Genomic DNA, 57,671 nt, shown 5'->3' on the forward strand with positions numbered 1-57,671 from the left:
ATTTGCAACATCCCTTTGCCAGCTTGTTTAATATCTCGCGAATCCTTGAGCGTGTAGGGTAAAGTATCCACTAGGTCAACCGGTTCAAACTCGGGATGTGCCGAACGAAACTTCTTGACCAGTTCGAAGTTCTCTTCTGGTTCCGTCGTACAAGTCGAGTAAACCAGAATCCCTCCTTCTTTAACACAAGATGCAGCCCTCTCTAAGATAGCGAATTGTAAAGAAGGCAATTCCATAAGCCCTTGTTCTTCTTTCTGCCAACGCAGATCAGCCCTGCGCCGAAGAACTCCCAGACCAGAGCAGGGAACATCAACTAACACTCGATCTTGCGACCCCAGCCTTATTCCGGGTAAATCTCGGGCATCTCCCAGCTGAGGATGAATAATCGTAATACCTAATTTTTGGGCCAACTGCTCAATGAGTTCAAGTTTATGATCATGGATATCAAAGGCTAAGATTTCACCTTCATTTTGCATCAACTGAGCAAGATGCGTGGATTTCCCGCCCGGAGCACTGCAGGCATCTAATACAAATTGTCCCGGTTTTGGATCTAGCACATGAGCTACAAGTTGTGAACTTTCATCTTGAACCGTAAAAAGCCCCTCTTGAAAGCTTCCAAGTTGACCTAATGCACCAAAATCTTGAATCTTCAAACTTTCAGGCACCCGTTCTCCTAATTCTACTGCGATTCCTTCTTCAGAAAGACGTTTGCTTAGACCTTCTCTTGAGATCTTTAAGGTGTTTGTTCGAATCCATGTTTGGGCTGGCTCATTATTAGCTTTGCACAAGGCTTCCGTTTCCTCAATACCCCAGCGTTTTAGCCAACGTTGAATCATCCATTCGGGGTGTGAATAACGTACAGAGAGATAGCGAACCGGTTCGCGTTTTGAATCGGGCCAGGGAATATCCCATCCCTTTTCCATAACCTTTCGCAAGACGACATTCACCAGCCCCGTAAATTTGGGGAATTCTTTAGCTAATTCCACACTTTCATTGATCGCTGCTGCGGGAGGCACTTTATCAACATAAAGCACTTGAAAAGCGCCGATCCGCAAAATTGCCCGAACCTCATGAGGAAGTGAGGACATGGGTTTGCTCAAATGCCTTCTCAACGCATAATCTAAGGTCAAACGGTTTTTAAGTGTACCGTTTACCAACAGGGTTACAAATTGTCGATCTCTAGAATCCGTCAACCTGGGAATATTTTTCTGTAAGAGAAGATTAGCATAGGCACCTTCTACTTCGACACGTGTCAGCATATGAACTGCCATTCCTCGGGCTGTCTCTTTAATCATCGCTTCTACCTCGAGCTATCAAGATAAAACGTACTAATTGTAAGATTGCAGCCAACGCAGCAGCCACATAGGTTAAAGCCGCTGCATTTAATACAGAACGTGCACCGCGAACCTCATCACTCCCTATCATGCGGCCCTCCTGAAGCAGAGATAAAGCTCTGCTGCTGGCATTATATTCTACAGGAAGAGTAATTACCTGAAAGAGTACCGCAAAGGCAAAAGCAAAAATACCCAGTTCAAGAAGCCAGCCATAGGTCGGTATAAAAAGACCCACCATAATTAAAATCGGACCCGCTCCGCTGCCAATGTTGGCGACAGGTACAAAGGATGATCTGAGTTGCATTGGAAAATAACCGGCAGCATGCTGCAACGCATGTCCCGTTTCATGAGCAGCTACTGCTATCGACGAAAGTGAACTGCCCTGATAAACATCCTCACTAAGCCTAATTATCCTGGTTCGCGGATCATAATGATCGGAAAGCCGTCCTCCAATCGGTTCTACACGCACATCGTAAAGACCATTACTATTTAAGATCCCCCGAGCCACTTGGGCTCCCGTAAGCCCCGACTGTGCACGGACTTTAGAGTAACGTTTATATGATGAGGAAATTTTAAATTGTGCATACAAGGAGAGTAATATCGCAGGAATTAAAAGAACCATAGTGGAATCAAAATACATAAGCTAACCTCCTTTTCACAATTTGACTTAGCAATTATCCGATTTTTAAAAAAAATCCCGTTTTTATAAGTGGGCTGGGTTCACATAAGCTTCAGGAGTAGCAAAGTCCTCCTTCGACGCGAAGTGTCCAAATCTTTCAGATAAATTGTTCTCCAACCTGCCCGTGGCGACCATTAAAGAAGTCCCGAGCAGGCATAGAGCGTTTCCCTGCGGGTTGGACCTCTAACAAGCGAAGGATTCCCTCCCCAGTTTGCACAAGTAACCCATCCCCAAGCACTTGAATGATTTGACCCGGGTCAGCTGACGCCGTGTTAGGTGCCTCTGATCCCATTTCTATTGTTGTCGCACTGTCTTGCGGCAAAAAGGGTATGCTTCGCCAAACTTTAAGGTTTTCTCCTCGAAAGGTAGCAAATGCGCCCGGCCAAGGGTTTAGCCCACGAATCTGATCATGTAAATCAGTTGCTCTGCGTGACCAATCTAAGCGTTCATGTTCACGTTTCAGAAGCGGGGCATAATTTGATTCTCCTGTTTGAGGAGTTGGAATTAAGCTCCCCATTTCCAACTGATTTAAAGTATCTATCAAGAGTTCTGCGCCCAATGCGGCCAACTTATCATGAATCTCGCCTGTGGTTGATTCATTAGAGATCATTATTTCCTGTTTTAAAAGCATATCCCCTGTATCAAGGCCTTCATCCATCTGCATTGTGGTCACTCCGGTAATGGTTTCCCCCTTGATAATTGCCCAATGAATTGGCGCCGCTCCACGGTAGGCTGGGAGCAATGAAGCGTGTACATTAATACACCCTCTTACGGGCAATTGCAATATCTCCTTTGAGAGAATCTGCCCGTATGCGACAACAATAATACTCTCTGGGGCTAAGTCCTTTAGCTGTCGGATCCACTCCTCCGTTTTTATGGTTTCAGGTTGAAAAACTGGCAAACCTAATTCTTCAGCCACAACTTTTACAGGGCTGGGTTTTAGCTTTTTCCCTCTACCGGCTGGGCGATCAGGTTGAGTAAAGACCCCCACAATAGTTTGCCCGCTATCCGCCAAGGCTCGTAAAGTAGGTACAGCAAAATCAGGGGTACCCATAAAAACTACACGCATACTCAATCCCCCCACTCGTGGTTCGATATTCGCAGTTCGTACTTCGTACTTCAACATAATGTATTGTCAGCGCATTTATACTATGCTCTTATTCGAACCGCGAATATCGAATATCTAATTATTGATTTTTAGCTTCGATAAGTTTTCTTAGCAACATCGACAAAGAGAACTCCTTCAAGATGATCAATTTCATGTTGCAAGGCGCGGGCTAATAAACGGTCTGCCTTAATATCCAGCATTTTCCCTTCACGATTTAAACCCTGAACACGAACTTTCGCTGCCCTCACGACATCTCCTGTCATATTAGGAATACTAAGGCACCCTTCCTCAGCAGAGTTCGCTCCCTCTTTTTCCAAGATAACAGGATTAATGAGCTCTAGCAGCACATTATCAACTTCGACAATGATTACACGCTTGGAGACTCCGATTTGCGGAGCAGCCAGCCCTACACCCTCGGCAGCATGTAATGTATCGATCATGTTGTCAAGGAGTTTTATTATTGATGAATTAACCTCTTTAACCTCTTTAGCCTTTTCACGCAGTACATCTGCACCAATTTCTACAATTTGATAAACAGCCATTCTTAAATACTCCTTTCGATAAAACCATAACTCATTGATTTGATATCACACATTCACCTTCACGCATTTACATATTCTAACTTGAAAGTGGATCCACTTCAATATTCAATATAATACCACTGCTAGTCGGGCTCTTAAAAAACCTTTTAACTCCTTGGTATAAAAATACTCGAAGTATATCCTGCCTCGTTCCCTTGACAGATACTTGCCATCTCCACTGGTTTCTAAGCCTGGATAAGACGGCAGGAGCGGGGCCAAGAACATCCAATTCAGTATTTCCAAATTTAGGATCCTGCATTCCTTGTTGTAAAAATGCGCCTAATTCATTAGCTCCTTTGATGACTCGATCTTCTTTCTCATGTAGCAGTAAAACCCTTATGATGTGGGTATATGGTGGATACTTCCGCTCTTTACGATAGCGAATTTCTTCCCAAAAAAAACCTTGAAAATCGTGGTGAGCAGCTCTCATAACAGCACTATCCTGTGGAGAATAAGTTTGAATCACAACCTCGCCCGGTTTGTTGCTCCGGCCAGCTCTCCCTGCGACCTGAGTCAAGAGTTGAAACGTCCGTTCTCTGGCTCGAAAATCCGGCATATTGAGCGTTTGATCTGCGGCAATTACCCCGACTAATGTGACATTCGGGAAATCCAGTCCTTTAGCCATCATTTGCGTCCCAACTAGTATTGAAGCTTCCTGGCGGCGGAATTTATCCAAGATCGTGTCATGCGCTTCGCTTGAGCGCGTCGTATCATAGTCCAAACGCAAGATTGGCACCTCAGGGAAGAGACCTTGAAGTTCCTCTTCTACGCGTTGGGTCCCTTGCCCAAAAAACCTAATATATCGGCTTCCGCATTTTGGGCATGTATGAGGCGGCAGCTCTTTATGATCACAATAATGGCAACGCATCGCCTGCCCTTGGGTATGATAGGTTAAGGCAATATCGCAGTTCGAGCAACTTACCACATACCCGCATTCTCGACAAACCACAAAGGTAGAATACCCTCTGCGATTCAGAAAAAGCATAGATTGCTCACCTCTAGTGAGCCTTTCCCGCAATTTTTGCTGCAGGGGCAGAGAAAATATGCTTCGGTTTCCCTGCCGGAGTTCGTCTCGCATATCTACGATTTCCACTGGTGGCAGAACACTCTTTCCAATCCTCGAAAGCATCGTCAGCATCCGGATTTTTCCTGATTGGGCTGCAGCATAGGCTTCCAAGGAGGGAGTTGCACTACCAAGTAAGACGACACCTTTGCGTAGATCCATCCTTTTGCGGGCAACATCTCTTGCATGGTATTTGGGATTCTCATCTTGTTTATATGCCCCATCATGTTCCTCATCCAAGATAATGAGTCTCAAGTTTGGCAATGGGGCAAACACCGCTGAACGAGCGCCAATGACAATCCGCTTATGCCCTGACAATATATCCGCCCAGGCTTTCATTTTTTCTCGCTGTCGCAAACCAGAGTGCAAGATAATCACTTGCTCACCAAATTGTCTTTCGAAATAACGTGCTACTTGAGACGTCAGGGATATCTCTGGCACGAGCAGTATAGCGTCTCCGCCTTGCGCTAATACTTGGGCAATCAACTCGCGATAGACATCTGTTTTTCCGCTGCCTGTCACACCATGCAGTAATACAGTTTGGGACGAGCCCTCTTCTAAGGCAGTCAAAACACCTCTCACGGCTGTTGCTTGTTCCCTGGTTAATTCATAGGTTCTATCCGTTCGAGCACCATAATCCTTGACCTTGTTATTTTGCCCGCCATAAGGTGCCTGCTTGAGGGATAAATCTTCCCCTGTCGTGACGAAGCGAACTTCCTTACTTACCCATCCTTGTTTGAGGAGTTTCTCAAGCGTTCCCCCAGAAATATTCGCTCGCTTTAAGAAAATTTTCAGGGAAACCGCTTTTTTCCTTGACCGGTTGAGCACAGTAAGTGCTCTAAAGGCCTCCACATCCAGCCACTGCAGGGTCTGAACATCTGAATCCTCAATTGAAGCCAAAAGAACGATCCACTCTTCGATTTTCCCCTTGAGAAGTGGCCAAACCGTATGCAGGCTTTGTGCAACCGAACAAATAGTTGTTTGCGCCAACCAATGAGCAAGTTCAATTAGATCCTGAGGAACCAGACTATCCTTGTCGGCAATTTCTAACACAGGTTTGAGATTAATACCTTCCATTCCCTCTGGCAGATCATCCGTCACATTTACTACAAGCCCCTGTACCTTTCGGTTTTGAAGAGGAACTAAGACCCTCATTCCTATCTTTAAACTTAGATAATCAGGAATACTATAATGATAACTTTGATCTAAGCGCCGATTTGCTACATCAACCAATACTTCAGCATAGCGAAACATGATGCGGTCCTCCTTATTTAGAAAATATCAATAGCGCTAATGTCAATATTGGTCAAATACATTATATCAAATCTTAGCCTTTCATTACAATTTATCATATTCTTGATTGAAAAAATAAAACAAAAGATTCGGGGTAGAAGGGAATGCTGACCATAACAAAAACAAGAAATAAATACCCTCTTGTCAAAACAGCAGGAATTATGATATGCTTTAGCACAGTTAAATCCCTTACCTTTAAATTAGTCCCGTGAGACTAAGAAGGGAATGGCGAACCATGATTTTAACATGGACACCTCTTTCTTGCTTGCGGGCAGGGAAGAGGTTTTTTGTTAGAAAGAGGAGGTTGAATTATGTCTACAGAAGTTCAGATTCACGAGAAGCTCCCCCTTGCCCAAGCGATCCCCCTCGGTTTACAACACGTTTTTGCCATGTTTGGTGCCACGGTCCTAGTTCCTTTTTTAACGGGTCTCAGCCCGTCAGTGGCTCTTCTTTCTTCAGGGATCGGCACCATAATCTTCTTATTATTGACAAAAAGTCGAGTTCCTGCCTATCTAGGCTCTTCATTTGCCTACATTGCAGCTTTAACCACCTTTGTTCAGTCGGGTAATACTTCTGGAGCCATGGGCGGGGTTTTAGCCGTCGGCGTGGTATATATCATTCTATACCTGCTTATGGCTGCTTTCGGAACCCAATGGATTCATACAATAGTCCCCCCCATCGTTGCAGGACCAGTCGTTGCCATTATCGGACTGAGTCTGACTCCAGTGGCGACGGACATGGCTTCTGGCAATTGGCCGATTGCGGCTTTTACTTTAGCCGTCGCCGCTTTACTCTCCGTATATGCAAAAGGTTTCATGAAGATTATCCCGATCCTCGTGGCCATTGTCGCAGGATATATTGTTGCTGCGATCATGGGCATAGTTGATTTCAAGCCTGTCTTAGCCACCTTTAACGATCTATTTGTCTTCCCTGTTGCACTCGGAAGCGATTTCAAACTTCCCAGCTTAGATAAATTGGCAATTTTGGCAATGGCACCTCTGGCCTTGGTAACGGTGATTGAAGATTTGGGACATATGATCGTTCTGGGAAACATTACTCATTCCGATCCGATCAAAAACCCTGGATTTCACCGAGTCCTCTTTGGTAATGGTCTAGCTACCGCCGTAGCCAGCTTCATAGGTGGTCCTCCTGTAACTACCTATGGCGAGAATATTGGAGTGCTGGCTGTGACAAAAGTCTACAGTACCTTTAATATCTGGGTGGCTGCAATCCTTGCAATTATCTTTAGTATGATTAACCCTTTACAAGCCGCAATCATGTCTATTCCTACAGCCGTAATGGGCGGGGTCAGCATTCTTCTCTTCGGAATGATTGGCGCAGCAGGCTTACGAACTCTTATCGAAGCTAAAATAGACTTTTCCGAAACAAAAAACCTCATCATTGCCTCCGTCATCTTTGCTCTCGGGATCGGGTTACCAGAACATGCAGTAGCCTGGGCAACTGTCGTCGGGATCGTCTTAAACCTCGTTTTGAGAGGACATTCCGAGAACACCGGAGTAAAGTTAGGAAAGTAAACAATGCTTAAAAGGACGCGAAAGCGTCCTTTTTCTTATGATCGGGGAGGCAATGGGGGCAGTTCTTTCCTATTTAACAAAAAGTGCCTTTCGTCTTTAAATTAGGCGAAAGGCTCTTTTGTTGCGTTCAACTGAGAACTTTTAAAAGGACACAAAGCGAATTTTCGTTAAAACACCCTCTACTCATCTCAAAAATAATAACCCTAGAAATTGAAACATACACAAAATTGCAAGTTGAGTACAACCCCAGCCCAGAGAAAGCTTCTTAATTAGAGAGCATGGGAGAGGAATCGCGTATATGATTTCTCTACTTCACTGGCAAATTGAGCGTCTGCATAGCCTTTTCCATAATAGCCTTATCCTGTACTCGGAGGACAACAAGAGCCTGCTCATTCTCCTTCTCTACAAAGGCATACATGTACTCCACTACCACATCCTGTTGGACTAATTGATTGAGTACCTCTGCCAGTCCGCCAGTGCGATCAGGAACCTTAAGTACCCAAACAGGAGTTAAGGAAACAACCACTTTTCGTTCACGTAATTTTACAGCTGTTTCTTCAGGGTTATCCACTATAATTCGCAATACCCCATAATCCTTAGTATCCGCTAGTGACAAGGCCCGTAAATTCACCTTGCATTCGGCGAGAAGACTGATTACTTCAGCTAACCTCCCTTTAGCATTCTCCAGAAAAATAGATAATTGCAGCATGCTTAACCCTCCTTATTACGTTTATCGATGACCCGAACGGCTTTTCCCTCACTCCGTGGAATGCTTTTAGGTTCTACTAGACGAATACGAACGGAAATTCCCAAAGCGTCTTCAATCCTCTTTTTCAGACGATCCTGACGACCTTCCAATTCACGCACTTCGTCAAAGAAAGTCGCTTCACTGACCTCAACTTGGACTTCTAGTTGGTCTAAGTTTCCAACCCGATAAACGACCAGCAGATAATGCGGTTCAAATCCTTCGAGGAGAATCGCCTCTTCCACTTGACTTGGGAAGACATTAACCCCCCTGATGATTAACATATCGTCAACTCGAGCCGAGACGCGATCCATCGACCATCCAACATGCCCGCATGAACACGTACCATAATGTAACGTAGTCAAGTCTTTGGTTCGATAGCGCAGAACTGGAAAACCTTCTTTTTCAATACTCGTAATGACTAATTCCCCAAGTTCTCCATCGGGCAAGGGATTTCCTTCTTCATCTAAAATTTCAGGATAAAAATGTTCATCAATATGTAACCCCTGATGCGCAGGACACTCCAAAGCCACACCCGGTCCCATAATTTCACTGAGCCCATAGATATCAAAGGCCTTGATGCCCAGTCGCGCTTCAATTTCTTCTCTCATGCCTTCGGTCCAGGGTTCTGCACCAAAAATTCCAATCTTGAGCTTCAGTTCATCCCGTGAAATTTGTGATTCCTCTAGACTCTCCGCTAGATAAAGGGCATAAGACGGGGTACAAGCCAAAACAGTAGAACCAAAATCACGCATAAGCATCAGTTGACGCGCCGTATTTCCACCTGAAATAGGAACGACTATTGCACCAAGTTCTTCGCAACCATAGTGCAGTCCCATACCGCCGGTAAACAAGCCGTATCCGTATGCAATTTGTACGACGTCCTTCTTTGTCACACCGACTCTTTTTAATTCATTGGCCACGATCTTCGCCCAAAGGGTGATGTCTTGGCGAGTATATCCTACAACCGTCGGCTTACCCGTTGTTCCTGATGAGGCATGAAGTCGCACGATGTTTTCCATAGGTTCGGCAAAAAGCCCAAACGGATAATTCTTACGCAAATCCTCCTTGGTCGTTAAAGGAAGTCTCTGGAAATCCTTAAGTGACTTAATATCCTCTGCACGTTTAATTCCTATTGCTCCATAACTTTCTTGATAATGGCGAATAGGTAACACTTTATCTACTGTTTCGCGAAGACCCTCTAGCCATTGTTCCTCTGTTCGATCCATTAACTCCATCCCCTACTTCTCCAATTTGTCTGCTAATCATGTAGTTTCCCTGTAACAGATTTCACGGAAATTGCAATTATATCAACTAATATACTACAGTTTTGGTTATCATACCACTTATTTATCCGCTTTGCCAAGTTGCTTTTGAGGGACATTTACCGAGAGTCTCATCACGTTTGTAACGTAAATCTCATCAGAAAGATCTTTATTACTCCAGTTTACAATCACTAAATTTACGCATATAATAAGAAGGAGCCTTACACAACTAATGCACTAATTACCTAAGGATGTCAGGAAGGTGAAAAAAAGTGATCCTCAATACGGATAGTATGAAACCAATATATGTCCAGATTGCTGAATGGCTTGAGTTAGAAATCCTTAATAGCAATATTAAAGAAGATGAGCGTATTTATTCACAATATCAGCTTGCAGATATGTTTACAGTCAACCCTGCCACAGCTGCCAAAGGATTAAATCTCTTAGCTGACGAGAACATTGTTTATAAAAGACGAGGCCTTGGTATGTTCGTTTCTCCGAATGCGAAGCAGTTTATCTTGACTAAGCGGAGAAAACAAATCTTAGAGCAAATGATCAAAGAGTTAGTTATTGAAGCTAATCGGCTGGATGTAAGTGAAAGTGAACTCATTATGATGATCCATAATTTCGGACAAGATGACAAGGAGGAAGAGCAACTGTGAATGTCATACAGTGTCGTGATGTAACGAAATCCTACGGCCAAAATAAGGCCCTGGATCGCTTATCTTTTGAAATAGGAGAAAACAAAATTACAGGTTTCATAGGTAGAAATGGTGCAGGAAAAACAACCCTGTTAAAGATGATAGCTGGATATATTAAACCTACTCAAGGAGAACTCCAAGTCTTTTCCAGAAAGCCCTTCAATAACTTGGATGTTTCTGCTAAGACGATATTTATTGATGACAACATGACATTTCCTGATTCTTTTAGACTTACAGATATATTATCAGAAGTTGCATCCTTTTATGCTGCCTGGAACAGCAACCTGGCGATTGCTTTATTTAATTATTTTTCATTTGACCCAAATCAAGCCCACAGTAATCTTTCAAAAGGATCTAAAAGTACCTTTAACAGCATAATCGGTATTGCCTCACGCTGTCCGCTCACGATATTAGATGAGCCAACGACCGGCATGGACTCTGCCGTGAGGAAGGACTTTTATAAAGCATTACTTAAGGATTATCTCGAACACCCCCGGACCATCCTCCTCTCAAGTCATTTACTAAGTGAACTTGAAGAAATACTTGAAGATATTCTTTTGATCGATAACGGATCAAAATGCCTTCATCTCCCCGTCATGGAATTACGAGAATTAGCTGTTGGTATAAGGGGAAACGAACAAGCTTTGCTAACTTTTGTAGAAGGCAAAGAACTGATCTATAAGGAAGAGTTTGCTAAAGGGAGCTTATACGTTGTCATAAAAAAAGAGTTAATAGAGCAAGAGTTCAAACATGTAAGGCAAAACGGTCTTGAAGTACTCCCCATTTCAACAGATGATCTGTGCGTTTATCTAACGGGAAAAACTGGAGGGGGTATTGATGATGTCTTTAAAAGAGGTTGATCTTCTATCAATTTCCTCAAAACAATATGTTTACAAACTTAAAGCCTATTCAACTTTGTTTTATGGTCTTCTACTAGCTCAGATTATTGCTCTTTTTTTCTCTTTGTTGAATGGAATAAGTTATATGTCTTCCGGTAATGGAGAACTATCAGTTTCTGTAAATACTTATTCTGCTAGTTTAGTAATTATTTTCTCGTTTTTTTGGATACTTTTTGCAGCCATACAACTCACGACGAAGCAATATAAGCAACTTGAAAACCCGCTTGTAACTAATAGCATCTCAAGAAATCTTTCAAATATAGGTTTTTTGATGACTGCCTGTGTTTTTGGAGGCATTACTTCATCACTTGTTGGTGTTCTCCTAAGAATCATTATGTATTTCACGTTTGACAGATCCCAAATCATTTCAGACGAATTTATCCTAGCTTTTTCCGATCTCCTACTTGGCATCTCTGTGGCAATTTTATACATGGTTTTAATCTCTGGAATTGGATATTTAACCGGTGTGTTGACTAAGGTAAGTATGGCCTTTGTTATAATTATTCCAGCCGTAATTATCGGAATATCAAAAGCTTATACGGATATTTTTCAATCTCTTATTAAGTTTTTTACATTAGAGTCTTCATTGCCTCTGTTTGGATTGAAAGTCATTATTACATCGATTCTTTTATTTGGAGTTAGTATTTTAATTTCTAACAGAGAGGAGGTTAGCCAATGAGCAGAGTACTGCCTCAAATATTATTATTTCTAATTGGTATCGCAATAGTCTTCATATTTAAATCTAAAAGTCCTAAATTTTTTAGATTTTCATCCTGGAAACTAAGCGTTCTGGTAGCCGGGTTATATCTCGGAGTTTTAATAATGCTTGTTCCAATATTATATATGTTGCCAAATAAAGACTTTGTTAAAATAGTTGAGAATAAAGATCAAGCAATCGCATCCTCTTCAAACCTTATGAATAATTTGTATAATCAACATTTCCCAACAGAAGGAGATTTAGATAAGCTCGAAGGGATTTACAAAAATAGCGACCAAACCTTCAAGCTTGATTCAAGCAAATTATCCTTTGACCTACAGCCTGGTACAGAAAACTACCATGTTTTAATAGAGCGGAAAGAACTTGATGACGGAGAAATTGATGTTTCTACTTATGTCACAGCTCAATATGTGGGGGAAGTTAATTTTACAAAACGACTTTTGCCCCCTGCGATCTCAGTTGACAATGGGATGTTGTCTCTAAGAGCCCCCGATAGACAGACGTTTGAATTCAAACAATTTAATATCGACTTTACTATGGCTCAATTTAATAACCAAAACTCAAGTATCCATGAAATGTCTCCACATTTTGCTAACCAGATTATCTTTATACGTGTTCCCCAAAGTTTGGAGATTAATAGAGGTGTGTCAGGGGATCGAATTCAAATAATCTAGTTGCAATTTAGGCTTGAGTCCTGTATTAAAGATAATACTTTCTAAAATTAGCACTAAAAGAAGGCATGTGATTATTCTTCACCTGCCTTCTTTTAATTTATTTACTTGTCTGCATCTCCAAAGCAACTATTGTTAACTTACAGCCTCTAAAAGTTAATTACAACCCAGCAAGCTTTTTCAAGGCTTCGACCTTATCTGTTCTTTCCCAGGGGAGATCGAGATCCGTTCTTCCAAAATGCCCATAAGCTGCCGTCTGGCGATAAATCGGGCGACGCAGATCCAACGCTTTAATAATACCCGCTGGACGCAGGTCAAATGTCTGCCCGATAAATTCAACGATTTTTTCATCGGGAAGCTTTCCGGTGCCAAACGTCTCAATCGAGACAGATACTGGCCGCGCTACACCGATTGCATAAGCGATTTGAAGTTCGCAACGGTCTGCCAACCCTGCTGCAACAACATTTTTTGCCACATAACGAGCTGCATAAGCCGCAGAACGGTCTACTTTTGTGGGGTCTTTACCGGAGAAGGCACCGCCGCCATGACGAGCCATCCCGCCATATGTGTCAACAATAATTTTTCGGCCGGTTAGCCCGCAATCCCCTTGTGGACCGCCAATAACGAAACGTCCCGTTGGGTTGATAAAATACTTAGTCTCTTCATCTAACAGCTCTTTAGGAACAGTGGGGTACACCACATATTGCAGTAAATCTCTGCGAATTTGCTCATTTGTCACATCCGGATGATGCTGAGTGGAGATGACGATAGTGTCCACCCGAATCGGTTTGTTATCCTCATATTCTACAGTAACCTGAGTTTTACCGTCTGGGCGCAAGTAGTTCAAATGATTTGATTTTCTCATTTCACTCAATCTCCGTGCCAAACGGTGAGCTAAATCAATAGGAAGAGGCATATAGCTTTCAGTTTCGTTCGTCGCAAAGCCGAACATCATACCTTGATCACCGGCTCCTATTGAATCAATATCACTTTCAGTCATTTCGCCAGTTTTTGCTTCCAAGGCCCGATCCACACCTAAAGCGATATCCGCAGATTGTTCTCCGATCGAAGTTAAAACTGCGCAAGTATCTGCATCAAAGCCATATTTGGCCCGAGTATAACCCACTTCTCGCACTGTCTCTCGCACTACATGTGGAATATCCACATAACACGAAGTTGTGATTTCGCCACTGACAAGAACTAATCCTGTCGTTACAGTCGTTTCGCAAGCTACTCGCGCGTTAGGATCTAACGCATAAATTGCATCCAAGATAGCATCGGAAATCTGATCACAGATCTTATCGGGATGTCCCTCTGTCACAGATTCAGATGTAAATAATTTTTTAACCAATTACTTCACTCCTTTGTTGCAGTCACCGAGGAGGTTGGCAATCTCACCCACGAGATTCCGTGCAACCTCCAGTTTGCTCATTTGAGGAAAATCTATTCTTCTTCCATCGGGAAAGAGAAAACTGACAGTGTTCGTTGGACTACCGAAGCCGGCACCCGGCTTGGTGACATCATTAGCTACCAAGAGGTTGACATTCTTCCTGTGCATTTTTTCTTGGGCGTTAACCAAGAGATTCTCAGTCTCAGCTGCAAACCCAATCAGAACTTGGGATGTTTTCCTTCGCCCAAGTTCGGCTAATATATCTGGATTGGGGACTAACTCAATCGTACGATTTGTCCCATCCTTTTTAATTTTTTGCTCCGCTCGAGTTGCTGGACGATAATCCGCAACCGCCGCTGCCTTAACGATAACATCCATGTTGGGGAAATTCGCAAGGACTGCATCATACATTTCAAGAGCCGTCTGTACGGACATGCGTGAAACTCCATGCGGGGCAGGCAAATCTGTAGGTGCACTGACTAGAATGGTCTCTGCACCAGCTTCCTGCAACGCCTGAGCGACAGCATATCCCATTCGTCCCGAACTCCGGTTCCCAAGATAGCGAACCGGATCAAGGGGTTCTTGGGTACCGCCAGCTGTCACGAGAGCCCTCTTCCCCTTCAAACATTCCGACTTAGAGAACAACTGAGTTATCGTTTCTACGATTTCTACCGCTTCACTCATCCGTCCATCTCCTTCTGTGCCACACGCTTGAAACCCTGTTCCAGGGCCAATAATCTTTATCCCGCGTTCTTTGAGCCGGGTCAGATTTTCTTGTGTAGCTGGATGATGATACATTGCATGGTTCATGGCCGGTGCTGCGTAAATAGGGGCGCGAGTCGCTAATAGAACCGTCGAAAGAAAATCATCCGCTATCCCTGTTGCCATCTTGGCTAATATATTGGCTGTGGCAGGAGCAACGATGACTGCATCGACATGCTCTGCCAAAGCGATATGCTCAACATTCCACAATTTAGGCTCGTCAAACAGATCCACATATACTGGATTTGCGGAGAGACTCTGCAGGGTAAGAGGTGCAATAAATTCAGCAGCAGACTTCGTCATCGCGACATGTACTTCAATGTTCAACTTACGCAAACGACTGACAACTTCAGCTGCCTTGTAGGCTGCGATCCCGCCGGTGACTCCTACGAGGATCTTTTTTCCTGCAAACATTACACACTCTCTTCAGGAGTACATTCATAATTGAGATCCGAATGAGAAATCTCCTCAAGTGAAATGCTTACAGGTTTTACCCCCTTGGCTAAATCTTCGTGTTTTGCTTCTTCCATTATCGTGCGTGCCCGCTTGGCAACCACTTTGACCAAGGTGTACTTGCTGTCCACCTTACTCATTAGAATATCCAGTGAAGGTTGTTTCATATCGCTTCCCCCTTAAAAACAAACGGTTTTCTTTTAACTCGACATTTTTCTGCTACGAGAATACTCTTAAGTTTATCGACAGCAACTGGAACTTCATCATTAATGACGACATAATCATATTCACTTACATATTCCAATTCCTCTATTGCAGTGGCTAGCCGTTTCTGAATGACTTCCTCACTCTCTGTTCCCCGTTTGTGAATTCTCTCAGAGAGAACATCCATAGACGGCGGTACAATAAAGGTGAAAACCCCTTGAGGAAACCGCTTTTTGACTTGCAATGCCCCTTGAATTTCGATCTCTAAAATAACATCTTGCCCTGCTTGAATCGCTTGTTCAACAGCAAAGCGCGGCGTACCATAATAGTTATCACAAAACTGTGCCCATTCCAACAGCTCATCCCCATTAATCAGGGCTTCAAATTCTGCCTTCTCGCGAAAAAAATAATGAATTCCATCCACTTCACCGGGGCGAGAGGATCTGGTCGTCATCGAGACGGAATATTTTAACTCAGGCAACTGACGAAGCAACTCTTGGCAAAGTGTCCCCTTTCCTGCCCCAGAAGGACCTGAAAGGATTATTAATAATCCATGACTTTGTTCCACACACTCCACCTCTAATCTGCCGGGTCTTCTACGTGACTGCTTGACTCTTTAGCCGAAAGACGATGAGCCACTGTTTCAGGCTGAACTGCAGACAGAATAACATGATGGCTGTCACAGATAATCACGGCACGTGTACGCCGACCATAAGTAGCATCAATGAGCATGCCCGCATCACGCGCTTCTTGAATAATACGTTTGATCGGGGCGGATTCCGGACTGACAATCGAGATAATGCGGTTGGCAGATACAATATTGCCAAACCCAATGTTAATGAGCTTTATGTCCAAGCTGAATCCTCCATTACTCTAAATTTTGAATTTGCTCGCGCACTTTTTCCAGTTCACTTTTGACTCTTATCACCTGTTGCCCAATCTTTAAATCATTAGCCTTTGAGCCTATGGTATTAATCTCCCGGTTCATTTCCTGAACTAAAAAATCCAGTTTCCGCCCCACAGACTCGTTGCTGCGCAAGGCTTCTCGGCTTTGAGCCAGATGACTGTCAAATCGAACCAACTCTTCAGTGATTGATGCGCGATCCGCAAAGTACACTACTTCGTTCGCCAATCGAACCCCATCCAATTCAACCTCGCCAAGAAGCGTCTGAAGGCGTTCCTGTAAGCGTTCTTGATGATCTGTTACAACATATGGTGCTCGCTCGGAAATAGTGTGCAAATACTCGGTAAGAAAATCAATCCTTTGCAGTAGATCAGTCGTTAATTTTTCTCCTTCAGAACGACGCATTTGCCCAAATCCATCGGTTGCTTTTAAAAGCGCCTCAGCACACGTCCCCCATAAAGCATCAAGATCAATTTCAGGCTCCACAACCGAAAGAACCTCAGGAAAGTTGACTAAACGATAAATATCGGTTTCATACGCTGTATGTAGAGCTAAAGCGAGATCTTTCAATGTCTTATCATACGACAGCGCTAAATCATTGTCAACCTTCACCAATCTCTTTCGTTCTTCTGTTTCCACCACATTAACATGTACTTCAATCCGACCGCGTTGGAATCTTTCTTGTAACGTTTTACGAATTCTTTCCTCAAAACTGCTGAAATTTCTTGGCATTCTAACCATAACTTCCAAGAACCGATGATTCACGGATTTAAGCTCAATAGAAATTTGATAACCGCTTCCGCTAGCCTCTCCACGTCCAAATCCAGTCATACTATTAGCCATATGTAACCCAGTTTAATTATCGTTCTACTGGGTTAGTCACCTCCTAATTATTTAATCGATGATATTATTATACCATATTTTACATATAGCCGTTTGCGAGTCATTTTCTGCGCCAGCGACCAATTATTAATCTGAGCGAAATTATTCCAAGTTGCTTAACTTTGGAAAACCAAAATCAAAAGTCATAACCTATGACAGTCAAATTAGTAAGTGACTCGTCCCGCTAAAGCTGGGGACCAACTCCCAGAAGCGGGAGTCTTACGATTGGATAAAAATGAGACTGTAACAAACAGAAAAAAGTAGTTTGTTAACAGCCTCATTTACTTAGATTTTAAGTAAAATCAGGTTTTGTTGCTCCTGCTCATCCGCAATCTACAACCATTCACCCTTAAATACATAAGTTCCAGGACCCGTCATGTAGACATGGTTATCTTTTCCCCACTCAATAAGCAGGTCTCCACCAGGCAGATGGACGGTCACAGCACGCTCGGTCTTATTGTTAAGAACAGCTGCAACTGCAGCAGCGCAGGCACCTGTCCCACAGGCCAGAGTTGGTCCCGCACCCCGTTCCCAAACTTTCATGGTCAGCTCCCGAGAAGAATTGACTTGAATAAACTCGACATTGGTTTTACGTGGAAAGAGTGGATGTTTTTCAATCGCTGGCCCAACATGTTCAAAATCCAAGGTAGAATAATCCTCTACAAAAATGACACAGTGAGGATTCCCCATAGAAACGGCAGTATATAGGTAGGTTTGGCCTAACACTTCAATTGACTGACCCACTACTGGTTCTCCTTCTCCCAGCACTGGAATGAGATCAGCCCGCAAAATGGGCTCACCCATATCGACCTGTACTCCTTGTACTTGTCCCTCATTAATATATAAATTAAGCTTTAAAATACCCGCACCAGTTTCCACCAGCATTGGGTTAGTACTTACAATCCCTTGATCATATACATATCGTGCAAAACAACGTATGCCATTACCACACATTTCAGGCTCCGAGCCATCCTGATTTAATATACGCATCCGGGCATCGGCAACTTTCGATGGTAATACAACGACTAATCCGTCCCCTCCTATTCCAAATTGACGGTGGCAGAGTTTCTTTGCCAATTCAGGATAATCCACGTCCACATTTGAAACAGTGAAATGATCCAAAAAAACGAAATCATTCCCCAAACCATGCATTTTAATGAATTCCATTCGTTACCCCCCAAATCAATGTTGATATTCGTGTTCGAAAGCCATATCAAATATCAAACGTAATCCGCTCAAATAAATTCAAGCCAAAACTTTAGATGGAGTAAAACTCCATCTAAAGTAAGTTTTTTATATCCTATGTAATATCCCCTTTAAAAGAATACTACGCAAGCTGAAGTGGGTCAACCAATTGAACCAAGTATACACGAAGGGCGAAGCTATACATTATTCTCTATTGAACTGCTGCTTCGCAACGGTGATCGACTAACAGCCACTAAATTACGTTCGAATATCGAGCCTCGAACTACGAACCACGCATTTATCCCTTAGCTATGACCGTCTTTCCTTGCCAACTGTTTTTCAAAAGCCGTGCAAAGCCGATCAAAACGGACGGTCCACCTGCTACACACAGAATAAGGACCCATTGCCACCCCACTAAGGGTGCAGTCTTAAAGATCGCTTGCAGCGGGGTCACATATATCACACAAAGTTGCATGATAGTTGAGACAAGTACTGCTCCCACAAGATAGAGATTTGTGAAGATTCCCACTTCAAAGATACCCCGTTCTTCAGATCGGCAATCAAAGACATGAAATAATTGGGAAAACACCAGAGTCGAAAAGGCCATTGTTCGGGCACCTAACATATTGACCCCCATAAAGAGCGCAGCTACGAAGACAAGAAGTGTACCAAGTCCAATAAATGTCCCTCTTACTGCAATCTTTGAAGCTAATCCCCGTGCAAAAATGCTCTCACCCGGTTTCCTCGGCGGCCGATTCATAATGCCAGGTTCAGCACCATCCACCCCTAACGCCATAGCAGGCAATCCGTCTGTGACTAGATTAACCCATAAGATCTGAATAGGAAGCAACGGGAGAGGTAAGCCCACAAGCGTTGCCAAAAACATTGTCAAGACTTCTCCAAGGTTACAAGAAAGTAAGTAACGAATAAACTTCCGAATGTTGTCGTAAATTCCCCGGCCCTCTTCCACGGCAGCCACGATCGTTGCGAAGTTATCATCTCCCAAGACCATTGATGAAGCTTCCTTGGTTACATCCGTCCCTGTTTTTCCCATGGAAACCCCAATATCCGCTTCTTTGACCGCCGGTGCATCATTAACCCCATCCCCTGTCATAGCGACTACTTGACCTCGCTTCTTATAGGCACGTACAATTCGAAGCTTATCCTTCGGTGTCACTCGAGCAAACACTGAAATATCCATGATCCGCTCGCTTAATTCCTGATCAGACGTTCGCTCAAGTTCTATTCCTGATATAACCCCGCCGCCAGCTCCACGCAAAATCCCTAACTCATGAGCGACGGCTTCTGCGGTTAAACGATGATCCCCCGTGATCATGACCGGTTTAATTCCGGCCTGCCGACAAACTCTAATCGCTTTCACAGCACTGGCTCGCGGTGGATCAATCATTCCCAACAGTCCGACAAACGTCAATCCTTGTTCCACATTCTCATCGAGCGGTTCCGAATCTGCCAACGGTTTTTCGGCAACCGCCAGGACTCTAAGAGCATGCCTTGCCATTTCATCATTGGCCCGCATGATACTTTTCTTACGTTCATTAGACAGTTCTACAACTCCTTGCCGGGTCATCTCTTGCTGGCAAAGTCGCATCACCATGTCCGGGGCCCCTTTGACATAAGCCTTGCGCCCTTGTTTGGTCTCATATACAACACTCATACGTTTTCTGTCCGAATCAAAGGGCAACTCGCCAATTCGCTTTTGCTTTCGTTCCAGAACTTCACGCCATATCCCCGCCTTAGCCGCAGCCACCAAAATTGCTCCCTCTGTCGGATCTCCCTCAATACCCCAAGGAGCATCCTTACCTTTAGACCGAAAGAGTCCGGCAACTTGAACCCCTTTCTTGGTCAAGGTTGAATTATTGCAAAGTGCAGCAATCTTTAACGCTGCATTAAGTGGATCACGTTCTTTTTCTGGATCCGCGCCCTGGAACTCCCCTTTGGGGTCGTACCCTTCTCCTGAAACTGAAATCCTTCGTCCATCGGAATAGATTTGGCGTACGGTCATTTCATTCTGAGTTAATGTTCCCGTCTTATCGGAACAGATTACCGTCGCACAACCCAAGGTTTCTACAGCGGGAAGTTTCCGTATGATTGCTTGCCGTTTAACCATGCGTTGTACCCCAACTGCCAATGCGACCGTGACAATAGCTGGCAGGCCTTCTGGAATAGCAGCCACTGCTAAGGAGACGCCGGTGAAGAACATCTTATAGAAATCTTCACCTCTCAAAATCCCGGTAACCACTACAGCAGCACAGACCAGAAAACTGATCAGCACCAACCATTTGCCCAGCTCTGCCAAACGTTTTTGCAAAGGAGTTTCTTCGTCTTCCACACTCTGGATCATTCCGGCTATGACGCCCATCTCCGTATCCATTCCCGTTGCTACAACAACGCCAGCGCCTCGGCCATTGACGATTGCCGTCCCCATATACCCCATATTTTGGCGATCTGCCATGGGTGTAAATTTATCCTGAAGAGGGGAAATACTTTTAGTCACAGGATGAGATTCTCCGGTCAAAGCAGACTCTTCTACTTGCATATTGACTGCCTGAATCCAACGAACATCTGCCGGAATACGATCTCCCGTATCCAGAAGGACAATGTCTCCCGGCACAACATCTGAAGCCGGAATCCTTTGTTCCATGCCTTCCCGCAGCACTCGCGCTTCAGGAGCAGTAAGGGAACGGAGGGATTCCATGGAACGTTCAGCACGAAACTCCTGAACGAAACCTAAAACAGCATTGATTATGAGAATCGCTAAGATCGTGATAGCATCCGCGATCTCGCCTAAAAGCCCAGAGACTACTGTGGCCGCTAGTAAGACTAACACCATAAAGTCTTTGAATTGTCCAAGGAACAAAAATACCGGGTGAGTCCCCTTTTTTACCGCCAGTACATTATTTCCAAACTCCTGTAACCGACGCCGAACCTCTTTAACATTTAACCCCTTTGTCGGATGTACCTCCAACGCCTTGGCCACGTCAAGCCAAGGCAACACATGCCACGCCTGTTGCCGCATGCCCTTTTTCCTCCTTTTGCTTAATAAACCGTTATAAAGGAAACCTTCTTCTGCAGGAGTATAAAACTTCATCTGAAGCCTCAGCATTGCAGAGCTCATCGGTGACTATATTTCCTCATTGATATTCGTATTTGCACCTCATTTTTTGAACTTTGAACTTCAATTTAAGGATTAGTCAACAGATAAGAGGCTTTGTCCCTTTTATAGTACATGCTTATTCCTAAAAGTATGGAAAAATGCCTCAGCAAAACAAGTGTGTTATACTAAAAAGTGACTCAATGTTGAAAGGATGTAATCAGGATGGCGTTAGATGGTGTAACCCTCGCCTATTTAGTTAAAGAGCTTGCTCCACTGCTGATCGGAGCACGTATTGATAAAATTTTTCAACCAGAAAAGGAAGAAGTCCATTTCCAATTACGACAGCAGGGATCCGGGCGACTCCTGCTTAGTGCAAGTGCCACATCCCCCCGCTTCCATCTCACACAGGAAAACAAAAAAAACCCAACCTCCCCGCCTATGTTTTGCATGATTTTGCGCAAGCACCTCGAAGGCGGTAAACTCGTTAGTCTTCAACAAAGTGAGCTAGAACGTGTCGTCACTTTTGAGTTCCAAAATTACAATGACCGCGGGGATTTAGTCTCATTGCATCTTCACTTAGAAATTATGGGAAAACACAGCAATCTTATCTTGGTTGACCCCTCAACAAATACCATTCTCGATGGTCTAAAAAGGTATTCACACGCCCTCAGCCACTATCGAGAAGTATTGCCCGGCCGACCATATCTGACTCCTCCCTCTCAAGGTAAACAACCTCCGCTAGAAGACGAAGAACTTTGGCGACAAACCCTATATGAGGAAGCGATAGATCGACCCATAACCGGCATACTCCTCGCACGTTTTGCAGGGATCAGCCCGGAATTGGCACGGGAAATCGTCATCCAAGCCGGATTGAACACTGAAACCCTTCTCCAGCAGTGCGGGGATATTGATCTTTCAAGGCTTTTCCAAGCTTATCGAAGGCTATCCAATCCAGAGGGTTTTCCCGAGACTCAGCCTTGCTTGTATTACAACTCGGCACCCCGACCCCAACTTGTCGCTTTTAGTTTTGTCCCTTTCCAGCAATACCATGAGTTAAGAATCGAACGGTTTCCATCTTTGAATGATGCGATCCAGAGCTTTTATCAATCTAAATCCGGCAATAACTCCCTTGAATCTAAAAGGGGTTCTTTGCGAAAGATTGTCCAGGAACAGTACACCCACACCAGCAAGAAGCTTAAAATATACAATGAAGCAGAATCTAATGCGCAAAACGGTTTAGCTTATCAAAGATGGGGCGAACTCCTTACCGCAAACCTCTACCGAATTCCGTCCGGAACGAGCGAGGCCATCCTAGAAGACTACTATGATCCCTCAGCCCCTTCCGCAGTCATTCCTCTTAATCCACATATAAGTGCTATTGACAACGCTCAACGCTATTACAAACTCTATAACAAAGCTAAAGCGACTTTGCTTAAAACAAAAGAGCTCAAAGAAAACACGCTCGAGGAGATTAACTACCTCGAGACCTTGCGGTACAATCTAGATCAAGCTTCCTCTCTTAAAGAGCTTGGTGAAATTCATGTCGAACTTGCGGGACAAGGATATGTTGCTGGTAAACAGCTAAAAAAGGAAGTCCCCGCTAAAAAAGGCCGCACAAAATTGAATTCCAAGGCCAAAGCAAAATCCCCCAAGGAATCTCCTCAGCCCCGAGTTTATCGTTCCAGCCAAGACCGTGTCATTTTTGTCGGAAAAAACAACGCTCAAAATGATTGGTTATCGTTACGCAAAGGAAAACCAAACGATCTTTGGCTACACACCAAAGTGATCCCTGGTTCACACGTTCTGATTCCCCTCGAGGAAGGAGAAGAGTTCCCAGACGATGCTACCCTCGAAGAGGCAGCTGCCCTAGCAATCTATTACAGCCAAGCGCGCGGTTCATCTCAAGTCGCTGTCGATTATACTCATGTCAAACAGCTTAAGAAGCCTAACTCTGCAAAACCCGGAATGGTAGTTTACGACCAGAACTGGACTTTATACCTCACGCCAAAACAAGAGATCTTGGAGCGGTTGCTGGACAGTGAAGAGTTTTAGATTTAGATCATAAAGAGATACAACGAGCAGAAATCAGCACTGATTTCTGCTCGTTGTATCTTCGTAGTATTTTCGTGGATTTCCGACTCTTATCTGCCTTTTGTGTTGTCAACCATTAAATTGTGAGATAGAGCTTATGGCCTATTAAGCTATAGCGCATATTAGTGAGAAATCCTTGCTTAGGTGCATTTATTATGAATGCTTCATACATATGGATGTTCCCAGTGCTCTGGGCGATCGAGTGACAAGGGTATCTTTGTGCTAGCATCACCCTTCGCTACGTTGAGTTGAGCTTGCGTTAGAAAGATACTCTTGGTGAAGTCAGCTCCTCTGAGATCAGCATCTCGGAAATCAGCCCCGATTAAATCAGTTCCACTCAAGTCTGTTCCACTAAGGTTTGCCGTAATAAGGCAGGCTCCTCTCAAGTTGGCTCCTCTAAGGTCCATTTTTCTAAGATCAGCACCAATAAGACAAGCTCCTCGACCGAAGGTCTTCCGGCGTTGCGAATGTACCTTCTGCCCACGACGAGCTTCGGTTCGCACAAGTTCACTGGTCTTTAAGAGCAGAGTATTAACTTCAGCTCGATGTGCTGCCACGTCCAGTTCTTCGAGAGAATCCGGACTGAGGTGAGTGAGGCATTCCGTCTTAGCGAGCATTAAACTGAGCGCGCCATGAATAGGACGAGCTGGTTGTAATGTTAGCGTTTCCGTTAGATACCAAAGTAACTCATGGAGTTGCCGCATGATTAAGAACACCTTGAACATTTGATTCGCAGATTCCGGGACTTTCCGCCAGTCGTGTCCACCAAAGCTGACTTGGGAAACCTTTTGACCAGCTCCAAAGCAGTCAAATGCAGTGCACCCTTTAAGGCCTAGTTCTCTGAGATTTTTGTGAATGTTGCAACGAAAGTCTGGTTGCAGGTTAAGGCAAGCTTGACCTGCCTCTTTGTTGTTTGGGAAGCCTTCCGAAGCAGAAAAGTACAAAGCCACACAGCACAAACCGAAACAGGTTTCGCAGTCAGCTCGCAAATTCTGGCGATTCTTTTCTGGGAAGGATACTGAATACTCGTGATTCTCGGACAACTATTCTTGCCTCCTCAACTTATTTTGTACGGATTTTAATTTCATAGAATCATCTCAATTCTCAATTATTTCGTCTTTTTCAATTTGCTCTCTGCTCGTTTTATATTCTCGATGACTCTAAATTTAACTATCTCGCTAATTAATTGATAAGGCAGTGGCTTTTCTATCGGAAATTGTATTGACCCTTTTGAGAGTTTGTATTCCGATAATTCTTCTTTAAACGCCTCAATTCCACTAGGAGCTGGATAAAATCCTATATGATTTTTATAAGCAGCAAAATGTACTAAGTTTCCTTGTAAGAAAAAAGTAGGCATTTGATAACTTATCTTTTCTTTTGCATCTGGTGCAGAGTCTTGGATAACTTTCCTTAGGATTTTAAGAATTTCCTGAATCTCGGGAGGAAATTTCAAAATATAATCGTCAATGGATTCATAAGCTGTTTTTTTCGCTTCCATAATTTCTCCTTTTCATAAAGCTTCTTGGATATCGCATCTTTTAAGAAACAATTTTCTCCGGAAAATATACCTCGGGACACGTTGGACAAGGGGGGACAAGCGGGGGACAAGGGGGGACAAGGGGACAGGTTCATTGTCCCTCGGCCTCTCTCCTCTTACGCTCTGTCAATAACACTCCTCGATATTCCTGTGATTCTCGCTAATTGTCTTGTAGAAACACCTGAAATACTAATCAATTCTCTTAGGACATTATCCCGTTGCTTTTTTTGAAGTCTATGTAATTCCATAAACGAAGAAAATCCCAAGTTATTCAAAAAAACCTTTACGTCTTCATCAGTCAAGTTCTTTCTTTCCGAATAGTCCAAACATTGATCATCGTTTCCTTCATTTGTAAAGATACGAAAAAGTTCTTTCGCTTCTACACGATTATCCGATAATAAATCCAAAGCAAAATTAATATCTGAAACCCTAGGTGTTTCCAGATAATCTTGATAACTGCTCCACCTAAATTGTTTAATATCGTTTATGATTCCTGCCTTTATGGGATTTTGATGAATATATCTTAAAACTGTAAGAAAATATGCATCCGTCTCTACTACTTCACTCCTAAAACGTTCCTGAAATAAATGTCCACAGCGTTCGTATTTCTGATTATACCAATATACATAGCTACTACTAATCCTTTTAATTGCGTTTGATATAGGTTCATTTGTCTCTCTAAGCAGTAAGTGAATGTGGTTATTCATTAGGCAATAACCATAAACGATGTAATTACTGACTAATTTATAATGCTCAATTGTATCGATAAATCTCTGGCGATCTTCGTTATCTTCAAATAGATTTTGTTTATTAATACCTCTAAGCATTATATGGTAAACACCAGTATCGCTTTTCTTCCTTGCGGGAGCCTTGGCATTAACACACTCCCCCATTTAATAACTCATCTCGCCTAAAGTTTTAGTGAGGATGATCCCCCTCTCCCTCGGCCTTTCCGCTTTGGTTGCTTTGGTTTTCTTAGGTTAGTCTGGGAACACCTAACCTGTCCCGCGCTTGTCCCGCTTGTCCCGCTTGTCCCGGTTCCAGCACCCCCGATTTCGTTGCTGTCAAGTCTAGAACCTCGGAAAGCGAAAATGCCCTGTCATCTGAGAAGGCCAGCTCTGCAGTTGATCGGATTCCTTGGGTGTGGGGCCAGAATTATGGAGTATATACGGGACACCATCGGGTCTGCGTTTATCAGATACGATGGCGATATGTTCATGGGGCGGACCGTAGGTCACAATGTCCCCTGCTTGCCAAAGCGTTAGATTCTCTACATCCTCTGGCTTGACCTCGAGAGTTAATTCCTGGGCATTTCTCCGAAAAAAGACTATGAGATTAGGTACTCTTCGAAAGTCAATGTTCGGATCTGCCCTCCCCTCTATGCGAGAATACTTACCAAAATTGGCCCGAATATCTTGATCCACTAAACCCTTCAGGTCATAGCCCGCATCTCGAAATGCTCGCCATACGACATCCGTACAGACGCCTTCACTTTCTGGCGGATAGCCCTTCTGATAATAGGCACTGCGATACTGCGGTTGTCTCTCTACCTCGGCTTTTGCACCAGCCACAATGTCTTCCAGGTCGTTTAAACCATCGTCATCCTTGTCAATTGGACAAGTAATGACAGGAACTTTAATAGAGGGCAAAAAAGGAATTGAACTTTTAAAATGAGGTGTTTTCCCTAAAAATAAGACCCCATTCACGACACCGCCAATCACCAAAATTAGCGGTACCCAATAATACCATTTCTTCAAAATCTCTCCTCCTGTCAGAAAACTTGGCAAACACCAAACCCTTGACCGCTGGCCATAAGTAGAACTGGCTTTCGAGATCAGAAAGCCGCCAAGGATTGCACGACGTTGTAACTATATCTTGGATCCTAATCCAAAATGATTAAGAATCATAGGGTACAGATCAATAATTCTCGCGTGGTCAAATTCAACCGGCATGCCTGCAATGATCATCGGCACCGTCGAATCTTCTTCCTCTAGTGACCCATGGCTCCCTCCTCCCGGGTGAATAGGTGCCCCGAGGGCAAAATATTCATACCCCAAGACCGCTGAAACGGCAATTCGGCTTCCACCTCGCGCCTCAAGGGCTGATATTAAACGATTAAAAGCATCCGGAAACTTACCGAATTCAATAATTTGTTCGCTTAATACTCGAGCATCAACCACTGATAAGTCCCCTTCATAGGACCAGGTTTGACCATAAACATCTCGAAAAGGACCCCTGCGAGAAAAGAAAAGTTGTTTTTCAGTCCCACCTTGAACAACGCAAAACTTATTTTCAGAGACTTTCCAGCTAATTTGAGCGTTGCGCGGATCTTTTGCCAAGATACCCACTACCTCTGGCAAAAGATCATCTTTTCTCTGCAGAATGTAAATAAAAGCCATCCGCTCATTTGGACAAATGGCAATCTCATGCCTATTATCTTCTCCGCTTGCTTCTTCCGTAGCTTTTAATCGCTTAAACGACTTTAAGGCACTATCTAAATCGATCAGGTACTCTTTTCCTAAGCCAACAGTTGACTGGGCATGGTCTCCCGTGACAATAATTACGTTTTCCTCTAATGCTTTTTCCCAAGTACCGAACTCATCTAGGACTGATGCCACTTGTTGGTCTGCATACTCAATGGAAAACCCCGAGCGCAAAGGGCCATGTTGGTGTGAATATTTATCATTATCCGGAAAGTATACAATCATGAAATCAGGTTGTTGTCGTTCTCGGACAAGTTGTGCCGCAATTTTACCGGAAAAGGTATCATTAAAACCAAAGCGATGAAAGGGCCCTCTCGGATATGCCCCTGCCCTTCCTGAGAAAGGGGGATGGATAAGCTGACCTAAAGTTAAGTGCGAGGGACCTGAAACATCTTCCCGATTGAGACGAAACCCCGTCCCTAAAGCTAATGTAAATGGAACTTTCGCTAGGTATGTGTGTCTAGCTCGATGCATAAAAAAATTAACATTCCCCGTACTGTAACCGCCTGCTTCCAGTTCTTCATACAAGGTTGGGGTTTTAGTATTCAGGTGATCTTCATTGAGATTAAGTAATAAGTTGCGGAGAACTTTCTCTAAACCAATCTTCAGGATGCTTTGCCAAGTAGCTCCGTAATCCACGATCTTTCTTATCTCCTCATTGTACCAGATAAACCCAGGAACTCCATGCTGATTAGGCCAAGTTCCTGTGATCATGGAACTCGTAGCAACTGGAGTCATCGTTGGAAAGGAGGAGATAACTCTATCTATGCAGGTGCCGTGTTTAACCAAAAAACGAAACGCAGGAGCATTTCCTTCCGAAAGGATCCTTCCCAAAACAGAAGGATGAAGGGAGTCTACCACAAATAAGATTACCTTTTTCATGATCGACTCCCTTCATCAATTTTGAATAAACATTTTAATACAGAAAGATTACACCTATATCTTAGGCGTCTCTTGCATTCATGGGACCGCAAACTGAGCTATCAGGCTGTGAAAGAGGTTTCTCGAGGGATTTAGTAAAATTTAGCTATTCGCTTAAAATTAGTATATCAAATTTATTGTTTACTTGTCACGAATTTAGATATATATATCGGATGTATAGGCTATAATCTTGATTTTCTAAGTAGATAACTAATTAATAGCGAGGTGCTCTCTTAAAACAATTCCGTATTTTGAAGCAATGCTCCAAAAATCAACATATATATTGCGTAGATTACACAAGCAACCAGCTTATCAGAAGAGCTTAAAGGGGATGCCTTAGCTACCTCCTTTTTGCAGCCTGTGCAATTACCTTCGCACCCGGATATTTTTATAAGAAAAGCTGTTCTCTCCCCAGAGTCTTCTGGGACTGACTTATTACGCAATAACTTCTTGCTTTTCCTTTTACAAAGTGCTAAGAAATCCAAGAACGCTCCGATCGGACAAAAACACCTGCACCAAAACCGTAAAATAAACATAGAGAGCAACAGAATTAAGCCCATAATAATCCATTGAGCGGTATTCCCATCCCCATCGAAAAATACCGAAAAGGGTTCATAGCTGGCAACTCCTGGATTATTAAATAGAGCGCCAACATTGCGGCTAACCATAGGAATAGCCAGCGACCCCTTCGGGCTGTAGACATTAGTTTGGGATTTGGTTGATAACTGACCAAATTCAAGGCTTTGTAAGTTCCTTCCTGAACAGCCCCAAACGGGCAAAACCAAGAACAATAGAAGTTTTTTCCCCAGAGCAACGTAATGACTAATATGCCAATTACCAATGCATACCAAATTGGGCGCTCAAAAAAGGAGGGCATTAGCCCGAGGAAACCGCTTGAAGCTTTTTCTTCTTCTGACTTTTTTCTGCGGTATAGATATAAGAAAAATGAGGGGTATGACCTGAAGCGATCAACCATTCCATTGTGGTTTCTACCGCTAGCTTCATTCTATCTACACAATCTTTCATCGGACATACATGACATTCATCTAAACGCAGTTCTAGGGATGTCAGCAGGCCCAGCTCATACCAAGTCCCTTTAGAAATACTGCTAAGGCATGTCGGAATCTGCACTGCCCCTTTCTCTTTTTCTACTTTGCTAAGGAAAGGTGTTTGATGATACCCACAGAAAAATTGTGTTATTCCTGCTCGCTGTTCTTTCACCTCAGTCATAATGGTTGTTTCATCCCATTGCTGTGATCCTAAAACCTGAGTGGGACAATCTGAGAAACACAGGCCGCAACCCAAACACTTTTCCTTATCTAAGTAGATCTGATGATTATACAGAATTAAGGCTTGCCCCGGACAATGGGAAACACAATGGCTGCATTCTACACCATTGTGTTGTTGGTTCAAACACCTATTTGTCTCAACTTGCACATATGAACCTTTAGTAAAAAGCATACTCCCACTCCTTTTCCTTTACTCTGAGAATTAGTCATTATCTTATCCGATGACTAGCCGCCACTACAATAGTATTTGGTGGATTCTATTACCTCACCGCAAGATACTATGATATCTTTATTGGTTAGGAAAACTCCATCTTAAGCACGAAAGTATCCAGCGGATGCTTTTGCCGAACCGCAACTAGACAAACATCTTTAGTGGTGGGGATGAGAAGCGCTAAGTCCCTAAATGGCCTAAACCCGTCTTTGCCAATTTTGCCAAAGCTTGATAAGAAGTGCTCGTCGACTCGGTCTGCAGACCGTTGAAAAATTCTACGCACCACTTTTTCAGATGCATCTCTTCGAATTGCTGGATCTGCTGTGCTATTTTTTCCAATTCCTCATTGTTCTGCTCTTGCAAGGCCTGGCCCTTCTTACCATATAAATACATCATGAATTCCAATTCTGTTGCCATATGGTCAGCCGGTTCAGCAGATTGTCTGACTAAACTGACCCCTGCCTCTCGATAACAGCGCTCCACATTAAGGGCCGTCGGGCTTATAAACAGCATAGCTCCCTGGTTATCTTCCGGATGAAGAAAAAGGGTCTCGTAGATATTTAAAGCGGGCTGCTTGGGGTCATCGAAAAGCCGGGTATATTCTCGACGCATCTCAATCAAGAGCGGGGTTGCATCCACTTTGCTTCCTTTCAATCTATCCAAGGCTTCACTAACCAACGATAAATCTCCTTGGCTACAGGAAAGCTCCTCTAGAATGTTGATCCCGTCCTGTCTGTAACTGCCATCTAGCAACGCTTCTGCAAGTTCTATGGTAGGAAGACGTAAGGAAAGAGATAATAATTGAAAGAAATCTGATGTTGCAAAGGCTTCTTTCAATTTTTGTTCTTGGATAGTATTCATTGCTTCTCCTTTTCATTAACTGTTAATGTATTTAAGTTTTAATAAAATTCCTATATCACAAAGGATAGCATTTGTCATTGAGATTTTTTCCATTTTCAAATACCATCTTCACTGAAAAGGAGGCTTTACAGCTCAGTTATGTGAGCTGTAAAGCCCCAGTTCTGCCGTATACATTTGTACCGAACGCTGCAGACACACTACAGCTTTCGTGTATTGACAGTCGTCCCAAGATTAAGTTTACCGAATCCCAAATTCAATAAGAGTGCCCCTAAGGATACGATTCCTAAAGACAACCCGATTTCAAGCAAAGAAGGAACATAGGGTCCTGTTATCCCGCCATAAACAGGTGCTCCCGGCAAGATAATCAATGGGTTAAACAACTGGGCCTGAAGCAGATTTGATTTAATGAGATAGATTGCTACAAGAGCGATCACCGCACCGCCTAATAGTACACATGCCTTCGGGAGGTTCCTTGTTTGGCTAAAAGCACAATCGCAGTGACAAGATCGACCATCTCTAACCAGAAACCAACGGCCCCTTTTCCTGCGACCAACCATATGAAGGCTATATAGTCTTCTCCACTACCTGGATAAAGACTAATCAATACTTCAGCAACCACTATGATGAGCTCGACGCAAAGCAACACAGCTGTTAGTTTGCCAATCTTAGCGAGTAGACCAATTGGCATCTTAATATAACCGCTCTTATTCAGGATATGGCTAAGAATCATCAATGAAGCTAGAGCGGCTACCAATGCAGCAATCAAGAAAGACAAAGGCTGTGCCGGAGTATTCCATAGGGGTCTAGCCACTTGGAAACTGAACACAAATGAAGTTACCGTTACAAGAATACCCGCAATGAAAGCAACCACAGCTATCCCTTTTACCCCTTTTTCTTCGATTTTACCTTCATTCAGTAAAATAAGCTGACGGGTAAAGATAATGGAAATCACCATATACGAAGCCAACATGATGAAATCCCAAAACATCGGTGAACTCCAATTTCCGCTGGTGATAAACAACCAGGCCCGTTCAGGATTTCCGATGTCCACGATGATGTAGAGACGCGGCAACAATACTGGCTACCGCCCCCAGATAGGAGGCAATCCGACTATAGGGCTTAAACTCTTCGAGCTTAAAAAGATAAGGTGTCGCTGCAAAAAGCAGGCTCCCAGCAGCAATCCCGGTGAAAATCATAAAGCCGACGATATAGAGTCCCCACAAGGGAGAGCCTCTCCCCCCCAAGCGTCAGCAAAGGCGAACTCTGCATCTGCATTAATTTGTCCGGCCAATCCAATATGTTCAAGCTTCTGCAGATAGAGTGCACAAGCTTCTGCGCCCAAAGTACTTGAGAAATACTGGATTGCCATCTCTGGGATTTCCTTAGATGTCCCCTGTTCGACTGCATCGGTAATCTTTATCAATAGCTGAAATAATAATTGATTCTCCATCAATTGTAACTCCTCATTTCATCTAATTCAGCGTTCTTTGGAAGCGGGAAAACTTACGAAAGGGATCTTCGACCCAACCATAGGCCCTTTGGTTCAGCTCTGGCGAAAAGCCAAATCAGAAGAAACTCTCCCTTCCTCTGATGAAATACAAAAGATCTTGACCTTAGTTGACTATAAAAAGGTCATTCTTAATCCTGACCTTAAGACCGCCTTCTTGCCAACAGCTGGTATGAGCCTTGATCTGGGAGGTATAACCAAAGGATACGCTGTAGAGCAAGCGATTAATAGTCTAAACCAGGCTGGGATTTCCTCTGCTATGGTAGTAGCCGGTGGAAACATCTCTACCATCAACACCAAACCTGACGGCACTCCTTGGCGGGTAGGTATAAAGGATCCTCAAAAGCCCGACTGTATAATCGGCTATTTGGAACCCATAAATCAAGTTGTCGATACTTCTGGGAATTATGAACGTTTTTTTACTCTAGAGGAAAAAAGATACGGACAAGTTCTAAATCCTCGGACAGGCCGCCCCGCCGAAAGATTTGCCAGCTGTACTATTATGACTGATAGCCCTACTATGGCCGATGCGTTATCCACCGCGCTTCTAATTCTTGGAACAGAAGGGTTAACCTTAGTGAATGATTTACCCAATACTCAGGCCATTCTCATTGATTCCGATGGATTACAGTTTATGTCTCCTGGGTTAAAGGATTTGCTGAAAAAATAGAAGCCCTCGCACAAATCAAAAGGAGCTGGTTGGAATCTTTGCTTCCAGCCTGCTCCTTTTACTGTTAGTAGAAACCTATATCCTTTTCAACGACTCTCAGGGTAGTCCACCACAAATAGATTGTCTTTTCATAATTGCAACAAGAGAACTGTCCCCTTAACTGGCTCTGGCCAGAGAAGAGACGGTTCTTTTGTCTTGCTTTATCATAATCAGATCTTTCTGCTTCCGGGTTTGATAGCAGGGATTCCCTGAGCACAAAGTGGGCAATCTTGAGCTTCATAAGCTTGGATACTTAACTGAATGATTGAAGATTGAGGTAAACCAAAATCTACTTTACCACCTGAACGATCGACGAGTACTCCTACACCCAAGGCAGTGGCTCCGAATTCCTGAACAACTGTCAGTACTTCTCGAACTGAACCACCAGTCGTTATGACATCTTCTACTACCAATACTCTTTCTCCTGGGGATATAGTAAATCCTCTGCGCAAGCGCATGATTCCATTTTCTCTCTCTGTAAATAAAGACCTGACTCCTAAGGCTTTAGCAACTTCATGGGCTACCAAAATCCCCCCCGTTGCAGGTCCGATTACAGTTTGTACGTCCATGTCCCGAAATTGCGATGCTAACCCCTCTGCTAGGATCGCTGCTCGATCTGGATACTGAAGCACTTGAGCACACTGCATGTATTGGGAACTGTGTTTGCCTGAGGTTAAAAGGAAATGCCCCTCCAACAGAGCCTCACTTTTCCTAAATATATCCAGGTACTCATCCGGTGTAAGTGGCATCTTGTTATTGTTTGATAGTTGCGCCATTATTTCTTAATCTCTCCTTTTTCTACTGTACCTTAATCTTCACCTGCACTACGTTCTGAACTCTGGCAAGCAAATTCCTAACTCAACCTGAAATTCAGTTATTCCCAAAGTCGCTCCAAGGCTTGACGAGGATCCTCAGAACGAGTAATCGGTCTCCCGATAACAAGATACGAACTTCCGGCTGCCAAGGCCTCAGTGGGTGTAAGTACCCGCGCTTGATCCTGCGCATCGCTCCATGCAGGGCGAATTCCCGGTGTGACAATCAAAAAATTAGCTTTTGTGTTTTTCCTGATATCCTTCGCCTCTCTAGCTGAAGCGACCACTCCATCCAGCCCTGCCTTCTCTGCTAGCTTCGCCAGTTCGACAACATGCTCACGAAGGTTCCGCTGAACCCCCATTTCTAGTCTGAATTGATCTTCCGACATGCTGGTCAGGACTGTAACTCCGATCACCTTGGGGACACTTCCCAGCTTGCTTCCTTCTTCTTGTACAGCGCTAGCAGCCCTTGCCATCATGTCATATCCGCCGCTGCAATGGACATTGATCATGTCAACTCCGCATTGAACGAATCCTCGTATCGCTCGTTCCACCGTTGTAGGTATATCGTGAAGCTTCAAGTCCAGAAAGATGGGGAAACCCAGAGCTTTCAATTCGTGGATCATTGCCGGCCCAGTATACGCGTACAGTTCCAACCCTACTTTAAGCCAACACCCGCTGCCTTGAAGTGCCCTAGCTATGGCCAATGCTTCCTCGCGCCCTTGAACATCCAAGGCTGCCATGACGCGCTGATTATTAGATATCACTTCCACACGATAACCCTCCATTTCCAACTTCCGCAACTCACAGGCTAGCCTTTATACTCTATCACAGTTACACATATGTTTTCTAAAGCTATACTTATTTAACGCTAAGCTCTATGCGCTAATCCCACTAAATCATGCACAGACGCAAGTCCGCGTTTTTCACAGTAGTCTTGGATTCCCTGCAGAATCTCCAAGGGGGCCTGAGGATTGATAAAATTCCCTGTACCAATACTTACAGCCGTCGCACCTGCCAGCATAAATTCCACAGCATCCTGCCATGTAGTAATTCCACCCATTCCAATGATCGGTAAATCAACGGCCTGAAAGACTTGCCAAACCATTCGTACTGCAACTGGTCGAATGGCCGGCCCTGAAAGTCCTCCAAACGTATTGGCTAAGACAGGACGTTGTTGATTTATATCAATATGCATCCCTAACAATGTATTGATAAGAGATAGAGCATCTGCTCCGCCAAGTTGGACCGCGCGCGCCATCCCCACAATATCTGTGACATTGGGCGAGAGCTTGGCAATAACTGGGAGGTCGGTTTCAGCCTTCACTGCCGCAATGACTTCTTGCGCGCTCTGAGGATCCGTGCCAAAATGCATCCCGCCATGTTTAACATTAGGGCAGGAGATGTTCACCTCCAGCGCAGCTAATCCAGAATCCTTTTGTAACGCTCGAGCCAATAGCACATAATCCTCCAGGGAAAAACCAGAAATATTAGCAATCGCCGCAGTAGGCAGTTTCTGAACCTTAGGCAGATAGGATTTCAGGAATTCTTCCAGCCCTGGGTTTTCCAATCCGACAGCATTTAGTAACCCTGCCGGTGTTTCCGCCAGCCGGGGAACAGGGTTTCCCAGGCGAGGCAAGGGAGTAATCCCCTTTAGGGTTATTCCCCCTAAGGCCTCCGGCGGACAATAGGCTGCATACTCCTCTCCAAATCCATAGGTACCGGAACAAGTCAGGATTGGATTTCTTAACGTTATACCTGCAAACTGAGTTGATAAATTAACAGGACTCATCCCACACAACCTCCTCCCCCCGAAAAACCGGCCCATCCTGACATACTTTTTTATGAATCAACACTCCAGCTTCATCGATCAAGGTGCACACACACCCCAAACAGGCTCCAACCGCGCAACCCATACGTTCTTCCAGCGAAACTTCCACAGATACTTTATAGTTTTTACACAGTTCTGTCACGGCCTGCATCATCTTCTTTGGACCGCACGCAGCTGCCCTAATATGGCCTCCGCTCGCAGCAGAAGACTTCTCCAATAGCTCTTGGGCCTGCCCAGTCACGAGCCCCTTTTGTCCAAGACTTCCGTCAAGCGTACTTAGGTGCAGAGGAATACCCAGAGCTTTCCACGAAGAAAGACCAGCACTCTCTAGAAAGGACTTGTTTTCTCCTCCCCAAAACAAACGCACTGTCAAACCCTGAGTCAGCGCCCTATGAGCTAAAGGATAAAGCGGGAATATCCCAATTCCTCCGGCAACCAACCACAACTCCCCTTTTTCCGGTAAAGAAAAGCCCTTTCCTAAGGGCCCCATAACACTTAGTTTATCTCCACACTTTGCTCTCGCCAGAATTTCGGTTCCCCGACCTTGAATCCGGTAGAGCAAAGTAATTTCGTCGCGTTCAGAAGAGATTCCGGCTATACTAATGGGTCGCCGCAATAAGGGGTCAAACGAGGAGATGGATGAATCCTGAACTTGGATCGCAACGAATTGCCCTGCTTGCGCAGTTCGGGCGATCGGTCCCTTCAGAACCAATCTCCTGAGTCTTTGCTCCTCATCCCCCAAGCTTTCGTGAACAACTACCTGACCTTCGGTAAGCATGGCAACCTCCTTCTGTTATCATCGAGGCCCGATGCGAAGTCCGATGTCCGGACATGAACCTCACTTTTCACATTCGGGCCTCATACAGGTTTAGTAAACTTCTGATGAAGTAAGTTTTCTACACTTTGATATCGAAAGCACTATGCGGGCTTCGTGCCTCGTGCAACTGACTTCGAATCTACAGCGGCAAAAGACCCGGCGAAATGCTTTCGATCACTTGGAGCAAGGCTGCAGCGGTATCCAAGCTTGTAAAGCAAGGAATTCCATGTTCCACGGCTGCTCTTCGGATTGCAAAACCGTCACTTGCCTGTGCTCGACCATGGGTAGTTGTATTAAGGACATATTGAATCTTTTGTTTGCGGATGCCATCAATGATTTCATTTGAGCCGTCATGCAACTTAGCAATCGTTTCAACCCTTATTCCCTCATTCTTTAAATAACGAGTTGTGCCTTCTGTCGCTAAGATGCGGAACCCAATTTCAGCGAACCGCCGAGCAAGAGCCACCCCTTCCGCTTTATCACGATCTGCCAAGGTTATCAACACAGAACCGTAAGTTGTAAAGGAGAGTCCCGCTCCTAGCAGAGCTTTGTAGAGAGCCTTTTCATAGGTCCTGTCCATTCCCATCACTTCACCAGTCGATTTCATCTCAGGTCCTAAGGACGGTTCGACCCGTTGAAGCTTGGAGAAGGAAAACACAGGCGCCTTAACGGCAACCCGATTACCAATTGGCCAGAGACCGAGAGGGATCCCTATGTCTTCCCATTTCCTGCCTAAGATTACTTGGGTCGCCCAGTCTACGATCGGGATTCCAGTGACTTTACTCAAAAAGGGAACCGTACGGCTTGAGCGAGGGTTAACTTCCAGGACAAAGAGTTCCTTATGATAAATCACATATTGGATGTTCAGTAACCCTTTGATTTTTAAGGATCGTGCTAACGATTCTGTTAAAGCAATGATACGGTCTTGCATACTTATGTCTAGGGTTTGAGGCGGATAGACCGCGATAGAATCTCCGGAATGAACGCCGGCCCGCTCTAAATGTTCCATAATCCCGGGGATAAAGACGTTTTCTCCATCCGAGATGGCATCAACCTCCACCTCAGTCCCGAGCAGATATTGGTCCATCCAGATCTCCTGATCTGAGGATGCGGACAAGGCACGCTTGATAACAGGCTCTAATTCCTTCTCTTCATACACAATGTCCATAGCCCTTCCACCTAAAACATAGGAAGGGCGAACCACCAAAGGAAACCCTATCTCTTGGGCAATACGTTGCACTTGCTCCATATTCGTTGCCCCGCCTCCGTGTGGTCGCTTAGCTCCAAGTTCTTGCAGAACGCGATCAAAGGTTCCGCGCTCCTCTGCCCGGTCGATGTCTTCAACCGTCGTACCCAAAATCTTATATCCGCGACTTGCCAGTCCGCTTGCTAAACCTATTGCTGTCTGCCCGCCAAATTGAACGACCACACCATCGGGCTTTTCTTTATCCAAAATCTCTGAAACATCCTCTAAGGTCAAGGGCTCGAAATAAAGCCGATCAGCTGTGTCAAAGTCTGTGGAAACCGTCTCAGGATTGTTATTAATAATAATACTTTCGAAACCAGCTTTTCTCAAGGCCAGCACGGCATGAACTGAGCAATAGTCAAATTCTATACCCTGCCCAATTCGGATCGAGCCTGACCCTAAGACAACTACTTTGGGCAGTTTATGAACTTCCCCTTCATCCTCAACGTCATAGCAAGAATAAAAGTAAGGGGTTGTCGCTTCAAACTCTCCTGCACAGGTATCGACCATTTTAAAAACGGGTCGAATGCTATGCTTCATTCTAAACTGATGTACTTCTTCTTCGGTACTCTTCCAGAGGGAAGCAATCTCTTGATCTGAGAATCCAAGCCGTTTGACACGGAGCAATGCCTGTTCATCCCAAGGCGTGTTTGCTATGGACGTTGTCTCATCGACTAAGCGTTTGAGTATATTCAAATAGTAGCGATTCCAGCCTGTCTCTTGAACCAACCACTCCACCGTCCAGCCGCGTTTTAAGCACTCGGCAAAAACGAATAGCTGCCGATCATCGGGTTCTAGGCAGGCAGTTTTAAGTTCGGCATCTGAAAGACGCTCAAGCTCGAACAACCGGACCCCATACACTTTTATATCGAGAGAACGGATGGCTTTAAGCATGGCAGTTTCTAAGTTCCGACCGATACCCATGACTTCACCGGTTGCCTTCATCTGGGTTCCTAAATGACGGTCAGCATCCGTAAATTTATCAAAAGGCCAGCGTGGGAATTTAACTACTACATAGTCTAGAGCCGGTTCAAAACAAGCTGATGTTTTTCCTGTAACCGCATTTTTAAGTTCTGTCAGCGCATAACCCAAAGCTATTTTAGCTGCGACCTTAGCGATCGGATACCCTGTCGCTTTAGAAGCCAGGGCACTGGAACGGCTTAAACGGGGATTGACCTCGATCACGACATATTCCATTCGTGAGGGATGGAGTGCAAATTGGACATTACAGCCCCCTTCAATACCCAAGCCATTTACAATTCGCAAAGACGCACTGCGCAGGGTTTGAACCTCTCGATCCGTCAAGGTCTGACAGGGTGCAACAACAATACTGTCCCCCGTATGTATTCCTACCGGGTCCATGTTTTCCATATGACAAATCGTGATACAGTTTCCGACCCCATCGCGTAAGACTTCAAACTCAACTTCCTTCCAACCAGCCACACTCCGTTCCACGAGGATCTGACTGATAAGACTTGCCTGCAAGCCGCTTTCTGCAATTTGCTTAAGTTCAGCAACGTTTTGGACAATTCCTCCGCCGGTACCACCTAAGGTAAAGGCTGGCCGTACAATAAGAGGGTATCCAGTTTTATCGGCGAATATTAGCGCATCTTCAACATGAGATACAATCATACTTTCCGGAATTGGTTCACCCAGCTCTTTCATCAAGGCCCGAAAGCTCTCTCGGTCTTCTGCTTGATCAATGCTTTTAAGAGAGGTTCCCATCAAGGTGACTTCACAACGCTCCAAAACCCCTCTTTTAGCAAGCTGATAAGCCAAGTTCAGCCCGGTTTGCCCTCCCATAGTAGGGATCAACCCGTCCGGCCGCTCCCGCTCAATAATCCGTTCCACGGATTCCACCGTCAGTGGTTCTATATAGACTCTATCTGCTGTTTCTCGATCCGTCATAATCGTGGCAGGATTGGAATTTACCAGAATGACCTCTACCCCTTCTTCGCGCAGAGCCCGACAGGCCTGCGTGCCGGCGTAGTCAAACTCAGCCGCCTGCCCAATTACTATGGGGCCAGATCCAATTACCAGAACCTTTTTCCACTCTTTCTTGGGCATGCTTATCGTCTCCCTTTTTGTGTCGAACTTCTCAAGACAATATCCTTGAAATGGTCGAAAATTTCCGCGTTTTCCTCTGGTCCCGGAGCGCCTTCCGGATGAAATTGTACGGACAGAACAGGATAAGTTAGGTGCTCCATCCCTTCTACAGTTCCATCATTAAGATTGCGCAAGGTGACTTCAAAACCGGACCCTGTCAAAGAAGCTTCCTCTACAGCGTAGCCATGGTTTTGGGAGGTCATAGTTGCTTTTCCTGAACGAATATCGATGACCGGATGATTTCCACCGCGATGCCCATAGGGAAGTTTATAGGTTTTTCCACCTGCGGCCAAGGCCAAGAGTTGATGCCCTAAGCAGATACCCAAAACCGGCAACTTATCATACAACTTGCGCACCATGGCAATTCCTTCAGACAATTCTTCCGGATCTCCGGGACCATTGCTTAAAACCAATCCACTTGGCCGATGTCTTAGAATTTCTTCAGCCGTTGACCTGGCGGGGAATACCATGATTCGGAACTCTCTCTTCTGCAGGTTGCGAATAATATTTCGTTTCACTCCAAAATCCAATACCGCGATTAAGGGACCAGATCCTGGAATTTCATAAGCTTCTTTTACCGTTGACCGATAGACCCAGTGTTCACTTTTATCCTCTATTTTCCTTTGGGAATTGGCCCAGTACTCTATTCCTGCCTCTTGCGTTTGAACTAATAAGCCGGGAAGTGTTCCAAATTGCCTTAAATACCTGGTCAAAGCCCGTGTATCTACACCCTTTAAGCCCTGAACCCCATGCTGTTGGCAATAATCCTCTAAAGACCCCTCACCATGCAGACTCCCCTCACCTTCAGAAAGTTCTCGAACGATAAGTCCCTGCAAGCGAGTTTTATCTGCTTCATTTTCTTCATGGTGCCAGCCATAGTTTCCGATTAGAGGTTGAGTTAAGACCAGTATCTGACCGGCGTAAGATAAATCTGTTACCATTTCTTGATAGCCACTCATAGACGTATTGAAGACGACTTCCTGCTCTTTCAGCTGTGCAGAACTCTTCGACCATTCCCCAAACTCTTTTCCCTCAAAGGTTGTCCCATCCTTGAAAACGAGATAAGCCACCTTCGACACTTCCTCTCTCTGCGTAGTCTTCATTCTCACATTCTTTTAGCTAACACTTATCTAGCACTAGCACTTAATTTTTAAACACTTTACCCACACTCTATTGATTTTCTTATCGAAGACGTTTAAAGTTCACTAAATAACTGTTCTATCTCTCTGTACAAGCCTGCCTTCAACCCAGACCATCACAGGGAATCCTTGCATAGTCTTCCCCAAGAAAGGGGTATTGCGCGCTTTTGAAACCAGTTTAGCTGGCTCAATCACTTCCGAGAAATCCGGATCAAAGAGCACCATATCTGCCGAAGTTCCAGGCTTTAATGATCCCCCAGTCAGACCAAATCTCTGCGCTGGGGTATCGCTCCAAGCCTCAATCACCCGGTCTAAGGACAGGCGTCCTGGTAAGACTAAATACTGCCATACCGCACTTAATGCGGTCTCTAAACTAGCAATTCCAAAAGGTGCTTCCGCAAATGGGCGTGCTTTTTCTGCCTGAGTGTGTGGGGCATGGTCGGTGGCAATCATGTCTAGCGTTCCATCTCTAAGTCCTTCAATAAGGGCTTCACGATCTCCCCTGGAACCCAGTGGAGGATTAACTTTAAGAGCTGTATCAGTGATACCTATCTCTTCATCACAGAAAATTAGATGGTGAGGATTGACTTCTGCCGTGACATCGACCCCTCGTGCTTTAGCTTTTCGAATTAACTCTACACTCTCTGCTGTCGAGATATGGGCCAGATGAAGCTTCCCTCCAGTTTCCTCAGCTAGGATTAAATCCCTGGCAACGATCACGCTTTCTGCACTGGCTGGAATTCCTCTTAACCCCATCCGCCCGGAAGCAACTCCACGGCGCATCAGACCTTCTCCAGCTAAATCTTTATCCTCGCAATGACTGATAATCGGAAATCCGGTGAGTTTAGCATATTCCAAAGCAAGCCGCATAACTTCCGAGCTCTGAATATTTTTGCCGTCATCGGAAAAGGCAACAGCTCCACCCTCTTTCATATCTGCCATCTCGACCAGTTCACTGCCCAGCATTCCTTTAGTAACCGTCCCAATTGGCAGTACATGGGCATACCCGGCACGTTCTCCCTGTCTGCATACGAATTCAATCAAAGCCCGATTATCAATAGGCGGTTGGGTGTTAGCCATCGCCATAATCGTCGTAAACCCGCCTCGTACTGCGGCACGTGATCCACTCAAAATATCTTCTTTATCTTCTTGTCCTGGTTCACGTAAATGAGTGTGTACATCTATAAGCCCCGGGAAAAGAAATTTACCTTTTCCATTTATCGTCTCCAGTGATTCACCCTGTGCTTTTTCTAAAACTTCCTTTTCTGTCAATGAAGATGAAATTCCTAAAACTTGCCCGCCTTTGACGAGAACATCCCGGGGAGCAGAAATTTTCTGACTTGGATCTATAACCCAGACGTCTTTAAGCCACCACATTGCTAGACCCTCCTATCAGTAAATAAATTAGCGCCATACGAATCGCCACACCGTTCGTGACTTGACGCTCAATTAGAGCGTCTACACTGTTTGCTACGTCATCCGAAATTTCTACGCCTCGGTTCATCGGTCCAGGGTGTAATACGATGCTCTGTTTTCCGGTTTTCTTAAGACGCTCTGTCGTCAATCCATAGAGATGGCTATACTCACGCAGGCTGGGAAGTAGCCCGCTTTTCTGCCGTTCAAGTTGGAGACGAAGAGCCATGACAATATCCGCTCCTGGTAAAGCGCTGTCCAGATCATGAGTTATTTTAACTCCGAGGCCCTCCATTTCGGCAGGAACTAAAGTTGGAGGACCTGCAAAAGTCACATTGACTCCCATTTTTTGAAGGCACCAAGCATTACTGCGAGCTACCCTGGAATGCAATACGTCCCCAACGATGACAACGTTCTTTCCTTCTAATTCCCCAAGATTCTCCTGCATTGTGAAAATATCTAATAGAGCTTGGGTTGGATGGGCATGCTGGCCATCTCCAGCATTGATCACCGCAGGATCGAGGATATCGGCTAAAAATTTGGCAGACCCTGAACTGGGATGCCGCAGAATTACCACATCAGCGCGCATCGCCTGAATGGTCTTAGCGGTATCATATAAGCTTTCACCTTTACTTACACTGCTCTGAGCAACAGCTATACTTGTCGTATCCGCCCCTAATACCTTGGCAGCCATTTCGAAGGAGGTTCGAGTCCGTGTACTTGCTTCATAGAATAGATTAACTACCGATTTTCCTTTTAATGTAGGCAATTTCTTAATTGGGCGCATGAGAATTTCTTTCATCACCTTCGCCGTATGCAGAATATGACGAATTTCCTCCACACTCATATCTTCAATCGCCAGAATGTCTTTACGCTGCCATTTCATCAGTAAACCTCCCTAATTTTTTCCATCTCTTATTATCTCTAATGAATTTGTGATTATCCCTCGCCTTATATCCCTAAAACATAAAAATCCTCGTCCCGTAGAGAGGGAGAGGATTTAAACATAGGCATAACCTATATCCGCTCGCCCCTTGGTCATCTCTCTGGATAACATTTAAAGGGTAACGTTGGTTTATTTTATATTAATATCATCTCGTTCCAGAAGAAGTATGTCTTCCTCCCCATCCACTTCCTTGAGCCGTACAGCTACGACTTCTCGTCGCGAAGTGGGCAGGTTCTTCCCAACATAATCTGCTCGGATAGGCAATTCTCGGTGTCCTCGATCCACAAGCACGGCCAGCTGAATTCGTTCAGGTCTTCCAATATCCATCGTTGCATCCAGAGCCGCACGCGCCGTCCGTCCAGTATAGAGTACATCATCAATCAGAATCACGGCTTTGCCTTCAATACTTACCGGAATATCCGTTTCATGAACGACTGGATGGATATCGATAGTACTTAGGTCATCGCGATAAAGAGTAATATCCAGAATTCCCAAAGGTACTTTTACCCCCTCGAATTCTTCAATATACTTTTGAATCCGTTCTGCCAGCGGCACCCCTCTGCGACGAATCCCTACCAAGACAAGTTTATCAGTTCCTTTATTCTTTTCTACAATTTCATGAGCAATACGAGTTACCGCCCTGCGAATTCCATCCGCATCTAAAATTTTACTTTTTATTGTTCCTTCCAAGGCCACTAACTCCTTTCTCCCTGGGACATCTTCGCTCTGCAGATCTAAAAAAATGTAACAAAAAAACCGTCTGAAAAGCAGACAGTTCTCTCACATTTCCGTCTGCCTTCCCAAGCCTCTCGGGACTTCATTAAAGGCCATAACACTTGTCACTAAGTTTACTTTAGGATTAACCAAAAGTCAATGAGATGATTGGGTGATGCGTAATTTTTCAATGAGAGCTGAAAAACTTTTGGGCACAGGGGCATCGAACTTCATCCATACCCCACTGCGCGGATGAACAAAACCCAGGCGTGCGGCATGGAGCATTTGTCCTTTAAGCCCATAAAGATTTCGTTTGGGTCCATATACAGGATCCCCTAGAACCGGATGCTTAATATAGGTCATATGCACACGGATCTGATGTGTTCTGCCGGTCTCTAAGCGAACTTCCAAATATGAAGTCTCACTAAAACGTTCCAAAACAGTATAATGTGTTACAGCTAGTTTGGAATGATGCATTACCACAGCCATACGTTTACGATCTGATGGATCACGTCCAATCGGTGCATCAACCGTCCCAGAGGGTTCAAGCAAGACCCCGTGAACCAGCGCTAAGTATTTCCGCTCCATCGTATGCGCTTTAAGTTGCGTAGCTAGACCTTGGTGAGCTGTATCGTTCTTAGCAACCACCAAAATCCCCGATGTATCTTTATCAATACGATGTACGATACCAGGACGTAAAACTCCGTTAATTCCGGAAAGATTATCACAATGAAATAACAAGGCATTAACCATCGTTCCTGTCCAGGCACCCGGAGCAGGGTGGACAACCATTCCCTGAGGTTTGTTCACAACCAAAACATCCTCATCCTCGTAAAGGATCTCAAGGGGGATATTTTCGGGTTCAGCCGTTGACTCTCTTGGAGCAGGGATCATCACTTCAATCTTATCCCCTGTGTGCACTTTATAATTTGCCTTTTTAGCTAACCCGTTAACCATAATACACTCTTGTGTAATGAGTCCTTGAACGAAAGACCTGCTCTTCCCTAAAACTTCAGTTACTCCAACGTCCAAGCGAATTCCTGCAGGAAGCTCAATGACTTTCTCTTCAACTGAAATGTCTGACCCTGTAGGCAAGGTTTCCTCGCTATAGGATGCTTCCTCATCATATTCAATATCAAGGTCCTCAATTTCAGAATCAATGGTAGATTCTCTAAACTCTTTTTCCACTTTTATAACCGCCAATACATTAATTATAGTTTTCAGTTTATACTTTATCCAATTTTGACACCCACTTCTGCAAGTTGGTGTACCTTTATCTGAACAATTCACTTATCGGATACGTCAAACTCTGATTTACTTGTAGCTTTTTTTTCATCCCGATAAATGGCGAGCATCAGTAACCCCACTCCTATGACAATCATACTGTCTGCGAAATTAAATACATAAGACCAAATCTGAAAATCAAGATAATCTACAACTCGTCCGATGACGAGCCTGTCATACAGGTTCCCCAGTGCTCCCCCTCCGATTATTCCTAACGCTAGTCGTGTAATCTTTTCCTTACGCGGAATACGAAACTGCCCATAAATTATCCCGCCAATTACTAGAACTGCAGTAACAATAAAAATCCAAGTTTGGCCGGCCATCAGACCAAACGCCGCGCCTGGATTAAGGACATATGTCAAATGAAAAACTTTAGGGATAACTTTCAGCGTCTCGCCAGGAATAAGGTTTGTCTGAACTAAAAATTTTATATAACGATCAATACCCCATACCCCGATGATTGTAAGCCAAACCAACAACCGTCCAACCTCCCTCTTTCCCCTAATCTTAACACAGGGCTCTAAGTGGGGCAAACTAATCATGAGCGGATGTAGAAGCCAAAATACAATGCATTGCGTCAATGAGCGCAGGAGACTGCACAAGAATTGCTTAGTGTCGAAATGCGCCGGTGCATACCGACTTGATCCTCTATTCCAAAGGATACATTCCGGCGCAAGATTAACGAACACGATAGTGTCCTGGGGACACTATCTCCAAAGGAGTGGACTCATAGGAACACTCATTCTCATAAAGTGTGCTCTCATAAGCTTTCAGCTTAAGTTCGTCCGTGCTCTTTGCTATAATGAATAGTATTTACTCGTCCTTCTGGTTCTCTCTGGGTTTCAATGGTTTCAATATACTCAACTGCCCCAATCGTTTCATCTGAGTCTTCATAAAGATTGTTTGGATCTGAGATATCTCTGTTAGTCCCTAAATCTTGAAGGGAATCCGAGGTTCCATAGCGCGCTACTGCCTGCCAAGAATCTTCACCATCAAACTCCACACGATCTGTCCCGTCATTAAAGGTTCTGGAAAAGGGCCGATTCAAGATTTCATTTTCTACTGGATCACGATGTAATGAATGTTGCTCTTCCTCCTCTTCTTCGCGGCTGCACTCAGCACATACCGTAGTATAGGGCAGTATCTCGAGTCTTTCATACGGAATCTCTTGACCGCAGTGTTCACACTTTGCATATTCCCCTTTTTCAAAACGTTCCAAAGCGCCATCGATTGCTCCAATCCTATGGTTTAACCGATCATGTTCTGCGACATCACGAGACCGCTGATATACTTCTGTTCCAACATCTGCTGGATGATTGTCCACAAGCGACAATTCGCCTAAAGAATCTTTCATATCCCCGCTAAATAGTTCTGCAGCAGTTTCCATTATCTCAGCTCTTTCATCACGAAGCGTTTTGATCAGTTTATCGTAATGCATTTGCTTTTTCAATTAAACTCGCCTCCTAATCCTATCTAGGGCTGATTAACATACTTACTAAGTTCTGCAATAAACCCTCCAATAACTGGCAGATTCAAGACAACTATCCTTTTTAACAGAAAATAAGCAAATCCTGCGAGCAGTCCCGCACCAAGCGCTGTTCCCAATCCTCGAATGAGACCAACCAGGAAATTAAACCAAAGCATTCGTCCTGGACGATTCAAATACCCGATATATTCCGCTAATCTCATTTTTTCCAGAGTCTCTGCCAATAAAATAACCTGATGTCTTAACCCAGCCAACTCCTGCTCATTTAAGAGATCTGAGCTTTCTTTATTTGCTGAAAGTTTCACGGTCAATTTATTATCTTCATTTGGAATGGCCATGTTATCCACCTCACGTTAAAACATCTATTTTAGTGTTCCCACGTCTTAAAAATTTACACTGATCGACAAATTTTATAAACAGTGCATAAAACACCCACTTTCAGAGTGAGTGTCTAAACAATTAAATGTATCGAGACTTACGAAATAAACCCTTAAAGAATAGTATAACTTTGTTACACATATATGTATAACTAATTTTTTAATTTTGATGAAACGCAAAAAATAAAAGGCTATAATAGACACTTTTATGAAGTGATTATTATAGCCTTTTAAAAAGGTTATTATTTCATTCTAAGACCACCCAAACCGAACCTTTAATTCCGATAAGAATTTCTTACTCGTACCAGTTCTTTTAGCTCACTGCCAAGATAAAAAATACTTAGGAAGTCCCTATGCTAGTTCAAATAAACCTCAAGTTGTTGACCATTTGCCAAGCCAAATGCATTACCCTCATCCGTATCTACATGTAAATCAAGAGCGTACTCGGGATTAACGCGAACCAGTACCTGATCTAACACTCCACCCCGAGGACCCTGTACAATGGCACGGATATGTTGTCCGTCTTTCAACGAATATTTCTTAGCATCTTCTGGAGTCATGTGGAGATGGCGAGCCGCAATAATAACACCTTGCTCCATATGGATACGTCCCTTTGGGCCTTCGACATCAATGCCTGGCGATCCTTCAAGCTTACCAGAATCTCGAACCGGAGGTTTTAAACCAACTTTAAAGGTATCCGTTCCTGTAAGCTCTACTTGAGAAGCTTTCCTAGCAGGCCCTAAAACCCTGACTCCCGATATTTTGCCTTTTGGTCCAATGAGAGTAACCGTCTCTTCACAGGCATATTGGCCAGGCTGACTCAGATCTTTCATCTTTGTTAAAGAGTACCCCACTCCAAATAGCGCTTCAATATGCTCCTGTGATAAATGAATGTGACGATTAGAAATACCAACGGGGACTTTGAAAGTTTCCATTGAGTACATCCCTCCCTATTAATAGTATGCCACCATGCGAAACAGAAAAAACCTGACTTTCAAGTTCATGATTAACATTTCTGCTATTATACTCTATTTCGAATCATAACGACAAATTATAGTTTATTCATATAATTTAGACGGATATCCATATAAAGGGTGGAGGGAGAAATGGAATTATTTATATCTGTTATTCGCCCGTCAACCAAACAATTTCACCATTTTGAACCACAGGAACTATCGGTAACATGTTTGGAGTAGAACAATAAACTAAGTCACGCTCAAATCCTAGAGAAATAAGTTTTCTTCCGTGAACTGAATCGCGAATTTTATCCGCAAGATGATTCTTCGAACTGCGATACAGTATACGCGCGGCTTCACCCAAGTCGTTTAGCAAAACATCCGGCCCTAAGGCATCAACAAACATTCCTGCACAGAGCGTGTCCGGCAGATCAAAACGTTCTTCTGTACCTGCACAAAAAACTACTATCCCCTTAAGTCTATTTTTATTTTCGAATTCTCTTAGCACAGCTAAAATAATACTCTGCATGTTTATAAAAGAAGCCATCCAGATCATGGGTGCAGCAATAGAATCACGTATAGCCCGAGTACCGTTGGTTGTCGTCATAATGACTCTTCTGCCTCCCACTTTTTCAGGAACATAGTCAAAAGGCGAATTTCCTAAATCAAATCCTTCAATAATCAGAGAATCTCGCTCTCCTCCTAATAATGATCCAGGAAGGGTTAAACGTGTTTCCAAGGCTTCTTCTGACGTGAGAACCGGAATAATAGCTTGGCAACCATTAGCTAAAGCTGTGACTATTGTGCTTGTCGCCCTCAGTACATCAATCACGATGACTAATCTATCTTCTAAGTACGGAATCCTCGGAGAACCTGTACTCGGTAATACTTCGATTTGCATGCGATCACCCCATTCCTGAAATTAATAAGATAATATTATTATATGTTATGCTCAGCCTTTTTTATATTCAACTTTTTTATCTTAAATCCTGCTAGTTGTTTAAATTGTTGATATTCTAATGCCTTTTAGAACAAGCCTTCCAGATAGTAATGCTAAATAAGATAGAAAAGGGGATGACACAAAATACATATTGTATCCTGTTCATCCCCAACAGGGAATCAGGGATAATCCCTGTCTTCCCCACCTTATTTGAATTATGACTCTTTGCGCCACCGCAAGTTAGGCTTCCGTACTGCGCCCACTTCATCTAATCGTGTCACTAGCGTTGTGTAAGGTGCATTCTTAACAAGATCCGCATCAGTTTGGGCTTCCTCAGCAATCTTGATAAGGACCTGAGCAAATTCATCCAGCGTTTCGATGCTTTCGGTTTCCGTCGGCTCAATCATCATTGCCTCTTCGACAATAATTGGAAAATAGATGGTTGGGGGGTGATAGCCATAATCCAATAAACGTTTGGCGATATCTAAGGTATGCACTCCAGTTGATTTAAGGTTTTTCGGAGTAATAATAAATTCATGCATACATATGCGATCATACGGTAAGAAGTAATGCTCTTTTAGAACACTCATCAGATAGTTGGCGTTTAACACGGCACTTTCCGAGGCTGCCCTCAACCCTTCCCCGCCTAGACTTCGAATGTAGGCATAAGCCCTGACAACCACCGAGAAGTTCGCATAAAACGAGCGCACCCGACCAATGGAGAGCGGCATATCTACTTGAAGAGTGAACGTTCCGTCCTCACTTCGAACTACCATGGGTTTGGGAAGAAACGGCATCAAAAAATCCTTAACTCCAACCGGTCCAGACCCTGGCCCTCCACCACCGTGAGGCGTGGCAAATGTCTTGTGTAAGTTAAGATGGACAACATCAAAACCCATATCTCCCGGGCGGGCAATACCCATCACAGCATTTGTATTCGCTCCATCATAATACAATAGACCGCCTGCATCATGAACCAACTTAGTAATCTCTAAAATATTTTCATCAAAGAGCCCCACTGTATTAGGATTTGTCAGCATCAGTGCAGCAACTTCGTCACTGAGGACCTTTTTCAAAGCTTCTATGTCAACCCCGCCATGGTCATTGGAGGGAATTTGAATAATTTCATATCCAGCCATTGCAGCCGTTGCAGGATTCGTTCCATGAGCTGAATCCGGAACAATCACTTTTTTGCGTTTAGTGTCCTGACGGTGATCATGATAAGCTTTGATAATCAGAATTCCAGTCATTTCACCATGAGCACCAGCAGCCGGTTGGAGAGTAAAGCCATCCATCCCCGCTAATTCACAGAGGTCCTCTTGCAGTTCCGCCATGAGCTGCAATGCCCCTTGAGTCATCGACTCAGGCTGATATGGATGAAGAGCCGTGAAACCAGAGAGACGAGCCAACATCTCATTAACCTTCGGATTATACTTCATCGTACACGACCCAAGTGGATAAAACCCGGTGTCAACTCCATGATTAAAAGTAGAAAGATGTGTAAAGTGGCGCACCACATCCACTTCGGAAAGTTCCGGAAGTGACGGCTCCTGTTGACGTAACAACTCGCTTGGAATCAGCGTTTTGATAGAAACTTCCGGAACATCACACATAGGTAAACTGACCGCACTTCGCCCATTGGCACTAAGATCAAAAATAAGTGGTTCTAATACTTTCATTGGATTGCCCCCAATCTGGCCACGAGCCGGTCAATATTAGCTTTAGACTTCGTTTCAGTCACACAGAAAAGGAGATGATGGTCGAGCTCTGGGTAAAAACGAGCCAGACCAAGCCCGCCGATTATCTGATCTTCTAAGAGCGCTGAGTTAATTTTAGCTGGTTCAATCTTGGACTTAATCACAAATTCATGAAAGAACGGGCTTGAGAAAGCCAAACTCATCCCAGGGATTTTGGCAATCTCCTGCGCAGCATAATGAGCATTCTGTAAATTTAGATAGGCCAATTCTTTAACTCCTGTTTTTCCTAGAGCACTCAAATGCATAGTAAAGGCCAGCGCACAAAGTGCTTCATTGGAGCATATGTTTGAGGTAGCTTTTTCTCGCCGTATATGCTGTTCGCGGGCTTGAAGGGTTAGGACATATCCTTTTTTGCCATTTTTATCTGTGGTTGCTCCTACAATCCGACCAGGCATCCTGCGGACGAACTTGTCCCGACAAGACAAAAACCCCAAATATGGGCCTCCATAATTAAGAGCATTACCGAAGGGCTGTCCTTCGCCAACCGCAATATCTGCTCCGCATTCTCCCGGGGACTTTAGTAAGCCTAAAGAAACCGGGTTGACTGACATGACAACTAGAGCCCCTTTCGCATGAGCTAACTGTACAATTTCTTCTGCTCTTTCAATACTGCCAAAAAAATTCGGATTTTGAATAAGCACGCCTGCAATGTCCTCTTGGAGTGCCGCTTCCAAGGCCGCTTGATCCAAGACACCATCCTTGAAAGGAATCTCAACAAGCTCTACTCCGCGGGGCGGCAGATAGGTTCTTAGAACTTCACGATATTCAGGGTGCACCGTTTGCAATACTAGCACCTTTTCCCGCCGAGTTGCGTCACAGGTCATCAGGGCTGCTTCCGCTAAGGCCGAAGCACCATCGTACATAGAAGCATTCGTTACATCCATTCCGGTTAATTCACAGACTAAGGTCTGATATTCATAAATTGCCTGAAGGGTCCCTTGACTAATCTCTGGTTGATAAGGCGTATAGGCAGTGTAAAATTCTGAACGCAGCAGCAATTGATCAATAAAACTCGGAATATAATGTTCATAAGCCCCGGCTCCGAGATAAGAGCTATACCCTTCTACGGTTTGATTAAGATTTGCCAGACCTTTGACATGTTTGACCAATTCCTGCTCTGACATTCCTCCGTTAATAGCCAAAGGACGTTGCAAGCGGACTTCCTTTGGAATATCTGCAAACAGCTCTTCAACTGACTTAACCCCGATACGGGCTAAGAGCCGTTCGTTTTGGCTGTCCGTATTCGGTATAAAGTTCATTCTAATGTTCCTCCTGTGCTAAAAACGCTTCATATTCAGCAGCCGTCATCAAACCGTCGAGAGAGGATAAATCATCCGCTTCGACTTTGATCAGCCAACCTTCCCCATAGGGTTCAGAGTTGAGTAAATCGGGTGAATCCATAACCTGAGTATTGACTTCCACAACTTTCCCGCTAACTGAGGCCGTAATATCGGAAACCGCTTTTACAGATTCCACTGTACCATAAGATTTTCCAGCTGTTACTGTCGTTCCTACATCAGGAAGCTCTACAAACACTACATCTCCGAGGCTTTCCTGGGCATGGTCTGTAATCCCAAACGTCACGATATTCCCCTCAACCTTAGCATACTCGTGTTCTTTATTATACTTTAACTCTACTGGATTCATCAAAATCATCCTCCTCATATTTTTAATTATCTTACCCAAGGAGATTATGAGCATCCGCTGACACATCAACTTGAGCAAAGTTATCTAATAATTTTAAACTCAATTGGGGTAGAGTCCACCGAAGTCTCGATATTCAGCTTTAGCTGAACGAGTTCACTTGGCACTTATTTTTTCGGACATTGCACCAGATTCCTTCGCTGAGTGTCCTGCTTGTTTATCACGTTTATAAAATAAGGAAGGAATGATCTTAGCCTTAACAGCTTTTCCACGAATCATTACATCAAGAACCTCCCCTTGAATGGCTAAATCTGCGCGGATTAGACCTAGGGCAATATTTTTGTTTAAGGTTGGGGAAAATGACCCTGAAGTGATAAAGCCAATTTCTTGTCCGTCTTTTTGTAAGGGATAATGAGAACGGGCGATTCCACGATCAATCATTTCAAGTCCTACCAACTTGCGCGGTATTCCTTGTTCTTTCTGAGCCAGAAGTACTTCCTTGCCAATAAAATCTACTTTATCCAATTTCACAAAAATTCCAAGTCCTGCTTCAAGCGGAGTGATTTCCGCACCTAGCTCATTCCCGTATAAAGGAAGGCGAGCTTCAAATCGCAATGTGTCGCGGGCTCCCAGTCCAATCGGTTTTACACCGTCATTAGCTCCAATCTCTAATATTTTTCGCCATAATTGTCGTCCATATTCAGGAGCAACATAGATTTCAAATCCATCCTCTCCTGTATAACCGGTTCTGGAGATAAGACAGCTAACTCCGTCAATTTCTCCATGAGCAAAACTATAATATTTTATTTGTGAAAGATTAATGTTCGTAATACGTTGTAAAACAGTTTCTGCCAAAGGACCTTGTAACGCAAGTTGGGCATACTGCTCAGATAAGTTCTCAGCAATCACATTAAATTTTTTGGCTTGTTCTGTAATCCAAACATAATCCTTATCCGCATTAGAGGCATTAACGACAATAAAAAAGTGTTGTGAATTATATCGATAAACCAGCAAATCATCAACTATTCCACCATTTGGATAACACATAGGAGAATAGAGGATTTTCCCATCCTCAAGCTTGCTTACATCGTTGGTAATCAGCATTTGGACAAAAGCCAGAGCCTCTTCCCCGCGAACATCAATCTCACCCATGTGTGAGACATCAAAAAGACCCGCCTTTGTGCGAACAGTATGATGTTCATCAATGACACCTGCATACTGAACAGGCATTTCCCATCCGCCAAAATCAATTAGTTTAGCCTTTGCAACCAAATGTTCTTCATAAAGAGGAGTACGTTTTAATTCATTCATATTGAAACCTCCTTTAATTTTGACTTATAAGAGATCGAAAAACTATTGGTCGGAAGAATTCAGCACTTAGTATAGTGTTTCATATAGATAGACATCGCACCCTAGAAAAATACTTCCAAAATCTCCTTATAATTTTTTTTGTAAAATAAAAGGACAGAGAAAGTGCGCAATCGCGCACTTTCTCTGTCCTTTAACCTGAGAGATTCGCCGTTTCCAGCTTCCCCTTTGGTGTTCTCTTTTACAAGAAACTCTCCAGAGTCCCGTCTTCTAGCAGTACTTTTGCCTGAGAGTTTCCCTCCTTGAAAGAGCGATTTCAAGGAATTTCTCCTTCGGCGTCTGAAAAATAAATCTCAGATCTCTCCTGCTAGCATCATTCGGTATTAGCTTATTTCTTTACTATATAATATGCCCTTTTAGTCAATAAGTCTACTGGAATTTTCTGAAACTACTTCACTACAGCGAGGGCAAATCGTCGGATGCTCTTCATTCTTTCCAACTTCTTCATGGAACATCCAACAGCGCTCGCATTTTTCCCCTTTAGCTGGTTGCACAAGAATGCCTAATCCCTTGTGAACTTCTGCTGGTTGTACCCCTTCAGGTCTTTCTTCATTTGGTTGATGCATGACTAGGCTAGAAACAATAAAGATTTCTGCCAAATTAGGAACTTGTTGCAAGGATTCATATTGTTCATCCGTAGGGTAGAGATCAACCTGAGCTGTCAAAGGATGATTAATTAATTTTTCCTGACGTGCTATTTCCAATACTTTAGCTACATCCGTGCGTAAAGCCAGTATCTGATCCCAGCGATTTGCTAATTCTTCGTCCATCCATTCAGAATTTACTTTAGGCATTTCTGCAATTTGGACATTCTCTGCACTCTTTTCTCCAGGAATATACGGCCAGATTTCTTCTGCCATGAACGATAAAACTGGAGCCAAGAGACGTACCAGTGAATCAAGCACTTCATATAAAACCGTCTGGGCGGAACGACGAAGAAGTGACGTTTTTCCTTCAACATAAAGTCTGTCCTTGACAATATCCAGATAAACGGCACTTAATTCGATGGTACAGAAATTATGAATCGTATGATAAGCCCAATGGAATTCATAAGACTCATACCCAAGAAGAACGCGTTCAACCACTTTGGAAAGCTTAAGCAAAGCCCAGCGGTCGATTTCTTGAAGCTCTTGATAACTCACTTTATCCTTGGCAGGATCAAAATCATTGAGGTTACTCAATAAGAAACGCAGGGTATTACGAATTTTGCGATAAGCTTCAGACATTTGCTTCATAATGCGCGGAGAAGCTGCCACGTCATTTTTATAATCCACAGAACTGACCCAAAGCCGTAAAATGTCCGCACCCAGTTCTTGAACAACCTTAAGAGGATCAACCCCATTGCCCAGCGATTTTGACATCTTTCGCCCTTGTTCATCAACAACGAAACCGTGGGTTAAAACATTCCGATAAGGAGCCTGACCAAAAGCAGCCACCGAAGTGGACAAAGAAGAATTGAACCAGCCGCGATGCTGATCTGAACCTTCTAAGTATAGATCTGCCGGCCAAGATAATTCAGCCCGTTGCTTCAAGACACCGGCATGGCTTGTGCCGGAATCAAACCAAACGTCCATGATGTCCGTCTCTTTGCGGAATTTCGTACCTCCACACTCACAAGCTGTCCCTTCTGGCAACAATTCTACGGCAGAATGGGCAAACCAAGCATCCGACCCTTCTTGACGGAAAAAGTCTTGGACTTTGGCGATGGTCTGGTCGTTCACCAAGACTTTTCCACAATCTTCACAGTAGAAGATGGGAATTGGAACCCCCCAAGTCCTTTGCCGAGAAATACACCAGTCTCCGCGTTCCGCTATCATGTTAAAGATTCGATCTCTTCCCCAAGCAGGGATCCAACGAACCTTCTCAATCTCCTCTAAGGCTGCCTGCCGAAATCCATCAATGGAGGCAAACCATTGTTCAGTTGCGCGGAAGATGATCGGGCTCTTGCAACGCCAACAATGAGGATAACTATGTTCGATTGTTTCCTCAAGGACAAGATCGTTACTGTTCTTGAGGTCCTCTACGATCACAGGATTCGCTTTCCCGGTTTTAAGGCCGACATAGGCTCCGCCTTCCTCGGTGAATTTCCCTTGATGATCAACAGGACATAAAGCAGGCAAGCCGTATTTCTTTCCAACTAAAAAGTCATCTTCCCCGTGGGCTGGCGCGGTATGAACGCAACCTGTACCAGCTTCCAAGGTGACATGTTCCCCGCAAACTACCACGGAGTCCCTGTCCATGAGCGGATTTCTACAAATTACGCCTTCAAGTTCTTTGCCGGAGAGAGTCCTTTCAACCGGAAGTTCCAGCTTCCACAAGGAACGTAAGGACTCCAACATTCCCTCAGCAACCACCCAATGTTCTTGCTGAGCGGTGACGACAGCATAGGTTAACTCCGGGTGGACACTGATCGCCAGGTTTGCTGGCAAGGTCCAAGGAGTTGTCGTCCAAATAACTACGAACGTATTCTCTTCGGTGAGAGCACTCATTCCATCGCGCACCGCAAATTTGACATAAATCGCGGTGGCAGGCTTGTCTGCATATTCAATCTCGGCCTCAGCAAGTGCTGTCTCACAGGAAGGGCACCAGTAGACAGGTTTTAGTCCTTTATAAATATAACCTTTTTTGGTCATATCCCCAAAAACCCCAATTTGAGCAGCCTCATACTCCTTTTGCAAAGTCAGGTAAGGGTGTTCCCAATCCCCCCGCACTCCAAGCCGCTTAAACTCCTCACGCTGTATCCCAACATATTTTTCCGCATAGTCTTTGCATTTCTGCCGAAATTCCAGCGCAGATACCGCATGACGATTTACTCCCAATTTCTTAATAACTTGTTGCTCAATAGGAAGGCCATGCGTATCCCATCCCGGCACATAAGGCGCATCAAAGCCCATCATGGTCTTGTATTTAACAATGATATCTTTCAATACTTTATTAATAGCATGCCCCAGATGAATGTCCCCGTTAGCATAGGGCGGCCCGTCATGAAGGATAAATTTCGGCCTTCCCTCACGTGCTTTCTGGACTCTTTCATAAAGTTTTTCCTCTTCCCAAGATTTGAGGATTTCAGGTTCCCTTTTGGGGAGATTTCCTCGCATTGGAAAATCAGTTTCAGGTAAATTCAATGTATTACGATAGTCCATTAATAATTTCCTCCTTTGAATGATCTTACAAGCTGCAAGTTCTTGCTTAACATTAGTTATGTTAGTATGCTTCTGCTTGTAAAGGATATTAGAAAACTTGACTAACGCCAAGCGTTAAGGCAATGGCCATGACTCTAAATAGTATAACTAAAAATCTCGCCCCTAAAAAGGGACGAGATTACTCGCGGTACCACCCATGTTGCTATATATAGCCACTCGGAAGTCTTTTAACGGAGACAAACCGAATAAAGCTTACTGAGATTTCAGCCATTCACTCCAAGGGGATTTTCTTTGTCACTTCTCCACGGGCTCACACCATACCCCGCTCGCTGATGAGCTTACTTGACAAAGACTGTCCTTTTCAACGTGTCTACAAATTTAAATTCTCGGATAACTACAAGCTTAATATTAAGTATTAGTTATTAATCCTTTAAAATAACTTTACGAAGGATGGTGATAAGTTTGGCTTGTCCTTCCGAGTCAATTGGGTCTACCATCCACAGACAGAGAAAGGATAGTTTTCGGCTTCTCCACTCCTGAACAAAGGGATCCATCTGTTCTTTAGATACGTATAAGTGCTTAGAATCTTGAGAAGG

Annotated in this window: 55 protein-coding genes, 1 pseudogene, 2 riboswitches and 1 other annotated feature (2 of these 59 cut by a window edge); of the genes and pseudogenes, 7 read left to right on the forward strand and 49 right to left on the reverse strand. The window is 44.1% G+C overall.

The features are described 5' to 3' along the window. From rsmB to priA, 5 genes are all read right to left on the reverse strand, one after another. Positions 1-1,295 carry the 5' portion of a 16S rRNA (cytosine(967)-C(5))-methyltransferase RsmB gene (gene rsmB, locus M8E35_RS07330; RefSeq protein ID WP_252468189.1) on the reverse strand. 70 nt of this gene lie to the left of the window's left edge, so the window shows 1,295 of its 1,365 coding nt (coding positions 1-1,295); its start codon is at positions 1,293-1,295; its stop codon lies off the left edge, out of view. Next, positions 1,288-1,974: a zinc metallopeptidase gene (locus tag M8E35_RS07335; RefSeq protein WP_252468191.1), complete on the reverse strand. Its 687-nt coding sequence runs from the start codon at positions 1,972-1,974 to the stop codon at positions 1,288-1,290. The genes rsmB and M8E35_RS07335 overlap by 8 nt, the downstream gene beginning before the upstream one ends. 136 nt (positions 1,975-2,110) lie before the next feature. Next, the gene (gene fmt, locus M8E35_RS07340; protein WP_252468192.1) at positions 2,111-3,082 is read right to left on the reverse strand and encodes a methionyl-tRNA formyltransferase; all 972 of its coding nucleotides are present in this window, start codon (positions 3,080-3,082) and stop codon (positions 2,111-2,113) included. A gap of 128 nt (positions 3,083-3,210) precedes the next feature. Next, a complete protein-coding gene (gene def / locus M8E35_RS07345; protein ID WP_073028279.1) occupies positions 3,211-3,663 on the reverse strand; it encodes a peptide deformylase in 453 nt (150 codons plus the stop codon). A 76-nt stretch (positions 3,664-3,739) separates the two neighbouring features. Next, positions 3,740-6,019, reverse strand: coding sequence for a replication restart helicase PriA (priA, locus tag M8E35_RS07350; RefSeq protein WP_252468193.1), 2,280 nt, complete (start codon positions 6,017-6,019; stop codon positions 3,740-3,742). A gap of 350 nt (positions 6,020-6,369) precedes the next feature. Here priA and M8E35_RS07355 point away from each other — a divergent pair, with 350 nt between their 5' ends. Further along, a complete protein-coding gene (locus M8E35_RS07355; RefSeq protein WP_252468194.1) occupies positions 6,370-7,593 on the forward strand; it encodes a solute carrier family 23 protein in 1,224 nt (407 codons plus the stop codon). A gap of 307 nt (positions 7,594-7,900) precedes the next feature. Here M8E35_RS07355 and M8E35_RS07360 read toward each other — a convergent pair whose 3' ends face one another. After that, positions 7,901-8,302, reverse strand: a complete 402-nt coding sequence (locus M8E35_RS07360) for an ACT domain-containing protein (RefSeq protein WP_073028282.1) — start codon at positions 8,300-8,302, stop codon at positions 7,901-7,903. Positions 8,303-8,304: 2 nt separating this feature from the next. After that, on the reverse strand, positions 8,305-9,567 hold the full coding sequence (locus M8E35_RS07365; RefSeq protein WP_373887427.1) for a phenylacetate--CoA ligase family protein: 1,263 nt from the start codon (positions 9,565-9,567) through the stop codon (positions 8,305-8,307). A 308-nt stretch (positions 9,568-9,875) separates the two neighbouring features. Here M8E35_RS07365 and M8E35_RS07370 point away from each other — a divergent pair, with 308 nt between their 5' ends. The 4 genes from M8E35_RS07370 to M8E35_RS07385 all read left to right on the forward strand — a co-directional run bounded on the left by M8E35_RS07370 (position 9,876) and on the right by M8E35_RS07385 (position 12,595). After that, positions 9,876-10,265, forward strand: coding sequence for a GntR family transcriptional regulator (locus tag M8E35_RS07370; RefSeq protein ID WP_252468196.1), 390 nt, complete (start codon positions 9,876-9,878; stop codon positions 10,263-10,265). Then, positions 10,262-11,164, forward strand: a complete 903-nt coding sequence (locus M8E35_RS07375; protein ID WP_252468197.1) for an ATP-binding cassette domain-containing protein — start codon at positions 10,262-10,264, stop codon at positions 11,162-11,164. Before M8E35_RS07370 ends, M8E35_RS07375 begins: the two co-directional genes overlap by 4 nt. Further along, positions 11,145-11,882: a hypothetical protein gene (locus tag M8E35_RS07380; RefSeq protein WP_252468198.1), complete on the forward strand. Its 738-nt coding sequence runs from the start codon at positions 11,145-11,147 to the stop codon at positions 11,880-11,882. Before M8E35_RS07375 ends, M8E35_RS07380 begins: the two co-directional genes overlap by 20 nt. Positions 11,883-12,025: 143 nt before the next feature. Continuing rightward, positions 12,026-12,595 carry a hypothetical protein gene (locus tag M8E35_RS07385; protein ID WP_252468199.1) on the forward strand — a complete coding sequence of 190 codons (570 nt, stop codon included), beginning with the start codon at positions 12,026-12,028 and terminating at the stop codon, positions 12,593-12,595. 157 nt (positions 12,596-12,752) lie between these two features. Here the strand turns inward: M8E35_RS07385 and metK are convergent, their stop codons facing one another. The 8 genes from metK to M8E35_RS07425 form a co-directional block, all read right to left on the reverse strand. After that, positions 12,753-13,943 (reverse strand): methionine adenosyltransferase, encoded by a 1,191-nt coding sequence (gene metK, locus M8E35_RS07390; RefSeq protein WP_252468200.1) that lies wholly within the window; start codon positions 13,941-13,943, stop codon positions 12,753-12,755. Continuing rightward, a complete protein-coding gene (gene coaBC, locus M8E35_RS07395) occupies positions 13,944-15,158 on the reverse strand; it encodes a bifunctional phosphopantothenoylcysteine decarboxylase/phosphopantothenate--cysteine ligase CoaBC (RefSeq protein ID WP_252468201.1) in 1,215 nt (404 codons plus the stop codon). It abuts the gene before it with no gap. Continuing rightward, positions 15,158-15,364: a DNA-directed RNA polymerase subunit omega gene (rpoZ, locus tag M8E35_RS07400; protein WP_073028289.1), complete on the reverse strand. Its 207-nt coding sequence runs from the start codon at positions 15,362-15,364 to the stop codon at positions 15,158-15,160. Before rpoZ ends, coaBC begins: the two co-directional genes overlap by 1 nt. Beyond that, a complete protein-coding gene (gene gmk, locus M8E35_RS07405; RefSeq protein ID WP_252468203.1) occupies positions 15,361-15,969 on the reverse strand; it encodes a guanylate kinase in 609 nt (202 codons plus the stop codon). The genes rpoZ and gmk overlap by 4 nt, the downstream gene beginning before the upstream one ends. A gap of 11 nt (positions 15,970-15,980) precedes the next feature. Beyond that, positions 15,981-16,256, reverse strand: a complete 276-nt coding sequence (remA, locus tag M8E35_RS07410) for an extracellular matrix/biofilm regulator RemA (protein WP_073028291.1) — start codon at positions 16,254-16,256, stop codon at positions 15,981-15,983. Between the two features lie 13 nt (positions 16,257-16,269). After that, positions 16,270-17,148, reverse strand: a complete 879-nt coding sequence (locus M8E35_RS07415) for a YicC/YloC family endoribonuclease (RefSeq protein WP_252468204.1) — start codon at positions 17,146-17,148, stop codon at positions 16,270-16,272. Between the two features lie 372 nt (positions 17,149-17,520). Beyond that, a complete protein-coding gene (gene dapF / locus M8E35_RS07420) occupies positions 17,521-18,354 on the reverse strand; it encodes a diaminopimelate epimerase (protein ID WP_252468205.1) in 834 nt (277 codons plus the stop codon). A gap of 316 nt (positions 18,355-18,670) precedes the next feature. After that, complete coding sequence (locus M8E35_RS07425; RefSeq protein WP_252468206.1) at positions 18,671-21,409, reverse strand: calcium-transporting P-type ATPase, PMR1-type; 2,739 nt, start codon at positions 21,407-21,409, stop codon at positions 18,671-18,673. 300 nt (positions 21,410-21,709) lie between these two features. Between M8E35_RS07425 and M8E35_RS07430 the strand changes: the two genes are divergently transcribed. Beyond that, positions 21,710-23,539 carry an Rqc2 family fibronectin-binding protein gene (locus M8E35_RS07430; RefSeq protein WP_252468207.1) on the forward strand — a complete coding sequence of 610 codons (1,830 nt, stop codon included), beginning with the start codon at positions 21,710-21,712 and terminating at the stop codon, positions 23,537-23,539. 203 nt (positions 23,540-23,742) lie between these two features. On the opposite strand, the gene M8E35_RS07435 is transcribed toward M8E35_RS07430, so the two are convergent. From M8E35_RS07435 to M8E35_RS07495, 13 genes and pseudogenes are all read right to left on the reverse strand, one after another. Beyond that, the gene (locus M8E35_RS07435) at positions 23,743-24,621 is read right to left on the reverse strand and encodes a pentapeptide repeat-containing protein (protein WP_252468208.1); all 879 of its coding nucleotides are present in this window, start codon (positions 24,619-24,621) and stop codon (positions 23,743-23,745) included. A gap of 65 nt (positions 24,622-24,686) precedes the next feature. Further along, positions 24,687-25,076, reverse strand: a complete 390-nt coding sequence (locus M8E35_RS07440; protein WP_252468209.1) for an iron chaperone — start codon at positions 25,074-25,076, stop codon at positions 24,687-24,689. Positions 25,077-25,231: 155 nt separating this feature from the next. Beyond that, complete coding sequence (locus M8E35_RS07445) at positions 25,232-26,008, reverse strand: transposase (RefSeq protein WP_252468210.1); 777 nt, start codon at positions 26,006-26,008, stop codon at positions 25,232-25,234. 177 nt (positions 26,009-26,185) lie between these two features. Next, a complete protein-coding gene (locus tag M8E35_RS07450) occupies positions 26,186-26,872 on the reverse strand; it encodes a DUF1287 domain-containing protein (RefSeq protein WP_252468211.1) in 687 nt (228 codons plus the stop codon). A 111-nt stretch (positions 26,873-26,983) separates the two neighbouring features. Next, positions 26,984-28,480 (reverse strand): alkaline phosphatase family protein, encoded by a 1,497-nt coding sequence (locus tag M8E35_RS07455; RefSeq protein WP_252468212.1) that lies wholly within the window; start codon positions 28,478-28,480, stop codon positions 26,984-26,986. Positions 28,481-28,752: 272 nt separating this feature from the next. Further along, positions 28,753-29,310, reverse strand: a complete 558-nt coding sequence (locus tag M8E35_RS07460; RefSeq protein WP_252468213.1) for a 4Fe-4S binding protein — start codon at positions 29,308-29,310, stop codon at positions 28,753-28,755. After that, positions 29,310-29,396: pseudogene (locus M8E35_RS07465) on the reverse strand (hypothetical protein); the annotation flags it as partial. The gene M8E35_RS07460 and the pseudogene M8E35_RS07465, both read right to left, overlap by 1 nt. Next, positions 29,396-29,980 (reverse strand): DUF362 domain-containing protein, encoded by a 585-nt coding sequence (locus M8E35_RS07470; RefSeq protein WP_252468215.1) that lies wholly within the window; start codon positions 29,978-29,980, stop codon positions 29,396-29,398. The gene M8E35_RS07470 and the pseudogene M8E35_RS07465, both read right to left, overlap by 1 nt. A gap of 219 nt (positions 29,981-30,199) precedes the next feature. Further along, the gene (locus M8E35_RS07475; protein ID WP_252468217.1) at positions 30,200-30,880 is read right to left on the reverse strand and encodes a TorD/DmsD family molecular chaperone; all 681 of its coding nucleotides are present in this window, start codon (positions 30,878-30,880) and stop codon (positions 30,200-30,202) included. Between the two features lie 197 nt (positions 30,881-31,077). Next, entirely contained in the window at positions 31,078-31,314 is a 237-nt protein-coding gene (locus M8E35_RS07480) for a hypothetical protein (protein ID WP_252468219.1), read from the reverse strand. A gap of 8 nt (positions 31,315-31,322) precedes the next feature. Continuing rightward, complete coding sequence (nrfD, locus tag M8E35_RS07485; RefSeq protein WP_252468221.1) at positions 31,323-31,955, reverse strand: NrfD/PsrC family molybdoenzyme membrane anchor subunit; 633 nt, start codon at positions 31,953-31,955, stop codon at positions 31,323-31,325. Further along, positions 31,912-32,103, reverse strand: coding sequence for an NrfD/PsrC family molybdoenzyme membrane anchor subunit (gene nrfD, locus M8E35_RS07490; RefSeq protein ID WP_252468223.1), 192 nt, complete (start codon positions 32,101-32,103; stop codon positions 31,912-31,914). The genes nrfD (M8E35_RS07485) and nrfD (M8E35_RS07490) overlap by 44 nt, the downstream gene beginning before the upstream one ends. After that, the gene (locus M8E35_RS07495; protein ID WP_252468225.1) at positions 32,073-32,330 is read right to left on the reverse strand and encodes a hypothetical protein; all 258 of its coding nucleotides are present in this window, start codon (positions 32,328-32,330) and stop codon (positions 32,073-32,075) included. Before M8E35_RS07495 ends, nrfD (M8E35_RS07490) begins: the two co-directional genes overlap by 31 nt. 25 nt (positions 32,331-32,355) lie before the next feature. Between M8E35_RS07495 and M8E35_RS07500 the strand changes: the two genes are divergently transcribed. Next, positions 32,356-33,057, forward strand: a complete 702-nt coding sequence (locus tag M8E35_RS07500) for an FAD:protein FMN transferase (RefSeq protein ID WP_309446451.1) — start codon at positions 32,356-32,358, stop codon at positions 33,055-33,057. 209 nt (positions 33,058-33,266) lie between these two features. On the opposite strand, the gene pyrE is transcribed toward M8E35_RS07500, so the two are convergent. The 21 genes from pyrE to M8E35_RS07605 all read right to left on the reverse strand — a co-directional run. Then, positions 33,267-33,872 carry an orotate phosphoribosyltransferase gene (pyrE, locus tag M8E35_RS07505; RefSeq protein WP_252468228.1) on the reverse strand — a complete coding sequence of 202 codons (606 nt, stop codon included), beginning with the start codon at positions 33,870-33,872 and terminating at the stop codon, positions 33,267-33,269. Positions 33,873-33,970: 98 nt separating this feature from the next. After that, on the reverse strand, positions 33,971-34,696 hold the full coding sequence (pyrF, locus tag M8E35_RS07510) for an orotidine-5'-phosphate decarboxylase (protein WP_373887428.1): 726 nt from the start codon (positions 34,694-34,696) through the stop codon (positions 33,971-33,973). 83 nt (positions 34,697-34,779) lie between these two features. Next, positions 34,780-35,700, reverse strand: a complete 921-nt coding sequence (locus M8E35_RS07515; RefSeq protein ID WP_252468229.1) for a dihydroorotate dehydrogenase — start codon at positions 35,698-35,700, stop codon at positions 34,780-34,782. Next, entirely contained in the window at positions 35,687-36,517 is an 831-nt protein-coding gene (locus tag M8E35_RS07520; RefSeq protein WP_252468230.1) for a dihydroorotate dehydrogenase electron transfer subunit, read from the reverse strand. Before M8E35_RS07520 ends, M8E35_RS07515 begins: the two co-directional genes overlap by 14 nt. A gap of 178 nt (positions 36,518-36,695) precedes the next feature. Next, complete coding sequence (gene carB / locus M8E35_RS07525) at positions 36,696-39,869, reverse strand: carbamoyl-phosphate synthase large subunit (RefSeq protein ID WP_252468231.1); 3,174 nt, start codon at positions 39,867-39,869, stop codon at positions 36,696-36,698. A 2-nt stretch (positions 39,870-39,871) separates the two neighbouring features. Further along, entirely contained in the window at positions 39,872-40,978 is a 1,107-nt protein-coding gene (gene carA / locus M8E35_RS07530; RefSeq protein ID WP_252468232.1) for a glutamine-hydrolyzing carbamoyl-phosphate synthase small subunit, read from the reverse strand. Between the two features lie 135 nt (positions 40,979-41,113). Beyond that, positions 41,114-42,424 (reverse strand): dihydroorotase, encoded by a 1,311-nt coding sequence (locus M8E35_RS07535; protein WP_252468233.1) that lies wholly within the window; start codon positions 42,422-42,424, stop codon positions 41,114-41,116. Next, complete coding sequence (locus M8E35_RS07540; RefSeq protein WP_252468234.1) at positions 42,411-43,346, reverse strand: aspartate carbamoyltransferase catalytic subunit; 936 nt, start codon at positions 43,344-43,346, stop codon at positions 42,411-42,413. Before M8E35_RS07540 ends, M8E35_RS07535 begins: the two co-directional genes overlap by 14 nt. 189 nt (positions 43,347-43,535) lie before the next feature. Beyond that, positions 43,536-44,096: a bifunctional pyr operon transcriptional regulator/uracil phosphoribosyltransferase PyrR gene (gene pyrR / locus M8E35_RS07545; protein WP_073028856.1), complete on the reverse strand. Its 561-nt coding sequence runs from the start codon at positions 44,094-44,096 to the stop codon at positions 43,536-43,538. A 180-nt stretch (positions 44,097-44,276) separates the two neighbouring features. Continuing rightward, positions 44,277-45,308, reverse strand: coding sequence for an RluA family pseudouridine synthase (locus M8E35_RS07550; RefSeq protein ID WP_373887429.1), 1,032 nt, complete (start codon positions 45,306-45,308; stop codon positions 44,277-44,279). 98 nt (positions 45,309-45,406) lie between these two features. Continuing rightward, positions 45,407-45,883: a signal peptidase II gene (gene lspA, locus M8E35_RS07555; RefSeq protein ID WP_252468235.1), complete on the reverse strand. Its 477-nt coding sequence runs from the start codon at positions 45,881-45,883 to the stop codon at positions 45,407-45,409. Between the two features lie 296 nt (positions 45,884-46,179). Continuing rightward, complete coding sequence (locus M8E35_RS07560) at positions 46,180-46,842, reverse strand: TraR/DksA C4-type zinc finger protein (protein WP_373887431.1); 663 nt, start codon at positions 46,840-46,842, stop codon at positions 46,180-46,182. Positions 46,843-46,877: 35 nt separating this feature from the next. Further along, positions 46,878-47,228 (reverse strand): DUF5665 domain-containing protein, encoded by a 351-nt coding sequence (locus tag M8E35_RS07565; RefSeq protein WP_252468238.1) that lies wholly within the window; start codon positions 47,226-47,228, stop codon positions 46,878-46,880. A gap of 395 nt (positions 47,229-47,623) precedes the next feature. After that, positions 47,624-48,202, reverse strand: coding sequence for a phosphate propanoyltransferase (pduL, locus tag M8E35_RS07570; protein ID WP_252468240.1), 579 nt, complete (start codon positions 48,200-48,202; stop codon positions 47,624-47,626). A 190-nt stretch (positions 48,203-48,392) separates the two neighbouring features. Continuing rightward, on the reverse strand, positions 48,393-49,124 hold the full coding sequence (locus M8E35_RS07575) for a 2-phosphosulfolactate phosphatase (protein ID WP_252468241.1): 732 nt from the start codon (positions 49,122-49,124) through the stop codon (positions 48,393-48,395). Positions 49,125-49,378: 254 nt separating this feature from the next. After that, positions 49,379-50,842: an aminomethyl-transferring glycine dehydrogenase subunit GcvPB gene (gcvPB, locus tag M8E35_RS07580; protein WP_252468242.1), complete on the reverse strand. Its 1,464-nt coding sequence runs from the start codon at positions 50,840-50,842 to the stop codon at positions 49,379-49,381. Next, positions 50,839-52,179: an aminomethyl-transferring glycine dehydrogenase subunit GcvPA gene (gene gcvPA, locus M8E35_RS07585; RefSeq protein ID WP_252468243.1), complete on the reverse strand. Its 1,341-nt coding sequence runs from the start codon at positions 52,177-52,179 to the stop codon at positions 50,839-50,841. Before gcvPA ends, gcvPB begins: the two co-directional genes overlap by 4 nt. 1 nt (position 52,180) lies before the next feature. Next, positions 52,181-52,567 (reverse strand): glycine cleavage system protein GcvH, encoded by a 387-nt coding sequence (gene gcvH, locus M8E35_RS07590; RefSeq protein WP_252468244.1) that lies wholly within the window; start codon positions 52,565-52,567, stop codon positions 52,181-52,183. A gap of 153 nt (positions 52,568-52,720) precedes the next feature. Beyond that, complete coding sequence (gene gcvT / locus M8E35_RS07595) at positions 52,721-53,875, reverse strand: glycine cleavage system aminomethyltransferase GcvT (RefSeq protein ID WP_252468245.1); 1,155 nt, start codon at positions 53,873-53,875, stop codon at positions 52,721-52,723. Between the two features lie 181 nt (positions 53,876-54,056). Further along, a riboswitch (glycine riboswitch) is annotated at positions 54,057-54,133 on the reverse strand. Positions 54,134-54,136: 3 nt separating this feature from the next. Further along, a riboswitch (glycine riboswitch) is annotated at positions 54,137-54,249 on the reverse strand. A gap of 39 nt (positions 54,250-54,288) precedes the next feature. Then, on the reverse strand, positions 54,289-57,075 hold the full coding sequence (gene ileS, locus M8E35_RS07600) for an isoleucine--tRNA ligase (RefSeq protein ID WP_252468246.1): 2,787 nt from the start codon (positions 57,073-57,075) through the stop codon (positions 54,289-54,291). A gap of 165 nt (positions 57,076-57,240) precedes the next feature. After that, positions 57,241-57,449 (reverse strand) — a binding site (T-box leader). Between the two features lie 48 nt (positions 57,450-57,497). Next, positions 57,498-57,671 carry the final stretch of a hypothetical protein gene (locus M8E35_RS07605; RefSeq protein WP_252468247.1) on the reverse strand. The gene runs 300 nt beyond the window's last position, so 174 of the gene's 474 nt are visible here — the last part of the coding sequence; the start codon falls outside the window, past its right edge — the gene reads right to left on this strand; it ends in the stop codon at positions 57,498-57,500.

The organism is Desulfosporosinus nitroreducens, from assembly GCF_023897015.1.
Classification (GTDB): domain Bacteria; phylum Bacillota; class Desulfitobacteriia; order Desulfitobacteriales; family Desulfitobacteriaceae; genus Desulfosporosinus; species Desulfosporosinus nitroreducens.

Coding starts and splice junctions, on each gene's coding strand:
- pduL (WP_252468240.1), bottom strand. CDS start 48,202: ATGGAAACTTTCAAAGTCCCCGTTGGTATTTCTAATCGTCACATTCAT.
- gcvPB (WP_252468242.1), bottom strand. CDS start 50,842: ATGAAAGTATTAGAACCACTTATTTTTGATCTTAGTGCCAATGGGCGA.
- M8E35_RS07365 (WP_373887427.1), bottom strand. CDS start 9,567: ATGGATCGAACAGAGGAACAATGGCTAGAGGGTCTTCGCGAAACAGTA.
- M8E35_RS07475 (WP_252468217.1), bottom strand. CDS start 30,880: ATGAATACTATCCAAGAACAAAAATTGAAAGAAGCCTTTGCAACATCA.
- gcvPA (WP_252468243.1), bottom strand. CDS start 52,179: ATGAACTTTATACCGAATACGGACAGCCAAAACGAACGGCTCTTAGCC.
- M8E35_RS07440 (WP_252468209.1), bottom strand. CDS start 25,076: ATGGAAGCGAAAAAAACAGCTTATGAATCCATTGACGATTATATTTTG.
- M8E35_RS07355 (WP_252468194.1), top strand. CDS start 6,370: ATGTCTACAGAAGTTCAGATTCACGAGAAGCTCCCCCTTGCCCAAGCG.
- ileS (WP_252468246.1), bottom strand. CDS start 57,075: ATGGACTATCGTAATACATTGAATTTACCTGAAACTGATTTTCCAATG.
- M8E35_RS07565 (WP_252468238.1), bottom strand. CDS start 47,228: ATGGCCATTCCAAATGAAGATAATAAATTGACCGTGAAACTTTCAGCA.
- M8E35_RS07380 (WP_252468198.1), top strand. CDS start 11,145: ATGTCTTTAAAAGAGGTTGATCTTCTATCAATTTCCTCAAAACAATAT.
- M8E35_RS07495 (WP_252468225.1), bottom strand. CDS start 32,330: ATGGAGAATCAATTATTATTTCAGCTATTGATAAAGATTACCGATGCA.
- gcvH (WP_252468244.1), bottom strand. CDS start 52,567: ATGAATCCAGTAGAGTTAAAGTATAATAAAGAACACGAGTATGCTAAG.
- M8E35_RS07430 (WP_252468207.1), top strand. CDS start 21,710: ATGGCGTTAGATGGTGTAACCCTCGCCTATTTAGTTAAAGAGCTTGCT.
- M8E35_RS07385 (WP_252468199.1), top strand. CDS start 12,026: ATGCTTGTTCCAATATTATATATGTTGCCAAATAAAGACTTTGTTAAA.
- dapF (WP_252468205.1), bottom strand. CDS start 18,354: ATGGAATTCATTAAAATGCATGGTTTGGGGAATGATTTCGTTTTTTTG.
- gcvT (WP_252468245.1), bottom strand. CDS start 53,875: ATGAATGAATTAAAACGTACTCCTCTTTATGAAGAACATTTGGTTGCA.
- priA (WP_252468193.1), bottom strand. CDS start 6,019: ATGTTTCGCTATGCTGAAGTATTGGTTGATGTAGCAAATCGGCGCTTA.
- M8E35_RS07515 (WP_252468229.1), bottom strand. CDS start 35,700: ATGAGTCCTGTTAATTTATCAACTCAGTTTGCAGGTATAACGTTAAGA.
- fmt (WP_252468192.1), bottom strand. CDS start 3,082: ATGCGTGTAGTTTTTATGGGTACCCCTGATTTTGCTGTACCTACTTTA.
- def (WP_073028279.1), bottom strand. CDS start 3,663: ATGGCTGTTTATCAAATTGTAGAAATTGGTGCAGATGTACTGCGTGAA.
- pyrF (WP_373887428.1), bottom strand. CDS start 34,696: ATGGAGGGTTATCGTGTGGAAGTGATATCTAATAATCAGCGCGTCATG.
- M8E35_RS07520 (WP_252468230.1), bottom strand. CDS start 36,517: ATGCTTACCGAAGGTCAGGTAGTTGTTCACGAAAGCTTGGGGGATGAG.
- M8E35_RS07335 (WP_252468191.1), bottom strand. CDS start 1,974: ATGTATTTTGATTCCACTATGGTTCTTTTAATTCCTGCGATATTACTC.
- M8E35_RS07540 (WP_252468234.1), bottom strand. CDS start 43,346: ATGAAATGGCAGCGTAAAGACATTCTGGCGATTGAAGATATGAGTGTG.
- M8E35_RS07470 (WP_252468215.1), bottom strand. CDS start 29,980: ATGCTTTTTACTAAAGGTTCATATGTGCAAGTTGAGACAAATAGGTGT.
- carB (WP_252468231.1), bottom strand. CDS start 39,869: ATGCCCAAGAAAGAGTGGAAAAAGGTTCTGGTAATTGGATCTGGCCCC.
- pyrE (WP_252468228.1), bottom strand. CDS start 33,872: ATGGCGCAACTATCAAACAATAACAAGATGCCACTTACACCGGATGAG.
- M8E35_RS07535 (WP_252468233.1), bottom strand. CDS start 42,424: ATGTGGTGGCTTAAAGACGTCTGGGTTATAGATCCAAGTCAGAAAATT.
- M8E35_RS07575 (WP_252468241.1), bottom strand. CDS start 49,124: ATGCAAATCGAAGTATTACCGAGTACAGGTTCTCCGAGGATTCCGTAC.
- M8E35_RS07415 (WP_252468204.1), bottom strand. CDS start 17,148: ATGGCTAATAGTATGACTGGATTTGGACGTGGAGAGGCTAGCGGAAGC.
- M8E35_RS07445 (WP_252468210.1), bottom strand. CDS start 26,008: ATGGGGGAGTGTGTTAATGCCAAGGCTCCCGCAAGGAAGAAAAGCGAT.
- M8E35_RS07455 (WP_252468212.1), bottom strand. CDS start 28,480: ATGAAAAAGGTAATCTTATTTGTGGTAGACTCCCTTCATCCTTCTGTT.
- M8E35_RS07425 (WP_252468206.1), bottom strand. CDS start 21,409: ATGCGGCAACAGGCGTGGCATGTGTTGCCTTGGCTTGACGTGGCCAAG.
- M8E35_RS07560 (WP_373887431.1), bottom strand. CDS start 46,842: ATGCATTACGATAAACTGATCAAAACGCTTCGTGATGAAAGAGCTGAG.
- rpoZ (WP_073028289.1), bottom strand. CDS start 15,364: ATGAAACAACCTTCACTGGATATTCTAATGAGTAAGGTGGACAGCAAG.
- M8E35_RS07360 (WP_073028282.1), bottom strand. CDS start 8,302: ATGCTGCAATTATCTATTTTTCTGGAGAATGCTAAAGGGAGGTTAGCT.
- coaBC (WP_252468201.1), bottom strand. CDS start 15,158: ATGTTTGCAGGAAAAAAGATCCTCGTAGGAGTCACCGGCGGGATCGCA.